This is a genomic window from Chryseobacterium phocaeense, assembly GCF_900169075.1.
Classification (GTDB): Bacteria; Bacteroidota; Bacteroidia; order Flavobacteriales; family Weeksellaceae; genus Chryseobacterium; species Chryseobacterium phocaeense.
On sequence record NZ_LT827013.1, the window covers coordinates 217,554 to 275,224 of the forward strand.

The 57,671-nt window shown below is 40.0% G+C and carries 44 protein-coding genes, 8 tRNA genes and 1 pseudogene (1 of these 53 only partly in view); 43 read left to right on the plus strand and 10 right to left on the minus strand.

Features of this window, described 5'->3' with window-relative positions; all coding sequences use genetic code 11:
- Positions 1-2,832 (minus strand): annotated as a pseudogene (locus B7E04_RS00915) (hypothetical protein); the annotation flags it as partial.
- 257 nt (positions 2,833-3,089) lie between these two features.
- Positions 3,090-6,233: a T9SS type B sorting domain-containing protein gene (locus B7E04_RS00920; protein WP_165439389.1), complete on the minus strand. Its 3,144-nt coding sequence runs from the start codon at positions 6,231-6,233 to the stop codon at positions 3,090-3,092.
- 384 nt (positions 6,234-6,617) lie between these two features.
- Between B7E04_RS00920 and rpsU the strand changes: the two genes are divergently transcribed.
- From rpsU to B7E04_RS00995, 15 genes are all read left to right on the plus strand, one after another.
- Positions 6,618-6,815, plus strand: a complete 198-nt coding sequence (rpsU, locus tag B7E04_RS00925; RefSeq protein ID WP_048508460.1) for a 30S ribosomal protein S21 — start codon at positions 6,618-6,620, stop codon at positions 6,813-6,815.
- A gap of 81 nt (positions 6,816-6,896) precedes the next feature.
- Positions 6,897-7,784 (plus strand): tyrosine-type recombinase/integrase, encoded by an 888-nt coding sequence (locus B7E04_RS00930; protein WP_080776726.1) that lies wholly within the window; start codon positions 6,897-6,899, stop codon positions 7,782-7,784.
- Positions 7,781-8,071: an HPF/RaiA family ribosome-associated protein gene (locus B7E04_RS00935; protein WP_062650163.1), complete on the plus strand. Its 291-nt coding sequence runs from the start codon at positions 7,781-7,783 to the stop codon at positions 8,069-8,071. Before B7E04_RS00930 ends, B7E04_RS00935 begins: the two co-directional genes overlap by 4 nt.
- Positions 8,072-8,179: 108 nt before the next feature.
- Positions 8,180-8,253: transfer RNA gene (locus tag B7E04_RS00940), tRNA-Thr, on the plus strand.
- Between the two features lie 19 nt (positions 8,254-8,272).
- A tRNA-Tyr gene (locus B7E04_RS00945) sits at positions 8,273-8,353 on the plus strand.
- Positions 8,354-8,438: 85 nt separating this feature from the next.
- Positions 8,439-8,511: transfer RNA gene (locus tag B7E04_RS00950), tRNA-Gly, on the plus strand.
- A 98-nt stretch (positions 8,512-8,609) separates the two neighbouring features.
- Positions 8,610-8,683 (plus strand) — tRNA-Thr (locus B7E04_RS00955).
- 20 nt (positions 8,684-8,703) lie between these two features.
- Positions 8,704-8,784: transfer RNA gene (locus tag B7E04_RS00960), tRNA-Tyr, on the plus strand.
- Positions 8,785-8,869: 85 nt separating this feature from the next.
- Positions 8,870-8,942, plus strand: a tRNA-Gly gene (locus tag B7E04_RS00965).
- 42 nt (positions 8,943-8,984) lie between these two features.
- Positions 8,985-9,056, plus strand: a tRNA-Thr gene (locus B7E04_RS00970).
- A gap of 509 nt (positions 9,057-9,565) precedes the next feature.
- Positions 9,566-10,246, plus strand: a complete 681-nt coding sequence (locus B7E04_RS00975; RefSeq protein WP_062650161.1) for a response regulator transcription factor — start codon at positions 9,566-9,568, stop codon at positions 10,244-10,246.
- A complete protein-coding gene (locus B7E04_RS00980) occupies positions 10,247-11,611 on the plus strand; it encodes an ATP-binding protein (protein WP_080776727.1) in 1,365 nt (454 codons plus the stop codon).
- A 274-nt stretch (positions 11,612-11,885) separates the two neighbouring features.
- Complete coding sequence (locus B7E04_RS00985) at positions 11,886-13,127, plus strand: TolC family protein (RefSeq protein WP_080776728.1); 1,242 nt, start codon at positions 11,886-11,888, stop codon at positions 13,125-13,127.
- A 3-nt stretch (positions 13,128-13,130) separates the two neighbouring features.
- Positions 13,131-14,216: an efflux RND transporter periplasmic adaptor subunit gene (locus tag B7E04_RS00990; RefSeq protein ID WP_080776729.1), complete on the plus strand. Its 1,086-nt coding sequence runs from the start codon at positions 13,131-13,133 to the stop codon at positions 14,214-14,216.
- Positions 14,217-14,399: 183 nt separating this feature from the next.
- Positions 14,400-17,498 carry an efflux RND transporter permease subunit gene (locus B7E04_RS00995; RefSeq protein ID WP_080776730.1) on the plus strand — a complete coding sequence of 1,033 codons (3,099 nt, stop codon included), beginning with the start codon at positions 14,400-14,402 and terminating at the stop codon, positions 17,496-17,498.
- Between the two features lie 85 nt (positions 17,499-17,583).
- Here the strand turns inward: B7E04_RS00995 and B7E04_RS01000 are convergent, their stop codons facing one another.
- Entirely contained in the window at positions 17,584-19,083 is a 1,500-nt protein-coding gene (locus tag B7E04_RS01000) for a DUF4394 domain-containing protein (protein WP_080776731.1), read from the minus strand.
- A 340-nt stretch (positions 19,084-19,423) separates the two neighbouring features.
- On the opposite strand from B7E04_RS01000, the gene tuf reads away from it, so the two are divergent.
- The 7 genes from tuf to B7E04_RS01035 all read left to right on the plus strand — a co-directional run bounded on the left by tuf (position 19,424) and on the right by B7E04_RS01035 (position 23,845).
- A complete protein-coding gene (tuf, locus tag B7E04_RS01005) occupies positions 19,424-20,629 on the plus strand; it encodes an elongation factor Tu (protein ID WP_072955499.1) in 1,206 nt (401 codons plus the stop codon).
- Between the two features lie 53 nt (positions 20,630-20,682).
- Positions 20,683-20,753 (plus strand) — tRNA-Trp (locus B7E04_RS01010).
- 12 nt (positions 20,754-20,765) lie between these two features.
- Entirely contained in the window at positions 20,766-20,972 is a 207-nt protein-coding gene (secE, locus tag B7E04_RS01015; protein ID WP_034723808.1) for a preprotein translocase subunit SecE, read from the plus strand.
- An 18-nt stretch (positions 20,973-20,990) separates the two neighbouring features.
- The gene (nusG, locus tag B7E04_RS01020) at positions 20,991-21,533 is read left to right on the plus strand and encodes a transcription termination/antitermination protein NusG (RefSeq protein WP_062650150.1); all 543 of its coding nucleotides are present in this window, start codon (positions 20,991-20,993) and stop codon (positions 21,531-21,533) included.
- A 359-nt stretch (positions 21,534-21,892) separates the two neighbouring features.
- Positions 21,893-22,507 (plus strand): hypothetical protein, encoded by a 615-nt coding sequence (locus tag B7E04_RS01025; protein ID WP_080776732.1) that lies wholly within the window; start codon positions 21,893-21,895, stop codon positions 22,505-22,507.
- Positions 22,508-22,520: 13 nt separating this feature from the next.
- Positions 22,521-23,168, plus strand: coding sequence for a hypothetical protein (locus tag B7E04_RS01030; protein ID WP_080776733.1), 648 nt, complete (start codon positions 22,521-22,523; stop codon positions 23,166-23,168).
- 8 nt (positions 23,169-23,176) lie between these two features.
- Positions 23,177-23,845 (plus strand): hypothetical protein, encoded by a 669-nt coding sequence (locus B7E04_RS01035; protein ID WP_080776921.1) that lies wholly within the window; start codon positions 23,177-23,179, stop codon positions 23,843-23,845.
- Positions 23,846-23,925: 80 nt separating this feature from the next.
- Here the strand turns inward: B7E04_RS01035 and B7E04_RS01040 are convergent, their stop codons facing one another.
- A complete protein-coding gene (locus tag B7E04_RS01040) occupies positions 23,926-25,791 on the minus strand; it encodes a BspA family leucine-rich repeat surface protein (protein ID WP_080776734.1) in 1,866 nt (621 codons plus the stop codon).
- Positions 25,792-25,990: 199 nt separating this feature from the next.
- Here B7E04_RS01040 and rplK point away from each other — a divergent pair, with 199 nt between their 5' ends.
- The 17 genes from rplK to B7E04_RS01125 all read left to right on the plus strand — a co-directional run bounded on the left by rplK (position 25,991) and on the right by B7E04_RS01125 (position 47,906).
- Positions 25,991-26,437, plus strand: coding sequence for a 50S ribosomal protein L11 (gene rplK, locus B7E04_RS01045; RefSeq protein WP_062650142.1), 447 nt, complete (start codon positions 25,991-25,993; stop codon positions 26,435-26,437).
- Between the two features lie 11 nt (positions 26,438-26,448).
- A complete protein-coding gene (gene rplA, locus B7E04_RS01050) occupies positions 26,449-27,141 on the plus strand; it encodes a 50S ribosomal protein L1 (protein ID WP_040997412.1) in 693 nt (230 codons plus the stop codon).
- A 17-nt stretch (positions 27,142-27,158) separates the two neighbouring features.
- Complete coding sequence (gene rplJ / locus B7E04_RS01055; RefSeq protein WP_062650140.1) at positions 27,159-27,755, plus strand: 50S ribosomal protein L10; 597 nt, start codon at positions 27,159-27,161, stop codon at positions 27,753-27,755.
- 46 nt (positions 27,756-27,801) lie between these two features.
- Positions 27,802-28,170 carry a 50S ribosomal protein L7/L12 gene (gene rplL / locus B7E04_RS01060; RefSeq protein WP_076781873.1) on the plus strand — a complete coding sequence of 123 codons (369 nt, stop codon included), beginning with the start codon at positions 27,802-27,804 and terminating at the stop codon, positions 28,168-28,170.
- 276 nt (positions 28,171-28,446) lie between these two features.
- Positions 28,447-28,980 carry a hypothetical protein gene (locus B7E04_RS01065; RefSeq protein WP_139785303.1) on the plus strand — a complete coding sequence of 178 codons (534 nt, stop codon included), beginning with the start codon at positions 28,447-28,449 and terminating at the stop codon, positions 28,978-28,980.
- Between the two features lie 128 nt (positions 28,981-29,108).
- Positions 29,109-30,611 carry a hypothetical protein gene (locus tag B7E04_RS01070; RefSeq protein WP_139785304.1) on the plus strand — a complete coding sequence of 501 codons (1,503 nt, stop codon included), beginning with the start codon at positions 29,109-29,111 and terminating at the stop codon, positions 30,609-30,611.
- 45 nt (positions 30,612-30,656) lie between these two features.
- Positions 30,657-33,254, plus strand: a complete 2,598-nt coding sequence (locus B7E04_RS01075) for a T9SS type A sorting domain-containing protein (RefSeq protein ID WP_165439390.1) — start codon at positions 30,657-30,659, stop codon at positions 33,252-33,254.
- 447 nt (positions 33,255-33,701) lie between these two features.
- On the plus strand, positions 33,702-37,523 hold the full coding sequence (gene rpoB, locus B7E04_RS01080) for a DNA-directed RNA polymerase subunit beta (RefSeq protein WP_080776739.1): 3,822 nt from the start codon (positions 33,702-33,704) through the stop codon (positions 37,521-37,523).
- A 113-nt stretch (positions 37,524-37,636) separates the two neighbouring features.
- Positions 37,637-41,902, plus strand: a complete 4,266-nt coding sequence (gene rpoC, locus B7E04_RS01085) for a DNA-directed RNA polymerase subunit beta' (RefSeq protein WP_080776742.1) — start codon at positions 37,637-37,639, stop codon at positions 41,900-41,902.
- Between the two features lie 87 nt (positions 41,903-41,989).
- Positions 41,990-42,295: a DUF3467 domain-containing protein gene (locus B7E04_RS01090; RefSeq protein ID WP_034723398.1), complete on the plus strand. Its 306-nt coding sequence runs from the start codon at positions 41,990-41,992 to the stop codon at positions 42,293-42,295.
- A gap of 246 nt (positions 42,296-42,541) precedes the next feature.
- Positions 42,542-43,192, plus strand: coding sequence for a Crp/Fnr family transcriptional regulator (locus B7E04_RS01095; RefSeq protein WP_080776923.1), 651 nt, complete (start codon positions 42,542-42,544; stop codon positions 43,190-43,192).
- Between the two features lie 126 nt (positions 43,193-43,318).
- A complete protein-coding gene (locus B7E04_RS01100) occupies positions 43,319-44,161 on the plus strand; it encodes a DUF5777 family beta-barrel protein (protein ID WP_080776744.1) in 843 nt (280 codons plus the stop codon).
- Position 44,162: 1 nt separating this feature from the next.
- Positions 44,163-44,504 (plus strand): hypothetical protein, encoded by a 342-nt coding sequence (locus tag B7E04_RS01105; RefSeq protein ID WP_228439768.1) that lies wholly within the window; start codon positions 44,163-44,165, stop codon positions 44,502-44,504.
- Between the two features lie 11 nt (positions 44,505-44,515).
- Entirely contained in the window at positions 44,516-45,061 is a 546-nt protein-coding gene (locus B7E04_RS01110) for a YceI family protein (protein WP_080776748.1), read from the plus strand.
- Positions 45,058-45,585 carry an ankyrin repeat domain-containing protein gene (locus B7E04_RS01115; RefSeq protein WP_080776750.1) on the plus strand — a complete coding sequence of 176 codons (528 nt, stop codon included), beginning with the start codon at positions 45,058-45,060 and terminating at the stop codon, positions 45,583-45,585. The genes B7E04_RS01110 and B7E04_RS01115 overlap by 4 nt, the downstream gene beginning before the upstream one ends.
- Before the next feature lies 1 nt (position 45,586).
- Positions 45,587-46,357 carry a T9SS type A sorting domain-containing protein gene (locus tag B7E04_RS01120; protein ID WP_080776752.1) on the plus strand — a complete coding sequence of 257 codons (771 nt, stop codon included), beginning with the start codon at positions 45,587-45,589 and terminating at the stop codon, positions 46,355-46,357.
- A gap of 259 nt (positions 46,358-46,616) precedes the next feature.
- Positions 46,617-47,906 carry an alkaline phosphatase family protein gene (locus B7E04_RS01125; protein WP_080776754.1) on the plus strand — a complete coding sequence of 430 codons (1,290 nt, stop codon included), beginning with the start codon at positions 46,617-46,619 and terminating at the stop codon, positions 47,904-47,906.
- A 635-nt stretch (positions 47,907-48,541) separates the two neighbouring features.
- On the opposite strand, the gene B7E04_RS01130 is transcribed toward B7E04_RS01125, so the two are convergent.
- On the minus strand, positions 48,542-49,426 hold the full coding sequence (locus B7E04_RS01130) for an NAD(P)H-binding protein (protein WP_080776756.1): 885 nt from the start codon (positions 49,424-49,426) through the stop codon (positions 48,542-48,544).
- 79 nt (positions 49,427-49,505) lie between these two features.
- Here B7E04_RS01130 and B7E04_RS01135 point away from each other — a divergent pair, with 79 nt between their 5' ends.
- Positions 49,506-49,868, plus strand: a complete 363-nt coding sequence (locus tag B7E04_RS01135) for a winged helix-turn-helix transcriptional regulator (protein WP_080776758.1) — start codon at positions 49,506-49,508, stop codon at positions 49,866-49,868.
- 162 nt (positions 49,869-50,030) lie between these two features.
- Here B7E04_RS01135 and B7E04_RS01140 read toward each other — a convergent pair whose 3' ends face one another.
- Positions 50,031-51,086, minus strand: a complete 1,056-nt coding sequence (locus B7E04_RS01140; protein ID WP_080776760.1) for an NAD(P)-dependent alcohol dehydrogenase — start codon at positions 51,084-51,086, stop codon at positions 50,031-50,033.
- A gap of 31 nt (positions 51,087-51,117) precedes the next feature.
- Entirely contained in the window at positions 51,118-51,522 is a 405-nt protein-coding gene (locus B7E04_RS01145) for a cupin domain-containing protein (RefSeq protein ID WP_080776924.1), read from the minus strand.
- A 130-nt stretch (positions 51,523-51,652) separates the two neighbouring features.
- Between B7E04_RS01145 and B7E04_RS01150 the strand changes: the two genes are divergently transcribed.
- From B7E04_RS01150 to B7E04_RS22050, 3 genes are all read left to right on the plus strand, one after another.
- Positions 51,653-52,555, plus strand: coding sequence for a helix-turn-helix domain-containing protein (locus B7E04_RS01150; RefSeq protein WP_080776926.1), 903 nt, complete (start codon positions 51,653-51,655; stop codon positions 52,553-52,555).
- A gap of 163 nt (positions 52,556-52,718) precedes the next feature.
- Positions 52,719-54,062: a carboxylesterase family protein gene (locus B7E04_RS01155; protein ID WP_080776762.1), complete on the plus strand. Its 1,344-nt coding sequence runs from the start codon at positions 52,719-52,721 to the stop codon at positions 54,060-54,062.
- 112 nt (positions 54,063-54,174) lie between these two features.
- On the plus strand, positions 54,175-54,345 hold the full coding sequence (locus tag B7E04_RS22050; RefSeq protein WP_165439391.1) for a bacteriocin-like protein: 171 nt from the start codon (positions 54,175-54,177) through the stop codon (positions 54,343-54,345).
- 76 nt (positions 54,346-54,421) lie between these two features.
- On the opposite strand, the gene B7E04_RS01160 is transcribed toward B7E04_RS22050, so the two are convergent.
- The 3 genes from B7E04_RS01160 to B7E04_RS01170 all read right to left on the minus strand — a co-directional run.
- The gene (locus B7E04_RS01160) at positions 54,422-55,900 is read right to left on the minus strand and encodes an alpha-amylase (RefSeq protein WP_080776928.1); all 1,479 of its coding nucleotides are present in this window, start codon (positions 55,898-55,900) and stop codon (positions 54,422-54,424) included.
- A gap of 42 nt (positions 55,901-55,942) precedes the next feature.
- Positions 55,943-57,040, minus strand: a complete 1,098-nt coding sequence (dinB, locus tag B7E04_RS01165; protein ID WP_080776764.1) for a DNA polymerase IV — start codon at positions 57,038-57,040, stop codon at positions 55,943-55,945.
- 210 nt (positions 57,041-57,250) lie between these two features.
- Positions 57,251-57,671: the 3' portion of a GNAT family N-acetyltransferase gene (locus B7E04_RS01170; RefSeq protein ID WP_080776766.1), read on the minus strand. Its footprint extends 35 nt past the window's final position; the window shows 421 of its 456 coding nt (coding positions 36-456); the start codon falls outside the window, past its right edge; it ends in the stop codon at positions 57,251-57,253.

Below are 57,671 nucleotides of genomic sequence, written 5' to 3' on the forward strand. Positions count from 1 at the left end.
CGCAGGAACATTTCCCTGCGTCACCGTTACAGATTTTGTATACAGGCAGTTGGCCGGTGTTTTTACCGTAACCGTATACGTTCCCGGCGTTGAAACTGCAATGCTGTTCCCGGTTACACCCGTAGACCATGTGTAGGTATTTCCGGTTCCGGTTGAAGAAGCAATAAGTTGTGTGCTTGCCGGGTCACAAAGTATTAAATTCCCCGATATCTGTACATCCGGATTACTTTCAGCTGAAATAGTAATCGATGCCGGGCTTCCTGTACAGCTTCCAGCCGTATTGGTCAGGGTATAGGTTCCTGGCGCTGTTACGGTGATAGACGGTGTGGTGGCTCCTGTAGACCAGGTGTTGCCGGTTGGGCTGCCTGATGTAAGGGTAACACTTCCTCCATAACATATCGTATTGGAAGATGCCGTAATGGTAGGGGAGGCAGATTGTGTGATATTCAATTGCAGCTGGGCAATTTTAAAACACGTCGCAGATTTTACCCTGACATATATTATAGCACTTCCCGAGCTGTAAGCAGCAGGATTCGCAATGGTATTTCCGTTTCCGGCCATAGCATCCGCCTGATTCACATAATAATCAAAGCTGATATTTGCAGTTGTGCTGATATTGGATTGTGCTGAGGTAAGATCAAAAACAGCGGTTGCGGTATTTGAACATTGGCTTAAGCTTGAATTCTGAACCGCAGGAACACTTCCCTGCGTCACCGTTACAGATTTTGTATACAGGCAGTTGGCCGGTGTTTTCACCGTAACCGTATACGTTCCCGGCGTTGAAACTGCAATGCTGTTCCCGGTTGCACCTGTAGACCATGTGTAGGTATTGCCGGTTCCGGTTGAAGAAGCAGTAAGTTGTGTGCTTGCCGGGTCACAAAGTATTAAATTCCCCGATATCTGTACATCCGGATTGTTTTCTGCTGAAATAGTAATCGATGCCGGGCTCCCTGTACAGCTTCCAACAGTATTGGTCAGGGTATATGTTCCCGGTGCTGTTACGGTGATAGATGGTGTGGTAGCTCCTGTAGACCATGTGTTGCCGGTTGGGCTGCCCGATGTAAGGGTAACACTTCCCCCATAGCATATCGTAGTGGAAGATGCCGTAATGGTAGGGGAGGCAGATTGTGTGATATTCAATTGCAGCTGAGCAATTTTAAAACACGTCGCAGATTTTACCCTTACATATATTATAGCATTTCCTGAGCTGTAAGCAGCAGGATTCGCAATGGTATTCCCGTTTCCGGCCATAGCATCCACCTGATTCACATAATAATCAAAGCTGATATTTGCAGTTGTGCTGATATTGGATTGTGCCGAGGTAAGATCAAAAACAGCTGTTGCGGTATTTGAACATTGGCTTAAGCTTGAATTCTGAACCGCAGGAACATTTCCCTGCGTCACCGTTACAGATTTTGTATACAGGCAGTTGGCCGGTGTTTTTACCGTAACCGTATACGTTCCCGGCGTTGAAACTGCAATGCTGTTCCCGGTTACACCCGTAGACCATGTGTAGGTATTTCCGGTTCCGGTTGAAGAAGCAATAAGTTGTGTGCTTGCCGGGTCACAAAGTATTAAATTCCCCGATATCTGTACATCCGGATTACTTTCAGCTGAAATAGTAATCGATGCCGGGCTTCCTGTACAGGTTCCAACAGTATTGGTCAGGGTATAGGTTCCCGGTGCTGTTACGGTGATAGACGGTGTGGTAGCTCCTGTAGACCAGGTGTTGCCGGTTGGGCTGCCTGATGTAAGGGTAACACTTCCTCCGTAACAAATAGTATTGGAGGAACTTGTAATAGTGGGGGTCGGGACCTGAGTGATATTGAGCTGTATGGTGCTGTCCGCATTATCGCATAAAAGGGATGAAGTGTCTTTTATAACAACCTGAATGGTGGTATTCGAATTCAACTGAAAAGCATTCGGATTAGCAATTGGTGTTGAATTTCCCTGGATATAATAAGTGAATGTATAATTACTTGGATTGGCCACCAATTGAGAATTAAAAGAAGTCAGATCTACACTTGTATTTCCCGGGCAGTAGTTTTTGATAATGTTACTTTGCAAAACAGGTACCTTATCAGTATATATCTTAACATTTTTAATGGAATGCCTTGCAGAGGCTGCTCCTGTAGAAGCTGAAAAACCAAAATAGCCCTGTGTCATTCCTACAGCCGCTCCTGAAGGCTGAAAGCTTTGGTTAACGATGAGGGTGTTATTTATTCTGATTTTAATGATCCAGTTGGCAATATTGTTGGGATCTATTTCGCCGGTTACTTCAACGTGTTTATAATTTGCCCCGGTAAAAGGCTGGGTGCCGTTAAGATTAGGAGAATGAAAAGTGCTTCCTGGCGTATTGTTGAATTCTATATTCGAACCTGCCGTGTTATTTGTGCCATATAAAACATGGACCTTGCTCATATTTCCGTCAGTGGAGTTGTTGTAAATGTCGAAGCCAACCATTAGTCCTGTTGAAGATGGTGGGATTCCGAGCCCGGATCCATTGGTATAAGAAGTTGGAGGATTCGCTAAGTACCAGAACGCAAGGCCATCCCCCATAGCGTAAGTTCCGGCTCCATCAATTCTGAAATCAAACTCTACCCTCCATTTATCACAATACTTAAGATTAATAGGAGTGTCTAATTTAATGCCACCTACCTGAGAAATCTGATCAGTAGTAAGTCTTACAAAATCTCCGCTAACCGTACCGGATGGGATGAGACTCCAGCCTGTTGTATTGACAGGATTACCGGAAAGCTGGTAGGTTTGGGAGGATAATGTACTATATATACAAAGCAATATGGTAACATAAAGAAGTATTATTTTTTTCATGTTGTGTTTTTTGTGACACAAAAATATTTTTTTTTGAAAAAAAATCCGATTTAATTCATTGATAATTAGTGTATTGATTGGTTTTTGATTACAAACGAAAATATGTGTTAAAATTTTTATCTATTGTGTTTGTTTTGGGTAAATTTTTTCTTCAGTGTACGTTTTTAATCAGATTTAATTTCCAGTTTTTGTCACATAATGCTGTTTGGGTTAAATAAAAAAACTGCCGGCAAAATCCTGCCGGCAGATGAAAATGGTTAATCTCTGTTTTTCAATAAGATCCATCCGGAGGTTTCTACCGGCTTTTTGGTGATCTTATCTTCCCAGAATAATCTGTACCAATAGGTGTCGGAAGGAAGGGGAGTCCCTACGTATTTTCCGTCCCATATCGGAGTTTTTGAGCTGATCTTAAAAATATTTTTTCCGTATTTATCAAAAATGCTTCCCTGGAAATTCCCGTACTTACTGATCTCGCTGAAATTAATCACGTCATTTTTACCATCACTGTTCGGGGTGATCACGTTGGACATGAAGAAGGTATAATACGTGGCATCTGTTTCACATAATGCACCTCTGTTCCTTATCTTAATAGGATATTGGGTATTCCTCATCACGTTGGTAAATATATGGGATGACTGCCAGGTGACTCCGCCGTCTATAGAATATTCTGCAGGAAGGTTTCCGCTGTTCTTTATATTGATGATAAGGGTATGGTCTTTAAAAATAATATCCAGGATTTGTGGGGTTACAATATATTTTACTGTAGCAGTAAATGTTTTTGAGCATACCCCGTTGCTGATAATGACTGAATACGTCCCTTCAAGTTCTGCACTAATGGTTTGGGTGGTTGCTCCTGTACTCCATATATAAGTATAATCAGGACCGGCTCCGGCATCCAGGATCGCTTTATCTCCTTTACAGATTTCAATATCCTGTAAGGGGGAAACTATTTCAGGGACTACTTTAATGGTGACGGTTGCTGGTGTCTGGGCAGGGCATCCATTAGCTCCGGTCCCCGTTACAGTGTAAGTTGTGGTTGCGGTAGGCGAAACCATTTGGGTATTTCCATTGCCTGTAAGTCCGGTCCAGGTATACGTAGCAGCTCCGTTCGCAGTAAGAATAACAGATTCCCCAAGGCAGATCGAAGTTTTAGGTGCTGAAACTGTAATTGTTGGCGGAGTGATGTTTTTTATGACGGTTACCGAAGCCTGTCCGGTACATCCGGAAGGTGTGGCACTCGTGATCGTAAGGGTATAGGTTCCCCCATTATTCACGGTTGGGGTCAAAGTATTGGCTCCTGAAACAATAAATCCTCCACCGGTAGCTGTCCAGAGGAAAGTAGCTCCGGGTTGATATACAGAAGCTGTGGCATTGAGTGTAACCTGAGAATTATTACAGGTGATCTGTGTAGGTGGAGCAATATTTACAATAATTGCATTATCCATTGCTACGGTTACAGACTTTTGATATTGGCAGCCTGACGGAGTAGTGGCAGTCACTGTATAAGTTCCCAGGGCATTAACTGTATTGATTGCTCCATTCACACCATTAGACCATGTGTAAGTATTTCCTGTTCCTTGCGAAGAGGCAATCAGTGTAGTGGAAGATCCCTGACAGAATGTAAGGTTTCCTGAAATCTGTACATTGGGATTGTTTTCAGCTGTAATAGTAATGGAGGCTGGCGTGCTTGAGCATAATCCGCTTGAACCCGTTAAAGTATAAGTTCCGGGAGCTGTAATCGTGATAGATTGTGTTGTTGCGCCCGTGGACCAGATATTCCCTGTTGCATTGCTTGAAGTTAAAGTAACACTTCCCCCATAGCAGATCGTGGCAGAAGATGAACTGATCGTTGGGACGGATAATTGTGTAACTGAGAGCTGTAATTCAACAACCTTAAAACAGGTCGCAGATTTTACCCTGACATATATTGTAGCATTTCCCGAGTTGTAGGCTGTTGGATTTGCAATGGTATTTGCATTTCCTGCCATAGCATCTGCCTGATTGGCATAATAATCAAAACTTATCGCAGCAGTTGTACTGATGGCAGTTTGCGATGAGGTAAGGTCAAAAATAGCAGTTGCCGTATTGGAACATTGGCTTAAACTTGAATTCTGAACAACCGGAACAATGCCCTGTACTACAGTTACAGATTTTGTATACTGACAGTTGGCAGGTGTTTTAACCGTAACCGTATAAGTTCCCGGCGCTGAAACCTGGATGCTGTTTCCGGTAGCACCGGTAGACCACGTGTAGGTATTTCCTGTTCCCGTAGAAGAAGCGGTAAGTTGGCTGCTGGTCGATTCGCAAAGAACTAAATTTCCTGTAATGTTTACTGCAGGATCAGTGTCCTGGGTAATGATAGTGGAAACCGGAGCGCTGGTGCAGGTTCCGTTGGTGGTCGTTAAAGTATACGTTCCCGCTGCTGTTACGGTGATAGACGGTGTAGTGGCTCCCGTAGACCATGTATTTCCTGTAGTAGTGTTGGAGGTAAGGGTAATGCTTCCTCCCGCACACAGAACAGTCGCTGAAGGTGTTATCGCAGCCGTTATGCTTTTGTTTTTAAAAACGATTGCATTGGTCTGTTTACAGGAATTAATCGTGCTGCTTGAGCTGTTCGGATCATGGTAGTTAATACTATAATAATAAGTATCAGTCGTGTTTACCGTAGCAGGAGCTGTAATAGGGTTCGTTCCCGTTGCCGCATTATTGGCTGTATTAAAATAAGTAACCGTGAAATTGGGATTTCCGTTTAATATTCCAGCAGATAAAGTACTGAAATCAAAGACAGTGCTGGTGCCGCAGATAGGAATTTCCCGTGGTGAATTTGCATTCGGGCCCGGGCTTCCCGGTGGGATAAACGGATTCGGAGCCGAAGATGAATTATTGAAAGGCGAAACAAAAGTGGCGGTTCCTCCCCAGGTCAGATTAAAAGTATACACCGTTGTCGACCAATTGTCCAGGTACAAATAATAGGTTTGTCCTGCAACCACGTCCATATAGCGGCAGTAAGGGTCATTGAATCCTCCCGGTGACGAAGTGTTGGTATTCGTCATATTCATTCCCGTGCTCGAAAGATTTCCTGATGCGTTGCACCGTATAGGGCTCCCCAGATTGGTGCAGCTCGCATTCGGTCCGTAGATAGCCCAGTCATAATCTACCGGCCCTGTCGGAACAAGGTTAAAGGTTAGTGTTCCACTTGTAGCAATGGTGAACTTATACCATACCGAATGATGTTCTCCGGATAAACATCCGCCAACATTTTCGTTGATATTTCCAATTCCAGACGGCGTGTAATTGATATTGGAGTTTCCGCATACCGTAATAGCAGAATTGCAGTCTTCCTGAGCCGAAAGACCTACGTAGAAAATGAATGAAAAGAGGAATAGTAGTTTTTTTACCATATTGAAAGAAGGTATTTGACAATGTACCGCTGCTGAATTAGTGTTAATAGAGGTGGAATACCGGGAAGAATACATCAGAAAAAAGAGAAGGTCTGAAAATATTGGAATTTTTTCCCGGAGATTTCATAGCAGTCTGGTTTTTAGAATTTTAAATCGCTGCAAATCTAATTAAAATAAATTTATCTTAAAGAATGTTGGTTATATTTTACATAAAATTGTTATTTAAGTTAAAATTATAAATGTTTAGTGTTAAATTTAAGTGGAATATTAATGGTTTCGTAATGTATTAAACGGAGATAATAGCATGAAAAATATTTTTAAATAATATAATTTGTGGATTAATGAAAAAATGTTAACTTTGCAATCCAAAATGAGATGTAAAATATGTTAATAATTCCAGTAAAAGATGGGGAATCCATCGACAGAGCATTAAAAAAATATAAAAGAAAATTTGATAAAACAGGTACAGTTCGTCAATTAAGAGCTAGACAACAATTTATCAAGCCTTCTGTAACTTTAAGACAAGCTAGACTTAAAGCAGCTCACAAGCAAAGAGGTCTTAGCAAGGAAGAGCAGGCTTAAGATTTTCTTAACCCACATATAATTCACTTCTTAAATATTCGTATATTTGAGAGGTGAATTTTTGTTTTTATACCCTAAGTGATGTTGGATAAATATTTAGAATATTTACAGTTCGAAAAGAGGTACTCACCTCATACCATTACAAGCTACAAAAAAGACCTTGAAGATTTTTTACATTTCTATTCCAAAACAGAAGGCTCCGAAGATATTTCCAAAGCAGATAAAAAAGTAATCCGGAATTTCATCGTGGAACTGAGCGAAAATAATATCGCCAAAAGAAGCATCAACAGAAAACTATCAACACTGCGAAGTTTTTATTTATTTCTTTTGAAAATAGGAGAAATCAAAGTGTCACCCGCCGAAAGCATTCCCTCCCTTAAGTTTTACGCTGAAAAACAGATTCCTATGTCCCAGGAAGAAATGCAGACCCTTAGTGAACGTGTTCTTTCAGAGCAGCATGATCTTCTGGAAAAATGCATTATTGAAGTTTTATATCAGACCGGAATCCGTAAGGCAGAGCTTTGTGGCCTGATGTTTGAGTATGTTGATATAGGCGGAAACGAACTTAAGGTAATAGGAAAGGGAAATAAAGAAAGATTTATTCCCATCTCTGAAGACCTGTCGGATCTACTCAGAAGTTATCTGGAAATAAGGAAACCGGAGACCGGATATAAATCATATTTTTTTGTCAATAAAAAGGGTAAAAAACTCTCTGAAAAATTTGTTTATGTGGTAGTTAATAAGTACCTTAGTCTTGTAACATCGAAAGAAAAAAGAAGTCCTCACATCCTGCGGCATAGCTTTGCTACACATGTTCTGGATAATGGGGCGGAGATCTCCAAAGTAAAAAAAATATTAGGGCATTCCAGTCTTGCCAGTACTCAAGTCTACACGAATGCCAATATTGAACAATTGAAAAAAGTGTTTAATCAGGCTCATCCTCGGGCATCTAAAAAAGAAGAATTATGAAGATCACAGTTCAATCAATTGGTTTAACTCCACACGAACCATTAGAATCACACATTGACAAAAAAGTAAGCAAATTGGAAACCTTTTATGATAAGATTCATGAATGCAAGGTGTTCCTGAAAGTTGAAAATAATTCGGATAAAAATAATAAAACAGCCGAACTTATTCTGGGCGTTCCCGGTGACGATATCGTTGTGAAAAAAACGTCCGGAACATTTGAAGAAAGTCTGGACCTATGTGTTGATACTGCTAAAAAGCTATTAATCAAGAAAAAAGAAATGGCTTAGGAAAAAAAGTCAAAAAAAGTTATAGAAAAGTTTGAGAATTCAAAAAATCCGTTCTATATTTGCACTCGCAAAAAGGGAACAGCGATCTTTTGAATTCTTTTTTTATTTGCCTCCATAGCTCAGTTGGCCAGAGCACGTGATTTGTAATCTCGGGGTCGTGGGTTCGAATCCCTCTGGAGGCTCTTTTTAATATAAACATGAGGGGAGATTCCAGAGTGGCTAAATGGGACTGACTGTAACTCAGTTGCTTCGGCTTCGTAGGTTCGAATCCTGCTCTCCCCACATTTTATATTAGATTAAAACTTGTGTATTTAAAGGATTTTTCCTAAGTTTGCACAGCGTTACCAATAATTTTGGAAACAAAATTGCGGAAGTAGCTCAGTTGGTAGAGCGTCAGCCTTCCAAGCTGAATGTCGCGGGTTCGACCCCCGTCTTCCGCTCAAAAACATCACTCTGTTTGAGGGTGATTTTTTTTTCACTGCTGAAAAAGCATAGAGTAGATTTTTCTCTAAAGCATTCAGACTAAAAATTTAAAATTGCCTCCATAGCTCAGTTGGCCAGAGCACGTGATTTGTAATCTCGGGGTCGTGGGTTCGAATCCCTCTGGAGGCTCAATTTTAATATAAACATGAGGGGAGATTCCAGAGTGGCTAAATGGGACTGACTGTAACTCAGTTGCTTCGGCTTCGTAGGTTCGAATCCTGCTCTCCCCACATTTTATATTAAATTAAAATTTGTGCATTTAAAGGATTTTTCCTAAGTTTGCACAGCGTTACCAATAATTTTGGAAACAAAATTGCGGAAGTAGCTCAGTTGGTAGAGCGTCAGCCTTCCAAGCTGAATGTCGCGGGTTCGACCCCCGTCTTCCGCTCAAAGAAAATCATGCTGCTCAGTGTGATTTTTTTGGTTCAATGCCGACTTAGCTCAGCGGTAGAGTGCTTCCTTGGTAAGGAAGAGGTCACGGGTTCAAGTCCCGTAGTTGGCTCACCAGATTTCCCGAAGTTTCTTCGGGATTTTTTTTGCCCTTAATTCAAATAAATAACTTCCTTAAATCATTCAATTGATTTGCTATCTTCTTTTGTTTCTCGCAGATGAAGCAGATTCTGCAGATTAATATGACAACATTTTCGCATTTCTATGCTGTTAAATCTGCCAAATCTGCATAATCAGCGTGAGAATAAAATATATGGAGATTATTCAAGACACTTTAGATTATATTTATATTAGATTAAGCAGATTCTGCAGATGAATATGATTACAGCTTTCACATTCACCAATTGTAAATCTGCTTCATCTGTCCAATCTGCGTGAGAATAAAACATATGGATACTACTCAAATACACCTGAGGTAACAATTATTTTCTTTTCATTCAACTATAAATCGATGTTTGTAGAAATGTACAGCTTAAAATTTAATTAAATCTGACCACCGGTATCTGCTGAATGACACAGAAACATAATTTTTTTGTTAAATTCGTGTAAAATAAGATTTTGATGAATATTCTTTTATTGGAAGACGACCTCATTCTTTCAGCGGAACTCTGCCGGTTCCTCGAATCAAACAACTTTACCTGTGATAAGATCTATGACGGCGAAACCTTTCTCCGCCAGATTAAAAACAATACCTATGACCTGTATCTGCTGGACATCAATGTTCCTAAAATAAACGGGCTCGATGTCTGCCAGACCATTCGTTCTTTCGATAAAAATACACCCATCATCATTATTTCGGCCTATGGGGATATCTCCGACAAAAAAGATGCGTTCACAAGACTTGCCGATGATTATCTGGTGAAACCTTTCCAGTTTGAAGAACTGCTTCTCCGCATCAATTCACTGTTGAGAAGAAAAACACCATCTGACTCTTCTGATCAGGATATTATAAGGGTAGATGATCTTATCATCAACAAAACGGAACAGAAAGTATACCGGGCGGGAAATGAAATAGCCCTTACCCTTAAAGAATTTCAGCTGCTGGTATATCTTGCGGAAGCCCAGGGAAGAACTGTCTCCAAGCAGCAGATCACAGAGCACGTATGGGAACATAACTTCAATACGAATACCAATACGGTTGAAGTATACATTAACTTTTTGAGGAAAAAGATCGATAAAGATTTTAAACTGAAACTCATTCACACCCGTTCAGGGTTCGGGTATTACCTAAGTCCATTATAAATGTCCTTAAAAAGAAAGATAGCATTAACGATCAGTATCGCTTTTTCCCTGCTTTTTGCAATGGTAATGGCCGTGATCTATCTGTCTTTTAATGATTTCAGAAGAGATGAGTTCAAAGAAAGGTTCAGGCAGCGTCTTGAATTTACTTCACACTTCATTTCCAGGTCTAAGGATTTTGAAGAAGAGGCTCCTATATTTTTTAATGAAAACTCAGATAATATCCTTCTTAATGAGACGATCTTAATTTTCAACGCAGATAAAGAACTCATCTACAGTACCATCAAAGACAGAAATGTAGTCTGGGACAATGCCCTTCTCAAAGAACTGGATGAAAAAAAGCTCATCTACACCGAAAAAACGGTTCCGGAAATCTATGCGGCCCTCAGGAAAATCAATGGTGAAAATTATTATATCCTTACCAGCGCTTTTGATACCAACGGAAAATCCAAATTGGAATACCTGAAATACCTGCTGATCACGGCATATGTAATGAGTACCCTTCTGATAGGCTTTTTCAGCTACTATTTCATGGGACGGTTCCTGCGTCCTCTGGAGGATCTGAATACTGAAATTTCCGAGGTTACGGCTCATAAGCTTACCACACAGATTCCCGTTCAGCAATCCGATGACGAGATTAATGTTCTCGCGAAATCATTCAACACGATGATTGCACGGCTGAATGATGTCTTCCAGTCGCAGAAAGATTTCACAGCCAGTGCTTCCCACGAGATAAGAACACCCATTACCAGAATGGCATTCCAGCTGGAAAACCTGATTAAATTTGAAGATCATTCTCCCGAAACCCTGACTTCCCTGAAGCAGATCCAGCGCGATGTGTACCAGTTGTCGGATCTTACCAATTCACTTTTGCTGCTGACCAAATTCGATAAAGAGAATATCCAGAGCATCTACGAGGAAGTAAGGATTGATGAAGTTATTTTCGAAGCATTCGAAGCAGTGGAAAAAAGCTACCCTTCCCTTAAAATGGATTTCCTGATCTCGGAAGATACCTCGGAAAACGGCCTTTTAACCATCAGTGGGATCCAGTCATTGCTCGTGATTGTCTTTATTAATCTGCTTAAAAATGCAGCAGTTTATTCCGATGATACGGAAGTGAACATTCTGATCACAGAAACCAGCCATTACGTAACCGTTGATGTTACCTCTCACGGAAGTACCATTCCTGTGGAAGAGCAGCCTAAATTATTCGAAGCGTTTATGAGAGGAAACAATTCCCAGAATATTTCCGGCTCAGGCCTGGGGCTTCGTATTGTGAAGAGAATCCTTGAATACCACGGAGCGGATATTATGTATTCAGCTCCTTCTGAAAATACCAATAAATTCAGCGTCGTTTTCAATAAGTAATCCTGATAACCAAGCAGTGTATCCTTTTACATTAATTCCCCTGTATTTCGAAAATAAGCGAAGCGCCTTTGTCTGCCTTAAAAAATCATTCAGTAAAAGATCTTCGTTTATCCTTGCGATAAAAAAATTACATTTATCTTCTTAAAAATTACCCAAAAACATCCTGATTGTTCAGCATTCTTAACGATTTAAATCCAAATTTAATTTTTTTTTAAGGCTCCTTTAAGGGCATTTTAATCGCAGAGCGGGAATTTTGTTCCATAAAAAAGATAGAATGAACAAAATTGCGGGGCTGTTTATTGCCATCTCATCATTCATGGCAGGACAGCAGCAGATGTCCCTTTCGGACTGTGAAGAGGCTTTTCAGAAAAACAATCTTCAGCTTCTTGCAGAACAATACAACATCAATATGGCAGATGCGGATATACTGCAGGCCAGGATATGGGAACTTCCACAGCTGAGCGGCCAGATCAACGCCTACAATCCCGAGGGTAAAAAAGCCTTTGATATTGGGCATGCCAAAGGAGCGGAAATCACCCAGCTGATTTATATGGGTGGGAAAAAGAAAAATGAAATTGCTTTTGCAAAATCAAATAAAGAACTGGCCCAGCTCCAGTTTTCACAGCTTCTGGTAGATCTGAGAACCCAGCTTCATGCGGCTTACTTCAATTTGTATTATGAGAAGCTGAAACTGGATAATACCAATAAGCAGCTGGGATACATGAATGATCTTTTAAACGCCTACCGCGTTCAGTCTGCTAAAGGAAATGTTTCTCTGAAAGATGAAGTGAGGCTGCAGAGTCTCGTGATCCAGCTTAATAATGACAAACTTGGGATCAACAAAAATATCCTTGAATTTGAGCAGAATTTAAAAGTGCTCACAGGCGTTTCTGATGAAATTGAACCGATGCTTTCCGAGATTGATGCGAAGGAAATTCTTGCGGCACAGCCTTTCGGGGATGAAGAGGAATTGAAAAGAAAAGCGCTGGAAAACAATTCAGACTACCTGTATTTTCTGAAACTGATAGACAACAGCAAATTATACGCCCAGTGGCAGAAATCCCTGAATGTTCCCGATCTGAATGTTGGTGCGGGCTGGGACCAGAATGGAGGAACCTTTAAAAATGAAGTGAACCTGATGGTGGGAATTCCCCTGCCATTATGGAAAGCCAATCAGGGAAATGTGGAAAAAGCCAATTATGCCATTCAGCAGAATCAGAAAAATGCCGACTACCGGAAACTGAACCTTGAAACCAAAGTACAGGCTGCCTATAAAACATGGAAGGGGCAATATGACCAGCTGGCAGAAATCAAAACTACCGACCTCGGTAATATGGAACTGGTATATGACGGAATGCTGAAAAATTTCAGAAAAGGAAATATCAGCCTTATTGAATTTACAGATTTCATGGACAGCTACCGGCAGACGGCGCTTCAGATTTATGATATGAAAAATGATATCATGCAGTCTGCAGAACAACTTAACCAACTCATACAAACGAAAATCTTCTATTAAACAATGAAAAAATATCTGATCCCTGTACTGATCGCCTTATCCTTATTATCATGTACGAAAAAAGAGGAAGAAAAGGCGCCACAGGCAAAAAAAGGCTTTGAACTGAGCAATACCATGCTGAGCTCAATTTCTTTAGCCAAAGTTGAGAAAAAGAATATAGAAGATCAATACAGCTTTTATGGGAAAATATCTGCCGATAAAAACAGCTATATCGATGTATATCCTTTGGTAGGCGGAAATGTTTTAAGTGTAAATGCCGAATTGGGAGATTATGTGAAAAAAGGACAGGTGCTGGCGACCATAAGAAGTACGGAGCTTGCCGAAGTTCAGAAGGATGTAAGCGATGCCAGAACGGACCTTGTGGTGGCCCAGAATAATCTTCGTGTGGCAAAAGAAATGTATGAAGGAAAGCTGAATACCGAAAGAGAAGTTCTTGAAGCCAGAAGTGTACTGCAAAAAGCCCAGGACCAAATGCAGAGAGCCTCCGCGGTAAGTACGGTATATAATGTAAAGAAAGGAAATATTTACAGTGTGGTAGCACCTATCAGCGGATATATTGTTCAGAAAAATATCAATAAGGATATGCAGCTGAGAAGTGACAGAAGTGAAAATATTTTCGATGTGGCCAATACCACCAACGTCTGGGCGATTATGAATGTGAATGAATCTGATATTGAAAAGATAAGCCTGGGAATGAAAGCCCAGGTTTCCACTCTTTCTTATCCTGATAAAGTTTTCGACGGTAGAATTGATAAAATATTTAAAATCATCGATCCGGAAACCAATTCAATGCAGGCGAGGGTAGTACTGGACAATACCAACGGCCTTTTAATTCCTGAAAGTAAAGCGACTATCAAAGTATCCAGCTCAGAGAATAATAAAGCATTGACAGTGCCATCAAAAGCCGTGATTTTTGATGACAACAGAAGTTTTGTAGTGGTATTTAAATCCAGAACAGATATCAAAATCAAAGAAATAAAAATCCTGAAGCAGGTGGGAGATATTACTTACGTTGCAGGCGGCCTGTCCGAAGGTGAAGAGGTCATCACGAATAACCAGTTGCTGATTTACCGTTCCCTGAACAGCTAAATTTTATTACAAATCAATAAGAATAATTAAGCATTCAGCTTTATCAAAATCTGCTTGCGGATCACTTAATATTCTTAATTACTTAAACAGGCTTAATGGTTTAAAACTATTAAAGTTTAAATGTTCTAAATATATTTCTAAAAATACTTTCAACGGCTTTTTTAGGTCACCAATTGCTCCATCATGAATAAATTCATTAAAAATATAATTGCTTTTTCCTTAAAAAATAAAGCATTTACCTTTATCTGGGTTGCTATTTTAGCCATTGCGGGTTTCATCAGTTTCAAAAATATGCCTATTGAAGCTTTCCCGGATGTTACCAACACCCAGATCGTTATTATTACCCAATGGAATGGGCGGAGTGCAGAAGAAGTGGAACGTTTTGTGACAACTCCCATCGAATTGGCCATGAGCCCGGTTCAGAAGAAAACCAGTGTGAGAAGTACCACCATGTTTGGACTCTCCATTGTTAAAATTCTTTTTGACGACGGGGTGGATGATACTTTTGCCAGAAATCAGGTCAATAACCAATTAAGAACCGTAAGCCTTCCTGATGAGGTGGATCCGGAAGTTCAGCCACCCTACGGGCCTACCGGGGAAATTTTCAGATATACACTGGAAAGTAAGACAAAAGATTCACGGGAACTGCTGACCCTGCAGAACTGGGTGATAGACCGTGCCCTGAGAGGCGTTCCGGGTGTCGCGGATATCAATGTTTTCGGAGGACAGGATAAAGTTTTTGAGTTAAGTATTGATCCAAGGGCTTTGGATAAATATAATCTTACCCCGCTGCAGGTGTATGATGCAGTTACCAAGAGTAATTTAAATGTAGGGGGAGATGTGATCGAAAAAAACGGACAGGCTTATGTGGTTCGTGGAATCGGTCTTGTAAAATCCGTTGCGGATATCGGAAATATCACCATTCAGAATGACAGTGGAAACCCAGTGCTGGTGAAATATGTGGCAGATGTTCACGAAAGCTCCATGCCAAGAGTAGGGCAGGCAGGTCTTAATAAGCATGAGGATACCGTAGAAGGAATTGTGGTGATGAGAAAAGGAGAAAATCCGCGGGAAGTTCTGGTTGGGGTGAAAGCTAAGATCAAAGAGCTGAACGAAAAGATCCTGCCGAAAGATGTCAAAATGGTCACATTCTATGACCGCGACAACCTGATGGATTTTACCACGCACACGGTGATGCATAACCTGATCGAAGGAATTATCCTCGTAACAGTAATTGTGCTCATCTTTATGGCGGACTGGCGAACCACGTTTATTGTTTCCATTATTATTCCGTTGTCCCTGCTGTTTGCATTTTTATGTTTAAAGCTGGCCGGAATGAGTGCCAACCTGCTTTCACTGGGTGCGGTAGATTTCGGGATTATTATTGACGGTGCCGTCGTCATGGTAGAAGGCCTCTTTGTGATGCTCGATCATAAAGCACTGAAATACGGAACAGAAAAATTCAACAAACTGGCCAAAGGAGGCTGGATCAAGCAGACAGGAACCGGTTTGGGAAAAGCCATCTTCTTTTCAAAGCTGATCATCATTACTTCACTAATTCCTATTTTCTCATTTCAGAAAGTGGAAGGAAAAATGTTCTCGCCTCTCGCATTTACTTTAGGATTTGCACTGGTAGGAGCATTGATATTCACACTCACTTTGGTTCCTGTACTTTCCCATATCCTTTTGAATAAAAATGTAAAAGAAAAAAATAATCCATTCGTTAATTTCTGGGACAGAATTGTACTGAAAGGCTTCAACTATACTTTTAAGCACAAAAAAATGAGTTTAATTGTTGCCGTATCTTTTATGGCAGTCACCTTATTCTCAGGGAAGTTCCTGGGAACGGAATTCCTTCCGCAGCTCAATGAAGGTTCACTCTGGATCACTGCAGAAATGCCGATGAGCTCTTCATTAAAAGAGTCTTTGAAAACCGCTGATCTTTTAAAAAAAGACATTATGAGTTTTCCTGAGGTGACCGATGTTCTTGCCCAGACAGGTCGAAGTAATGACGGAACAGATCCCAACGGTTTCGGATTTGTGCAGTTTGCCGTTAACCTTAAACCAAAAGAAGACTGGAAACGCAGCATCAGTTACGAAGACCTGATTGAGGAGATTGATAAAAAATTAAGAAGCTATCAGGGAATTACATTTAATTATTCCCAGCCGATCTCAGATAACGTAGCGGAAGCGGTAGCCGGTTTCAAAGCGGAAAACGGAATTAAAATCTATGGTGATAATCTGGAAACGCTGGATAAATTGGCTGAAGAGGTTTTAAAACAGATCAAAAATGTGGATGGCGTAAAAGATCCCGGGATTATTAAAAATATTGGTCAGCCGGAAGTAAGCGTAGTGCTGGACCGTGATAAAATGGCGGCGTACGGAGTGATGCCGGATGATGCCCAATCTGTACTGGAAATGGCTTTCGGAGGCAAAACGGCATCAGAAATGTTTGACGGGGAAAGAAAATTCCCGATCCGTCTCCGCTATTCTCAGGAATACAGGAAGGATGAAAATGACATCGCTTCACTGATGGTTCCTACCCAGGACGGCACAAAAATCCCGCTGAAAGAGATCAGCAGCATTGTAAAAGATAACGGAGCAGCCTTTATTTACAGGGATGATATTAAAAGATATATTGGGGTTAAATTCTCGATCCGTGACAGGGATTTGGGAAGTACCATCGCCGATGCGCAGAAAAAAGTAGCGAATATTGAGCTTCCGGATGGTTATTCCATTGGCTGGACAGGTCAGTTCGAAAACCAGCAACGGGCCTCCCACAGACTGGCTCAGGTAGTTCCGGTCAGTATTCTGGGGATTTTCTTCCTGTTGTTCATTCTTTTTGGAAACATGAAAGATTCCTTACTGGTATTGGCCAATGTACCTTTTGCATTGATCGGGGGAATTATTGCCCTTCATCTTACCGGAATGAATTTTGGGATTTCCGCAGGGGTGGGAATGATTGCATTGCTCGGGATATGTATTCAGAACGGGGTGATCCTTATCACGGAATTCCATCAGAATGTTAAAAACGGTTTAAGCCTGGATGAGGCTATATTAAACGGGGTTAAATCCAGAACACGCCCTGTAATTATGACCGCATTGATGGCCTCCATAGGATTAATGCCTGCTGCGTTATCCACAGGAATCGGTTCGGAATCTCAAAAACCTCTGGCTATTGTCATTATTGGAGGATTGTTTACCGCAACCGTACTGACGCTGCTTATTTTCCCTATTATTTTCTGGATCTTCAACAGGACGAAAAAGTCTCAGCAGATTTAATATTTCTTCTATTCTATATTAACCGAAGCGCAGGGAACACCGTTCTCTGCGCTTCTTCGTATCGAAATAATTATTATGAGTCTTTTTAAAATCCTGGTCCTACTGCAAAAGCTTTTACCGGATTGGGGTAATCTGAAACTGAGGTGGCAGCTCCGGTGGTTGTATTTACTGTATATAATTTTGTTGAGGTACCTACCATTGCCATCAGATAAGCTTTCTGGCTCATGCTTCCTATATCAAAACCGTTAGTATTGGTTATATTGATTCCCAGTGAGCCCGTCTCTACTAATGTTCCATTATTGGGCGGATTTTGCTGGTAGAGTTTATCCGTATTGTGATCAATAACAAAAAGGGTTGTGGTGGTAGCTCCTGCAAAATTATTGGTGTAAGCTGCGGCACTTAACATAGCGGTAACCGGATTAATGGCCATATCAGATGCTGTAAGTCCTCCTGTTACAGGATCTAAACGAAGATTTTGCCCTGTGTTGCTCACTACCCGTATTTTATCAACAGCAGGATTAAAATCAAAGCCAAAGTCTGTTCCTGCCAGTAAAGTAGCGAAAGGAGAAGTGCCTACAGCTGTAGCTGTGCCCGTTCCTAAATTGAGTGTATAGATTCTGCTTGAACTTCCCAAAGCATACAATTGCCCGTTGGCAGGACGGAAATCTATGCCCAGGATATTTTCCCCGCTTTGGAGTCCTGCTACTGTTTTTGAAACAGGCATCGGATTGTTTGGATTAAATATCTGAAGGTTATTCGAGTTGTCAATAGCGTATGCTACAGCTTCAGTAGGGATCGCCAGGTCGATCACCGGCTGGGGAAGGGATCCTATAAAAGTGGCTTTTCCGTTATTCAGATCCAGGGTGTGGAGTTTTTCATTTAAAGCCACCAGAGCGGTCGTATTGTCATATTTAATATCGAAGGCGGCTTGTCCTGAAGAAGAGGCACCAAGGTTTCCTATTTCTACGAGAGTTCCGTTATTGGGAGGATCCTGCTTGAATAATTTTCCGGAAGACGCATCAATATCATACAATACCGTAGAAGAGGCGCCTGCTTTGCTGTTGGTGTATGCCACCCCGGTGATGCTCACAGTTCCCGCTCCTGAAATATTGATGTCTGTGGCTGCCAAAGCCCCTGTTTCAGGATGGAGTCTTAAATTTTGCCCTGAATTACTTACCAGGCGTATCCTGTCAACCGTTGGATTAAAATCAATAGAAGCGATGGTTCCGGAAATCCCGGGACTGAAGGCGGTAGCGCTCACCATTCTTGCAGAAGCATTAGCTGTATTAATGATGTATAATTTGCTGGCGTTGGATAGGGCATATAATTCGCCGGTGGCGGGTCTGAAGTCGATGCTCATTAATTTTTCACCTGACGGAATTCCTGTTATCGTTGTTTTGGAAGCAAATGTTTTGGGATTATTGGCATTGAATGCAACCAGTTCGTTCATAGAGGAGAGCCCATAGGCCATTACATCCGGTCCGGTTACATTTTGATCAGGTATCATGTTATCATCAGAATCGCTGCACGAAACAAATGCGGTTATGGTGATTAATACCATAAAAAAGGAAAATACTGTTCTCATAATAATAATTTTTAATGGTTTACAGTATGTACGAGAAGAGAGATGAAGCGGTTTTTATACTTTCGTTTTTTTTTGAAAAAAAATATTTTAAGGTTCTATACCATTCAGAATTAATTACATATAATGACAGATTTTATCATTTGGAGCAAAAACGCAGTGATCATTTTTTTCAATCCGGAAATTTGTGTAAATTTGCAGTCTCAATACATTGAAATATAAGGTTTGTGCTTCATTGATTTGAATATTGAAACTTTTTTAAAGAAAAAGGTTTTGGTATTTAAAAAATCATTATATTTGCACACCGAAAATTTGAAAAACAATAAATAAATAATTTTAAATCATGGCAAAGGAAACGTTTAATCGTAACAAACCACACTTGAACATTGGTACTATTGGTCACGTTGACCATGGTAAAACTACTCTTACAGCTGCTATTTCTGCTGTATTAGCTAGCAAAGGTCTTGCTGAGAAAAAAGACTTCTCTGCGATTGACTCTGCTCCAGAAGAAAAAGAAAGAGGGATCACTATCAATACTGCTCACATCGAGTACGAAACTGAAAAAAGACACTATGCTCACGTTGACTGTCCAGGTCACGCCGACTATGTTAAGAACATGGTAACTGGTGCTGCTCAGATGGATGGAGCTATCGTAGTATGTGCTGCAACTGATGGTCCAATGCCTCAGACTAGAGAACATATCCTACTTTGCCGTCAGGTAAACGTACCTAGAATCGTTGTTTTCATGAACAAAGTTGACATGGTAGACGATGCTGAGCTTTTAGAGCTTGTTGAAATGGAACTTAGAGATCTATTATCTACTTACGAGTTTGACGGAGATAACTCTCCAGTAATCCAAGGTTCTGCTCTTGGTGCTCTTACTGCTGCTACAGAAGGTAATTCTGATGACAAGTGGTTCAAAACTGTTGAGCAATTGATGGATGCTGTTGACGAGTGGATCGAAGAGCCAACAAGAGATACAGATAAGCCATTCTTGATGCCAATTGAAGACGTATTCTCTATTACAGGTAGAGGTACTGTAGCAACTGGTAGAATCGAAGCTGGTATTATCAACACTGGTGACCCAGTTGATATCGTAGGTATGGGTGATGAAAAATTAACTTCTACAATTACAGGGGTTGAGATGTTCAGAAAAATCCTAGACAGAGGTGAAGCTGGTGATAACGTAGGTCTATTGTTGAGAGGTATTGAAAAAACTGACATCAAGAGAGGTATGGTTATCGCTAAGAAAGATTCTGTGAAGCCACACAAAAAATTCAAAGCATCTGTTTATATCCTTTCTAAGGAAGAAGGTGGACGTCACACTCCATTCCACAACAAGTACCGTCCTCAGTTCTACGTAAGAACTACTGACGTTACAGGTGAGATCTTCTTACCAGAAGGTGTAGAAATGGTAATGCCTGGTGATAACTTAGAGATCACTGTAGAATTGTTACAGCCAATCGCTCTTAACGAGGGTCTTAGATTCGCGATCAGAGAAGGAGGTAGAACAGTTGGATCTGGTCAGGTTACTGAAATTCTAGACTAATCATCTTAAAATAAATAAAGCTTCCGTTAGGAAACTCTCGGAAGCTTTTATCTACGGGCATCGTCCAATGGTAGGATACCGGTCTCCAAAACCGTTGATCAGGGTTCGAGTCCTTGTGCCCGTGCAAATATAAATTATGAGTTCATTTGTCGATTTTTTAAAAGGTTCTTATAACGAATTCAGACATAAAGTTGAATGGCCAAAGTGGTCTGATCTTCAGTCCTCTACTATTGTAGTAACTATTGCTACAGTGATTTTGGCATTATTTACCTTTGGAGTTGATGAATTGTTTTCAAAAGCAATCAGCAACATAATAGGAATGCTAATTAACGTGTTCAACTAAAAAAAGTGTTTTCCCATAATGAGCGAATTGAAATGGTATGTGCTGAAAGCAATCAGCGGACAGGAAAATAAAGTGAAAAACTATATTGAGACGGAAATCAAACGTTTAGGGTTTGAACAGTACGTTACTCAAGTGGTTATTCCTATGGAAAAGGTTATTCAGATCAGAAATGGAAAAAAAGTTCCTAAAGAGAAGCCTTACTATCCTGGATACTTAATGATCGAAGCTGATCTGATGGGAGAAATTCCTCACGTTATTAAAAACATTCCGGGGGTAATATCCTTCTTAAGTTTAACCAAAGGAGGAGATCCTGTTCCGATGAGAAAATCTGAAGTAAACAGAATGCTGGGAAGAATGGATGAACTTTCAGAATTTGCCAGTGATGTTGAAATCCCATATATTGTAGGTGAAAACGTTAAAGTAATAGACGGACCTTTCAATGGATTCAACGGAACTGTAGAAAAGATTCTTGAAGACAAAAAGAAAATTGAAGTTTCTGTATTGATCTTCGGTAGAAAAACTCCAATGGAGCTTAGCTATATGCAAGTGGAAAAAGTATAAATCATACTTTATACAATATATAAAAGACTGCTGTTTCAGCGGTCTTTTTTTTGTTGGGTACAACAGATTATTATAAAACAGTATAGAAGAAAGTTTTGTTGGATATTATGTATTTATTGCTTTTTATTTTGTTCAATTTGTATGTAATTGTGATTATTTAATATATTTTCACTTTAATAAGTATTTATTTTTTAATTTATTTTCATTTGGCATGCTTATTGCAAATTACTAGCCAATCCAAAAAGTTTTACCCTTTTTCAGTATATACTATGCGTTGTAATAGTATAGCGCTTCTGTCTGGTTATAGCAGAAGGCCGAAGGGGAAACTCAATGAATAAACACACAAAAACATAAGTTTAATGATCAGAATTATTTCGATGGTACTTTTATTAAGTGCTGCAGGTACAAATGCGCAGGTGGGGATAAATACTACAAAACCCGAGAAAGATTTATCCGTGAATGGAACCATGAAAACATCAGGAATGATTTTCAAAAAGCCTTTGGAGAAATTGGGAGCTGATGAAAATTACACGTTTGTCATCAAATCTCCGGCTCCGGAAAATAAAATCACGGCGTACAATGATTCTTTTGTCCCGAATTCTCCGGCACCTATCAATCTCATTCAGTTTAAAATCACCTGTGACCCTTCGGATAAAGACTGGGTAAATCAGTTTGACACCAAAATCAATTCCAGTAAATTTCTTGTGGTGATCTCCTCATTCGGATTTACACAGGCCGTAAGAACTTATTCTGCAGACTGGCTGACACCTGTACCACAGATTTTTGCCTATTCTTCAGGGGGGACGTGGAAACTTAAAGCAGATTACCAGGGTTTTGCCCCGGACAATTCTTTTCCAACGGGAGTCTGGACACTTAATCTTTTGGTTTTCGACAAAGCTTATGCTAAAGAAGTAAATACAACACAGAATCTGGGAGCTTCTACCGGTGCAGCCACCGCTCCGTTAATTCAATAAAAAACATTACATAATGAAAAAAATGACCACATTATTCCTGGTGGCAGGAACCTTTTTTGCTACAAATGCTCAGGTGGGAATAAATACAGCCAATCCTCAGGGAACTTTAGATGTAGCCGGCGAAATATTAGTAGAATCATATCTGGTAGATACGGTGAATTCATCAGCAAAAGGAAATTATTTTCTTTTAACCCGTTCAAAGGATACCAATCCGGTAGGAAAAATCAAAATGCTGGACATCTCGCTTAGAAATGTAGCACCTGTCAATACCTACAAGCTTATTCTCAAAAATGTAAGCCAGGATGAAGTGATTAATCTGAATACTGGCCTTGAAACCAGCAAATATGTAGTGGCAATCACGGGTGCTGTTTTTTCGGATGCTGTTTCTGCAGTAAACACCGCTACCACTCCTAAATCCTTTGGAGCTTATTCTACTGAAGTAACCCAGGTAACAAATGGGGGAAAAACATACCATGCGGTTAATCTAAGTTTTAAAGGAGCAGGAACCGTGTCTTCCGCAAACGGAACCTGGACGCTGACGCTGAATGTATTTGAAAGATCTTTGGTGAAAGACTGGGGAACATTCAACGGATCTGTTTCCGCATCTGCTTCACCGGTATACTCAGGAGTTTCAACCAACACGCCGTTAGGCCTTCAATAATGATGATCATGGAAAGAAAAATATATATAACAGTGATCCTGTTTCTGGGAATGCTGATTAATGCTCAGACAGGAAGAGTAGGGATCAAAACCACCGATCCGAAAGAAACACTGGATGTAAACGGAAACACGTATACCAACGCTCTGTATCTTAGAAATCCCGGAGAACCTACGATGACCGGAGGAAGCTTTTTAGCGACTTCTGAAAATTCTCTTCAGCTGTATGATCCTACTCTGGAAAGCAGCGGATTGTTTAATTACCTTAAACTTTCCCTGACCGGAATTCCCGGTACCGGAATTACAGACTATGATACGAAAATTGATGCGGATAAATTTCTTCTGGTCGTTCATAATTATTCGTTTAAACTGAATGATGGAACAACCAATGTAGTCCTGGATTATGGGGATAACGGAACCAATGACAACAGGCAGGGATCTCCCGATGTAACTTCATTTAAAAGTAACGGAACATGGCATATCAGGGCGAGATTTACAGACAGCAAGCTGATTGCGCTTACTTCTGCTAATCCTGCGAGAAATTACAGTAACTTTACGGTAGACCTTTATCTTATGGCCTACAAAAGGCTCATTACAAAACAGAATATCAGTGATATTACCACAGATCTGGGTGGAACGAACGGTTCAGCGCGTTCTGTGAATAAACCTTCCGGTTTTTAATCGTCGGGCTTTAAAATAATAAAACAAAAAAGAGACAGTTTCATCAATAGTGAAACTGTCTCTTTTTTTATCTGTTCTGATTAATCTTTAATGAATTTTTTGGACAACAGGTTTCCTGAAAGATCATTGGCTTTTAAAATATATATTCCTTTCAGAAGATCCGGGACATCAATATGGTTTCCTTTTGAATTTCTTTTTAAAAGTTTTCCGTCCATAGAGTAAATTTCAATCTCCTGTAATTCCTGTGAAAAGTATAAAATGTTTTTTACAGGATTGGGGTAAAAATTCAGAACAGGCTTTTGATTGGCTTCGGAAGTTGCCAGGACATTACATTCCGTATTGTAAACATCACCTGTGATGGTCCAGTTTTTAGAGTTGATCAAAGAATTTCTGGCAGTTACCGCTTGTGGAGTAGAATACGTAAGGCCTGACGCTCCTAAGGATAGATTATTCGGGGTAGAAATGTTGTTGGCCCAACCCTGAAGGGTAGAATTATAATTGCCACAGGATAAAGCGGAAGAATCCAGCATGGAATTGATTTGTGTGACTGCATATAAATTCCAGTTCCGCAAATCCTGATTAAAAGCGGTGGCATTTTTAAATGCAGAGCGCATATCTGTTACTGATGAAGTATCCCAGTTTCCAATCGGCTGGTTAAAGATAGGATTGTCGGCGAACATATAAAACATATTGGTCACATTGGAGGTATTCCAGTTTCCGATGGGCTGGTTAAAAACTAATGTCTGCGAGAACATAGAGTGCATGATGTTAACCTGCGAAGTGTTCCAGTTGTTAATAGGCTGATTAAACTTTTTAGCCGCCGCAAACATGGCTGTCATCCTGGTGACATTGGAAGTATTCCAGTTTCCGATGGGTTGATCAAAAGCCTGGCTTTCGCTAAAAACTCCCTCCATATCCGTTACCGCCGAAGTATCCCAGTTTCCAATGGGCTGATTAAATTTGGCAGTTTTACTAAACATATATTTGATATCGGTTACATTCGAAGTGTTCCAGCCTGCCAGAGGCTGGTCAAACATTCCCGTAAAATAAAACATTCCTGACATATCTGTTACATTGGAAACATTCCAGTTCTCGAGAGGCTGGTTAAATGCTTCCGTTCCGCCAAACATATAGCTCATATTGGTGACGTTCGAAGTGTCCCAGTTAGCTAGAGGCTGGTTAAACTGTCTGCTGTAAAGAAAGGTCCATTCCATATTGGTCACATTGGAAATATTCCAGACTCCAATGGGCTGGTTAAACAGTTCGGCGTTACAAAACATCAATGACATGTCTGTGACATTGGAGACATCCCAGCTGCTGATAGGTTGGTTGAATTTTCGGGCTAAGTTGAAAACCTGGTGCATATTGGTTACGTGAGAGACATCCCATGTATTGAAAGAAGGATTTCCCACGAGTTTATAGCATCCTGAAAAAAGCCCTGACATATTGGTAACATCATTCAAATAGGGGATATCTGTGGCGGTGACATCCATTTCCTCACAGTGAAGAAAAGCATTTTCCATACTGGACCACTTAATATTCCCCCATTGTGCAACCTCCGTGATTTTGTAAAGATCTCCCCGTACAGTCATTGTTGGTGGGTAAAAACAGATGCGGTGAAAGATTCCGCTTCCGTCACTTACTTTCAACGTATAAGTAGCATTATTGGCGACGGGATTGGAAGGTGTTCCGAAATCAATTAAAAGAGGAGCTCCCAGCATGGATGTAACATGGCTAAGTGTTCCATGATGAGTAGGATACCCTATTTCCTCCCAATAGATCTCATAATCTGTTCCAATTCCCGGAAAGAGAATCTGATTTGCTGTAGTGGTTGTAGGAAAGGGACCGGTATTGCTTGGCTTCCAAATCGTGATGAATTCATTCTGTGCTTTTATAAGCGAGAATAGTAAAAAAAACAGACTCAGGAATAAAGATTTGGCATTCATGGATTTTAGTTTTACTGTAAATGTAATTAAAAAAAATATTTAATAATTCTTTCTAAAAATCAGCACATTCCATTTGCTATTTCAAAAATATTTTATAATTTTGCAGTCCGAAAAGTAGATTTACTGTATGTGAGTAGGTAATCTACTGAATAATAAATGCTTCCAAACTCATTAATTATTCAAACTAAAAAAATTAAAAATGGCTAAGAAAGTCTTTAAAATGGTAAAGCTTCAGGTGAAAGGTGGCGCAGCTAACCCTTCTCCACCAGTAGGTCCGGCATTAGGTTCTGCAGGTGTGAACATCATGGAGTTTTGTAAGCAATTTAACGGGAGAACCCAAGATAAGCCAGGGCAAGTTTTACCTGTAGTAATTACAGTATACGAAGACAAATCTTTTGAATTCGTAATTAAAACTCCACCTGCAGCAATCCAGTTAATGGATGCGGCTAAAATCAAAGGAGGTTCCGGAGAACCAAACAGAAACAAAGTAGGTTCTGTATCTTGGGATCAGGTGAAGAAAATCGCTGAGGATAAAATGACTGACCTTAACTGCTTTACAGTAGATTCTGCAGTTTCTATGGTTGCAGGTACTGCTAGATCTATGGGATTAAGAGTAACAGGAACTAAACCAACTTTTAACGCTTAAAACTATTAGAAATGGCAAAATTAACTAAAAAGCAAAAGGAAGCTTTAAGCAAAGTAGAAAAAGGAAGAATCTATAACCTTGAAGAAGGTTCTGCTCTTGTAAAAGAAGTAAACACTACAAAATTTGATGCTTCTGTAGATATCGCTGTAAGACTTGGAGTAGATCCAAGAAAAGCAAACCAGATGGTAAGAGGGGTAGTATCTCTTCCTCACGGTACCGGTAAAGATGTTAAAGTTTTAGCATTGGTTACACCGGATAAAGAAGCTGAAGCGAAAGAAGCGGGAGCTGACTATGTAGGTCTTGACGAATATTTACAAAAAATAAAAGAAGGTTGGACAGACGTTGACGTTATCGTTACGATGCCGGCTGTTATGGGTAAATTAGGTCCATTAGGTAGAGTATTAGGTCCAAGAGGTCTTATGCCAAACCCTAAATCAGGAACTGTAACTATGGAAATTGGTAAAGCAGTAACTGAAGTGAAAGCAGGTAAAATTGATTTCAAAGTTGATAAATACGGTATTATCCACGCTGGTATTGGTAAAGTATCTTTCGATGCTGCTAAAATCAAGGAAAATGCTCAGGAATTGATCCAGACTTTGATCAAAATGAAGCCTACTGCTGCTAAAGGAACTTATGTGAAGAGCATCTATTTGTCTTCTACAATGAGCCCGGGTATTGCAATTGATACTAAATCTGTTAACTAATAATAATCCTTAAGACAATGACAAAAGACCAAAAAGTTGTAGCAATACAAGAGATCAAAGATTTGCTTCAGGATGCAAAAGTAGTTTATGTAGCAGATCTGGAAGGTTTGAACGCTGGTAAATCTTCTGATTTCAGAAGACAGGCTTTCAAGCAAAATATCAAAGTGAAAGTAGTAAAAAATACACTTTTACAAAAAGCAATGGAGCAAATTGAAGGAGTAGATTACTCTGAGATGTTCCAGTCTTTCAAAGGAAATTCAGCTATTATGATTTCCGAGACTGCAAACGCTCCTGCAAAATTAATCAAAGACTTCAGAAAGAAGGATGAGAAGCCGGCATTAAAGTCTGCTTTCGTTCAGGAAACTTTCTATATTGGTGACAACAACCTGGAGATGTTAGCAAACATCAAGTCCAGAGAAGAAATGATCGGTGAAATCATCGGATTACTTCAGTCTCCGATTCAGAGAGTTGTTTCTGCTCTTCAAAACAAACCTGAAACAGTAGAAGCTAAAGCTGAAGAAGCTGCTGCACCTGCTGTGGAAGAAACTCCTGCTGCTGAAGCTCCGGAAGCTCCTGCTGCAGAAAGCACTGACGAAACGCCAGCTGCTGAATAATTACACTCAAAAAATTAAATAAATAATCAACAAAAACATTACAACAATGTCAGATTTAAAAAATTTAGCTGAAACGCTAGTAAACCTAACTGTAAAAGACGTAAACGAATTAGCTGCTATCCTTAAGGATGAGTACGGAATTGAGCCAGCTGCTGCTGCTGTAGTAGTTGCTGCAGGTGGTGCAGGTGAGGCTGCTGAAGAAAAGACTGAATTCGATGTAATTCTTAAGTCTGCAGGTGCTTCTAAATTGGCTATCGTTAAATTAGTAAAAGATTTAACTGGTGCTGGTCTTAAAGAAGCTAAAGATATCGTAGACGGTGCTCCTGCTCCAATCAAGCAAGGTGTATCTAAAGACGAAGCTGAAGCTCTTAAGAAGCAATTAGAAGAAGCTGGTGCTGAAGTAGAATTGAAATAATTTCAATTTACTATAAAATAAGGAGCCCGGACAGAAATGTCCGGGCTTTTTTGTATTCGTATGGCGCTGAAAGCCAGTGATAATTACTATGTGTATTGGAATATGTTTGTTATAAATTATTTCATATTTAAAAATGATTATCAAATTGATAATATTTAACATAATGATAAAAATATTATTCATAGAATTGCTTATTTGTTATTAATTTTTGATACCAAAATATTGTTTTGATTAAAAAATTGCTATATTTGTACCGAAAAAAAACACACACATAATTTGAAAAGAAGTTACTTTATCTTCTATGGCTCTGCTATGGCATGTTGTATCAGTATGCTGGCTGCATTGCAGATTGGAAATCTCAGCACGACCTCTCCAGTAGTAAATAAAACTGCTGTGTCAGCCTGTTATTCTGATGAAACCAACTGTTTTGATAACAGTATAGCGTTTCATAATTATACAAAGCAGACCGGGGACGCCAGCTGCACTACAGAAAGATTACTTCCATCTTTCAATAAATTCTCTCTAAAATTATATGCAGGAACACAAAGCCGCAATAAGACTTACTTTAAAAGGTATAATCAGGAGATCAACCATGTAATATTTTTTAATGACGCCCAAGTAGGAAATGGACCTTACCATCCTCCTGCTTTAATGTCTTCCAAGCTGTATTCCAGTGTAAGGTACGTGAAGCCATTGCATCTGGGTATTGAAACAGACTATCATCGCAAAGCCGGTAGATATGCCGCAGGTGATGCTGAAATTCGTGAGGGTTTTAATTTTATTATAGATTTTCCGGATAAAACCTCTTAAACTGTAACGGAGCAGACTTACAATCCACTTACTTCAACGAAAAATTGTCATTTCCACTCATTGCCAGAGTGAAAAAGGCCACTCATATTAAAAAAACACACACAAAAAAAAGACAAATATCACTAGAAATGAAAAACAGATTATTGACACTCGCTGCTTTTTCCTTGTATTTTGGAATTAGCGCACAAGTAGGAATTAATACAAATCAGGGACAGGCAACCCTTGATGTTGTAGGATTTCCTTCCAACTCCGCTAAGCTGGACGGAATTATTGCACCAAGGCTTACCGGGAATCAGCTCAGAGCTAAAACGTACACATCAGCTCAGAATGGAGCAATGGTTTATGTAACACAGGCGGACAGCGCACCGGCAGGCCAAACTGTGAATGTAACAGCTGCAGGATATTATTACTTTGATGGAAGCGTATGGGTAAAAACTTCTACAGGAGCTAATGCTGTAACTAGTTTTTCTTCAGGAAATCTTACTCCTTTATTTACTACCTCAGTAGCCAACGCATCCAGCACTCCGGCTTTATCTTTTAACCTAACCAATGCTCCGGCAAATACTATTTTCGGGAATAATACGGCAGCAGCTGCAGGTCCGAATTACTTTTCAGCGGCGGCTTTGGCAATCAATGGAGATGTAGTGGGAACTTTGGGAACTACAACAGTAGCTAAAATCAATGGTTCACCTCTTGGGAATTTAGGATCAGTGGTTAACGGGCAGGTTCTTACTTTTAACGGAACCAACTGGGTGCCTTCCACTCCTGTTGTTCAGTCAAGCGACTGGCGTGTGACCGGGAACACCGATGTTACTGCTGCCAATGTAAGTGCTTCAGTGGGAAGTGCGGCAAGCGGCGTTACCAACCTTAAATATTTAGGAACCCAGAATGCCAATGATCTGGTTTTCGTTGCCAACGGAACCATTCGTGGGGTCATCAGCAGTTCAACCGGCTCTTTAACCGGTGGAGGAACAGATGGGGACTCTTACCTGGCCTGGGGAAGCAAAAATACAGTGAATACAACAGCTACGTATAACAATGCGATTGCATTGGGGTATAATAATACAGTGAATTCAGGAGGACAGCCAACGCATGCGAATACGGCAGTTGCCATCGGAAAAGGAAATACGGTCAATCAGAATGGAGTGGCTGTAGGTTATGGCAATACCACGCTGGGAGGATATGCGCTGGGAAGTGGCAATAATATCCAGGGAGGAACCGCTATGGGCTTCAAGAATACTTCCGGTGGAAATTTCAATATCATCGGAAACGGATTTAACGCCGGTTCATATCCTGCCAACAGTTTTATCGGTCCTGCGGGAACCACTCCGGGATCCAATATTTACTCTAATAAATACCATATTTTCAATGCACAGGATACTACCAGCGGGAATGTGCTGCAATCTTTTGTAGGAGTTAATACATTGCTTACGGCAAGTCAGGAAGCTGATGTTAAAGTAGCCAAAGCAGTACAGATTGTTGGGACAGTTGATGCCACGATGAGTTGTAATGCTAACAACGAAGGATCCATAAGATATGTAGTAAACTCTGCAACAGCACCAACTTCAGGAAATTTCCAGGGCTGCAGAAGAACTTCTGCTACAGCTTTTGCATGGGCACAATTAAACTAAAAAAAATTTAAAAACACTTTATAAAACAAAAAAATGAAACAAGAAATGACTAAAAAATTATTTCGGAAACTGACGGAAGTTGTCCTGGTACTTTTTTCGGCAGTTGTAATGGCACAGGGCTATACACCCATCAGAGGTATGGGGGTGGAAGCAAAGCCTGTCAACAATTCAGGAATCTGCCTGGCGTGCTATAACGGGAGCTTGAATCCTGTAATAGATGCAGACCTGAATAACAAGGTAAGCATGGGGAACTTTGCTTCCTTAGTGAGCGGAAACGGGATATCCGTAAAAAACACGAATACTACTTATCCTGCGGGATATATTACCGGATTCAATGTAGATCTTGGAACCAGCTTTATTACAATTGATCTTTTAAGCTCTTTGAGAATCAGTACCTATAAAAATGGTGTTCTCCAGGAATCTACAACCAGCTCAACACTTCTGTCAGTGCCGGCTTTCGGGGGAAGCAAAAACAGAATCTTCCTTCACTTTAAGACGACAAGAGAGTTTGACGAGGTGAGATTATACCAGACCAATGTATTGTCTATATTCAGTGCAATGAATGTATACTATGCATTTGCATTTGATCCTGCTAAAGTACCGGTTGATAACAATGGGATCTGTGATGATATTATCGCAGGAAGCGGTGTAGATGGCAATATCTCAGGAAGCAGCAGTTTCCTTGCTCCGCTTTCTTATGTTCAGAACAGAGAAAGAATCGGGGATGGAGATAAAAACTCTTACGGATCTATTGTGCTTCCTGCAGGACTTTTAGGATCTTACTCAGTTGGAGTTTTAGATAAGAACCAGGTGTATCCGGCAGGAAACAAAGCAGGTTTTGTGATTTCTCCTGATGATGAAGGAAAGCTTTTAAGTGCGGAATTCCTTAAGAATATTACTGTTGAAACGTATTTATTCGGGAAACTGCAGGATTCCAGAACATTATCAGATGGAGGTGGTCTGATCAATATTAAAGTTTTAGGATTTGGATCCGGAAAACAGAAAGTATCAGTTACCACTACAAAACCTTTTAATGAGGTTCGTTTAAAAATTACCCAGACTTTAGGGGTGAACTTAGGCGCTTTAAAAGTGTATTATGCATTTGAAGAGCCTGCATCTTGCGAATGTGATGATAAAATTCAGACCAGCGGTTCCGCTATTCCGGGTAACCTGACAACAGGAGCTAACTGGACTTCAGGGCCTGGCTTTTTTGGTCTTATCCTGGCTAAAATGATAAATCCGGGAAATATCGTAGATACCAATACTTCTAACTATGCTACTGCAACTATTCCTGCAGCGTCATTCTTAAGTATTTTCTCTGCATATGCTACAGTAAACACCAATTCTTTGCTTCCTGCCAATACTTATGCGGGATTCACATTGGAAAAAGCAGCCAACCTGATCGGGGTAAGCGTTCTGGAAAATATTACGGTAACCCTTTACAATAATAATACACAAACCGACAGCTTTACAAGTACAGGAAGCTTGATCAGTGGAAACTTCTTCACAACGAATTCCAATAAATTCTATGTAGGAGGAAAAGCTACCAAGCCTTTCAACCGTATGAAAATTACTTTCTATAGTGGTACAGGAGTGCGTTTTCCTCAGAACTACAATATCTATAATGCATTTGCCAGTAGAGATGATGATAATGACGGGGTTCCTAACTGCTTTGACCAGTGCCCGAACGGAAATGACAGTATAGACCTGAACGGAAATGGTATTCCTGATTGTGCGGAAGGGTGTACAGCAGTAAATGATAAGTCTCCTACCATTGATTCTGATGGAGATGGTATTGTTGATGCTTGTGATAATGATTCTGATGGAGACGGTATTCCGGATACTGCAGAAGAAGATACCAACCAAAATGGAATTTATGAAGATGATGATGTAGACGGTGATCCTGCGGTGGTTACTATCCTTGGTGATGGTGTAGCCAATTACTTAGACCTTGATTCCGATAATGACGGTATTTTAGATCTGTTCGAATCTGGTATTCCAAGCTCTGTGATCAGCCAGATAGACGCAGACCGTAACGGGGTGATTGATAAAAATGTGCCTGTGGGTACAAACGGTATCGCTGATATCCTGGAAACTTCTCCTGATTCAGGGGTTATGAAGTATCCTATCAAAGATACAGACGGTGACGGAGTTCCTGACTTCCTGGATCTGACTTCCAACGGAGTAGAATATGATTTACATAAAATCGGTAAAGGTAACCTCGATACTTTAGGATTTGGATTCATCTCAACAATCAGCGATTCTGATAAAGATGGTATTCAGGCAGTGGTAGATACTGATCTTGTGAACAGAGGGGCACCAAATTCTCCGCTTTCACCTTATGCTACCCTGTTGAAAAACGGACTGATAAGTGCAGCAAAAGGTATTACTGCTTCAGAGGTTGCTTCAGTAGCTGATGATATTAAAGTATATCCTAACCCGGTAAAATCAGGTGACAACCTTAATGTGAAGTCTCAGGAGAGCGGAACATATTCATTGTTCTCTGCTCAGGGACAGATGATCAGAACAGATAAATTCTCGGGTAATGCTCAGATCAATACGGCATCTTTACCGGCGGGTATTTATATTGTGAAGATAGAAACGAAATCAACAGTGAAATCTTACAAGATCATTGTAAAATAATTTTTCATATTTTCTATAGTGAAAGGCTGTCCTTCAGGACGGCCTTTTTTATTTGAATATATTTAATGATCTCAAAATGAAGAGGTTTTATTTGTGTATGTGAGTAGAATTTTGTACCTTTGTCCCTCTTTTGGCGCGAATAATTGTTTGTAAATCTATAATATACTGAAAATCAGCTCTTTCATGGAAAATAATGAAAGAGGTTTCCGTATATAGGTACTACGGCTAATCTGCCTCAAAAGTAATAAAAATATTTTGCATTACGCTGTGAAAAGATATACCAGTGTTGCAGTTAGGAATAAGACTCTGAGAATAAAGAAAAAAGAATAAAGACTATTTCTAATAGCGCCAAACATTTGAAGTCTTTTATCTTTCTCTGTTTTCATTTTCTACTCCTGATATTTTTTAATAAATCAAAATATTTTTTAACCCTTTCTTAAAAGTTTTATGAGTAAAACAACAGCAACAACAAGGGGGAATCAGAGAATTAACTTCTCATCAGCTAAAGGAAAAATCATCACTCCGGACTTCCTGGACATCCAGCTTGAGTCTTTCAAAGATTTTTTCCAGCTTGATACCCTTCCGGAAGACAGAACAGACGAAGGTTTATACAGAACCTTCCAGGAAAATTTCCCTATTACGGATTCCCGAAACCAATTCGTATTGGAATTTCTTGATTATCTGGTAGATTCTCCACGTTATTCAATTGACGAGTGTGTGGAAAGAGGATTGACGTATTCAGTGCCTCTTAAAGCAAGACTTAAATTGTATTGTACAGACCCTGAGCACGAGGATTTCCAGACTGTGGTTCAGGATGTATACTTAGGCCCGGTTCCTTATATGACGCCTAGTGGATCTTTCATCATCAACGGTGCAGAGAGAGTTATTGTTACGCAGCTTCACCGTTCACCTGGTGTATTCTTCGGACAGACTTACCACGCTAACGGAACCAAACTGTACTATTCAAGAATTATCCCTTTCAAAGGATCTTGGATGGAATTTACAACTGATATCAACAGCGTAATGTACGCGTATATCGACCGTAAGAAAAAGTTACCATTAACTACCCTTTTAAGAGCCATCGGTTATGAATCTGATAAGGATATCCTTCAGATCTTCGACCTTGCTGAAGAAGTGAAAGTTTCCAAAGCTGCCCTTAAAAAAGTAGAAGGAAGAACATTGGCTGCGAGAGTATTGAACACATGGTTCGAGGATTTCGTAGACGAAGATACAGGTGAAGTAGTTTCTATCGAAAGAAACGAAATCATCCTGGATAGAGAAACAATTCTTGAAAAAGAACACCTTGATCTTATTCTTGACGCCGGTGTGAAATCTATTTTGATTCACAAAGAAAACAGCAATGAATTCTCTATCATCCAGAATACATTACAGAAAGACCCTACCAACTCTGAAAAAGAAGCGGTAGAGTATATCTACCGTCAGTTAAGAAATGCAGATCCGCCAGATGAGGAAACAGCAAGAGGAATCATTGAAAAATTATTCTTCTCTGAGCAGAGATACTCATTAGGGGAAGTTGGACGTTACAGACTGAACAAGAAATTAGGTCTTAATATCCCTACAACTACTGAGGTCCTTACAAAAGAAGATATCATTGCAATTGTAAGACACCTGATCGAGCTTGTCAACTCTAAAGCTGAAGTTGATGATATTGACCACTTGTCAAACAGAAGAATCAAGACTGTTGGAGAACAGCTTGCAGGACAGTTTGGGGTAGGTCTTTCAAGAATTGCAAGAACCATTAAGGAAAGAATGAACGTTAGAGATAACGAAATCTTTACTCCTCTTGATCTTGTTAATGCAAAAACTTTAACATCAGTAATCAACTCGTTCTTCGGGACCAACCAGCTTTCTCAGTTCATGGACCAGACCAACCCGCTTTCAGAAATCACGCACAAGCGTAGACTTTCTGCACTAGGGCCAGGTGGTTTATCAAGAGAAAGAGCAGGTTTCGAGGTTCGTGACGTTCACCATACCCACTATGGAAGAATCTGTCCGATTGAAACTCCGGAAGGACCAAACATCGGTTTGATTTCCTCTCTAGGTATTTATGCTAAGATCAACAGCTTAGGATTCATCGAAACGCCATACAGAAAAGTAGAAGACAGTAAGATCGACCTTAACGCAGACCCTATCTATCTGAATGCTGAAGACGAAGAAGATAAAGTAATTGCCCAGGCGAACGTAGAACTGAATGACAGCGGAGAATTCTTAACAGACAGAATTATTGCAAGACTGGATGGTGACTATCCGGTAGTGGAACCTTCCCAGGTGAACCTTATCGACGTAGCTCCAAACCAGATCTCCGGTATTTCAGCTTCATTAATTCCGTTCCTGGAGCATGATGATGCGAACCGTGCTTTGATGGGATCAAACATGATGCGTCAGGCCGTTCCTCTATTGAAGCCTCAGGCGCCAATCGTAGGTACAGGTCTGGAACAGCAGGTGGCAAAAGATTCAAGAATTTTGATCAATGCTGAAGGTACAGGTCTTGTAGAATATGTGGATGCTGATAAGATCATTATTAAATATGAAAGAAGCGATGACGAAGATTTAGTACAATTCGAGTCTGCTACTAAAACATATAACCTGACTAAGTTCAGAAAAACCAACCAGAGTACAACCATTACCCTAAGACCAAACGTAAGAGTAGGTGAAACGGTACAGAAAGGTCAGGTACTTTGCGACGGTTATGCTACTGAAAACGGAGAACTGGCACTGGGTAGAAACCTTGTGGTAGCGTTCATGCCTTGGAAAGGATATAACTTTGAGGATGCAATCGTAATTAACGAGAAAGTAGTACGTGAAGACTGGTTTACTTCTATCCACGTAGATGAATATTCTCTTGAAGTTCGTGATACCAAATTAGGTATGGAAGAATTGACGGCAGATATTCCTAACGTTTCCGAAGAAGCAACCAAAGACCTTGACGAGAACGGTATGATCAGAATCGGGGCTGAAGTGAAGCCTGGAGATATCATGATCGGTAAGATCACTCCAAAAGGTGAATCAGACCCTACTCCTGAAGAAAAACTTTTGAGAGCCATCTTTGGTGACAAAGCCGGTGATGTAAAAGATGCTTCATTGAAAGCGGATTCATCATTAAGAGGTGTTGTGATCAACAAGAAATTGTTCTCAAGAAACATTAAGGACAAAAAGAAAAGAACTGAAGAAAAACTTAAACTTGAAGAAATTGAAAACACTTACAAGGCTAAGTTTGATGAGTTGAGAAATACATTAATTGAAAAATTAAATACACTGGTAGGCGGTAAAACTTCTCAGGGAGTTACCAATGACCTTGATGAGGAAATCATCGGAAAAGGTGTGAAATTCACTCATAAATTACTGACTTCAGTTGAAGACTATGTAAACGTAAGCGGTGCGGACTGGACTGTAGATAATGATAAGAATGAATTGGTTAAACAATTAATTCACAATTACAAAATCAAGTTCAACGATATCCAGGGAGTTAAAAACCGTGAGAAATTCGCAATTTCAATCGGGGACGAACTACCGGCAGGTATCATGAAATTGGCTAAAGTTTATATCGCTAAGAAACGTAAACTGAACGTAGGGGATAAAATGGCAGGACGTCACGGTAACAAAGGTATCGTTTCAAGAATCGTTCGTGAAGAAGATATGCCATTCCTTGAAGACGGAACACCGGTAGATATCGTATTGAATCCACTTGGGGTACCTTCCCGTATGAACATCGGTCAGATCTACGAAACCGTTCTTGGATGGGCTGGTCAGAAGTTGGGAATGAAGTTCGCTACACCGATCTTCGATGGAGCTAGTCTTGATCAGATCACGGAGTACACAGAAAAAGCAGGTCTTCCTAAATTTGGTAACACGCACCTTTATGATGGTGGTACCGGGGAAAGATTTACTCAGCCGGCTACGGTAGGGGTAATCTACATGCTGAAACTGGGTCACATGGTAGATGACAAGATGCACGCACGTTCTATTGGACCTTACTCATTGATTACTCAGCAGCCGTTAGGAGGTAAAGCCCAGTTCGGTGGTCAGAGATTCGGAGAGATGGAGGTTTGGGCTCTTGAGGCATTCGGAGCATCGAATATCCTTAGAGAGATCCTAACCGTGAAGTCGGATGACGTGATTGGTAGAGCGAAAACTTATGAAGCCATTGCAAAAGGTGAATCTATGCCTGAACCAGGTATCCCGGAATCATTCAATGTATTGCTTCACGAGCTGCAGGGTCTTGGATTAGACGTAAGATTGGAAGAGTAAATTAAAAGATTTAATTATTAAAAAATTAAAGCATTAATTAAACTCAGAGATAATAAGTGCGAAGGAATTTTTAAATCTTTCAATCTTTTAATCTTTTAATCAAAAATTAAATTATGTCAAATAAAAATAAATCAAGTAGATTTAATAAAATAACCATCGGTTTAGCTTCACCGGAATCCATTCTTCAGGAGTCCAGAGGGGAAGTTTTAAAGCCGGAAACTATTAACTACAGAACGCATAAACCTGAAAGAGACGGGTTGTTCTGTGAAAAAATCTTCGGTCCTGTAAAGGATTACGAATGTGCTTGTGGTAAATACAAGAGAATTCGTTACAAGGGGATTGTTTGTGACCGTTGTGGAGTAGAGGTTACGGAGAAAAAAGTACGTAGAGAAAGAATCGGGCATATTGGTCTTGTGGTTCCTATCGCGCACATCTGGTATTTCCGTTCCTTACCGAACAAAATCGGTTACCTTTTAGGAATTCCTTCTAAGAAATTAGACATGATCATCTACTACGAAAGATATGTAGTGATCCAGCAGGGTATTGCTAAAAAATTAGACGGTTCTGATTTTGATGCTATGGAATTCCTTACAGAAGAGGAATACCTGGATATCATGGAAACCCTTCCTGTAGAGAACCAGTATCTTGATGATTCCGATCCGAACAAATTCATCGCCAGAATGGGTGCTGAAGCTGTAGAAGATCTTTTAAAAAGAATCGATCTTGATGCATTGTCTTTCGATTTAAGACACAAAGCTCACAACGAAGGTTCCAAGCAGAGAAGAACTGAAGCTCTTAAAAGATTGAACGTTGTAGAAGCATTGAGAGGTGCCAATACAAGAATGATCAACAGACCGGAGTGGATGATTATGCGTGTACTTCCTGTAATACCACCGGAACTGAGACCATTGGTTCCATTGGATGGAGGACGTTTCGCAACTTCTGACTTAAATGACCTTTACAGAAGGGTAATCATCAGAAACAACCGTCTGAAAAGACTATTGGAGATCAAAGCTCCGGAAGTAATCTTAAGAAACGAGAAGCGTATGCTTCAGGAATCAGTAGATTCATTATTCGATAATACAAGAAAATCTTCTGCCGTAAAATCTGAATCAAACAGACCACTGAAATCACTTTCAGATTCATTGAAAGGTAAGCAGGGTCGTTTCCGTCAGAACTTACTAGGGAAAAGGGTAGATTACTCTGCGCGTTCCGTAATTGTTGTAGGTCCGAACTTACAGCTTCACGAGTGCGGTATTCCTAAAGATATGGCAGCAGAACTTTACAAACCGTTTATCATCAGAAAACTGATCGAAAGAGGAATTGTAAAAACGGTAAAATCTGCCAAGAGAATCATCGACAGAAAAGAACCTGTTGTATATGATATCCTTGAAAATGTGATGAAAGGCCATCCGGTTCTGTTGAACAGGGCACCTACCCTTCACAGACTGGGTATTCAGGCATTCCAGCCAAAGATGATCGAAGGTAAGGCAATTCAGCTTCACCCGTTGGTAACCACAGCATTCAACGCGGATTTCGATGGTGACCAGATGGCGGTACACTTACCGTTAGGACCAGAAGCGATCCTTGAAGCTCAGTTACTAATGCTGGGATCTCAGAACATTCTGAACCCTGCAAACGGTTCCCCTATTACCGTACCTTCTCAGGACATGGTTCTTGGTCTTTATTTCATGACTAAAGAATTAAGCTCTACAGAAGATATGAAAGTAAAAGGTGAAGGCCTTGCATTCTATTCTCCGGAAGAAGCAGAAATCGCTTATGCAGAAGGTAGAGTATCTTTAAATGCTAAAGTAAGATGTAGACTTCCTGTTAAAGAAGACGGGGAAATCGTTACAAGACTGATCGAAACTTCTGTGGGTAGAATCCTGTTCAACCAGATTGTACCTAAACAGGTAGGATATATTAATGAGCTTTTAACTAAAAAATCATTAAGAAATGTTATCGGTAAGATCCTTGCTGATACAGATTTCCCTACCACTGTGAAGTTCCTTGATGCAATGAAAGACCTAGGGTATTCAAACGCATTCAAAGGAGGTCTTTCCTTCTCATTAGGGGACATTGTGGTTCCTGTTGAGAAAAAGCAGATGATTGCTACTTCAATTGAAACTGTAGATGAAATCAGAGCCAACTATAACATGGGTCTTATTACAGATACAGAACGTTATAACCAGGTAATTGACGTTTGGACCAACACCAACGCAGGATTAACTGAAATGATCATGAGCAGAATGAAATCTGACCAGGGTGGATTCAACTCTGTGTACATGATGCTTGATTCAGGTGCGAGGGGTTCCAAAGAACAGATCCGTCAGTTATCAGGGATGAGAGGTTTGATGGCAAAACCGCAGAAAGCCGGATCTACCGGTGCGGAGATCATCGAAAACCCGATCCTTGCCAACTTTAAGGAAGGTCTTTCCATCCTTGAGTACTTTATCTCTACCCACGGTGCCCGTAAGGGTCTTGCGGATACCGCTCTTAAGACTGCCGATGCAGGTTACTTAACAAGAAGACTGGTAGACGTTGCTCAGGACGTTATCGTTACTGAAGATGACTGTGGTACTTTAAGAGGTACAGAAGTAACTGCACTTAAGAAAAATGACGAGATCGTTGAAAAAATCTCCGAAAGAATCTTAGGTAGAGTTTCTCTTCATGATATCTACGATCCGGAAACAGACGAATTAATCACTGAGGCAGATCAGATCATCAATGAAGCATTGGCGAAGAGAATTGAAGCAGCAGGATTGGAATCTGTTGAAGTTCGTTCACCGCTTACCTGTGAAACCAAGAAAGGAATCTGTGCGAAATGTTACGGTAGAAACCTGGCAACAGGTAAGATGATCCACATGGGTGAAGCAGTAGGAGTTATTGCAGCACAATCCATCGGGGAGCCGGGTACTCAGCTTACCTTGAGAACCTTCCACCAGGGGGGTACTGCAGGTAACGTTTCTGAAAACCCATCTATTGTAGCAAGAAGAGACGGTATCGTTGAAATGGATGAGGTAAGAACCATTACTTCTGAAGACGAAAACGGTAACACGGCGGAAGTTGTGGTGTCCCGTTCAACGGAATTCAGATTGGTAGCGGATAACGAAGCCAGAACGCCGTTAATGGTTGCCAACGTACCTTACGGTTCCGTACTTTCCGTGAAGCCGGGAGATAAAGTGAAGAAAGGAGATGTAATCTGTAAGTGGGATCCGTATAACGCGGTAATCATTGCAGAAACTTCCGGTAAGGTTGAATACGAAGATATTATCCAGGGTATTTCATTCCAGCTGGAAATTGACGAACAAACAGGATTCGAAGAGAAAGTAATCTCTGAATCAAGAAATAAGAAAGCCGTACCTACCCTGAAGGTGGTAGATTCCAAAGGAGTTGAGCAAAAAGCTTACAACTTACCGGTAGGAGCCCACTTAATGGTAAATGATGGTGAGAAAATCAAGGCTGGTAAAGTCCTGATCAAGATCCCGAGAAAATCTGCAAAAGCAGGGGATATTACCGGAGGTCTTCCGAGAGTTACCGAATTATTCGAAGCAAGAAACCCTTCAAACCCAGCGGTGGTTACTGAAATCGACGGGGTAGTTTCTTACGGAAAAATCAAGAGAGGTAACCGTGAACTTATTGTTGAGGCTAAAACAGGAGAAAGAAAAATTTATTTAGTTAAATTATCTAACCAGATTCTTGTTCAGGAGAATGACTTCGTAAGAGCAGGTTCTCCGCTTTCCGACGGTTCTATTACACCGGACGATATCTTAAGAATTAAAGGTCCAACAGCCGTTCAGGAATATCTTGTGAATGAAATCCAGGAAGTTTACCGTCTGCAAGGGGTAAAAATTGACGATAAGCACTTCGAAATCATCGTAAGACAGATGATGACGAAAGTATCTATCGTGGATGGAGGTGATACTCAGTTCCTTGAAGGTGCATTGGAACATAAATTCGACTTCCTTGAAGAAAATAACAGAGTATTCGGTCTTAAAGTAGTAGTAGAAGCTGGTGATTCTAAAGAATTCAAACCAGGTCAGATGATTACGGCAAGAGAATTAAGAGATGAAAACTCTAAACTGAAGCGTGAAGATCAGGCTCTGGTTGAAGTAAGAGAGGCACTTCCTGCAACAGCAACGCCTGTATTGCAAGGGATTACAAGAGCAGCTCTTCAGACCAAGTCATTCATGTCTGCAGCATCATTCCAGGAAACCACTAAGGTATTGAACGAAGCCGCTGTTGCTGGTAAGATCGACTTCCTGAGTGGTCTTAAAGAAAATGTAATCGTAGGGCACAGAATCCCTGCAGGAACAGGTCTTAAAGAATACCAGAATGTAATTGTAGGCTCTAAGAAAGAATTCGAAGACCTTAACTAAAATTAATGATTTGAAATTTGAGATGTGGATTTATTTTTATATTTTCACAATCTCAAATTTCGAATTTTAAAAACATAATTTATAACAATGGACAACAATCAAAATCCACAAGACGGAAACATCAACATCGAATTAAACGAAATGGTAGCTGCTGGAGTTTATGCTAACTTAGCTTTGGTAAACCATTCTCCATCCGAATTCGTAGTAGATTTCATCCAATTAATGCCGGGGGTACAGCAGGCTAAAGTAAGATCAAGAATTATTCTTGCTCCGCTTCATGCTAAAAGAGTATTATCTGCTCTTCAACAGAACATTGCTAACTATGAGCAGCAGTTCGGAGAAATCAAAGAAGTTGAGCCTTTCGTATTAGGAGGAAACAACGTACAAGCATAAGATTTTTCTTATCATAAATAAGGATGCCTCAGTGAAACTGAGGCATTTTTTTGTATTGTGATATTTCATAATTATGATAATTACCGTCTATTATTGATAATATTGGTCTTAAGGCATGTTTTAATTTAAAATATTCTTGATAATTATGTAGTTTGCAGGTTTTTTTTAATATATCATCAAAGAATATTATTTTTAGTATACGGATACATCAATTTTATATATTTGCTTTAGAAAATGATAGCAGATATGATAAATAATCAATTTATTCGCGATAAATTTGGGTTTCTTGGAGAAAATTTTTTAAATGAAATGCACTCGAATGCCATTATTACTGATATAAAGGCAAAAACTGAAATTGTACGGGAAGGACAAAAAAACAAATATGTACCCTTCCTCATCAGGGGATCTATCAAAGTATTCACCCTTAATGATGGCCGGGAACTCATCTATTACTACATAAAGCCCAATGACAGTTGTCTTATGACCTTTGCTTCCATTTTTACGGATTATACAAGCAGGGTATATGCCGTAGCGGAAGAAGAATCTGAAGTTGTCTTAATTCCTGTTTCCGTTATTCAGGAATGGCTGATCAGGTTTCCGGAGATCAACAGGATATTTTACAATGAATATGACAGACGCTTCTCAGACGTTATGAATATGGTGAATGATGCCGTTTTTCACAGGCTGGACAAAAGGGTGCTGAGTTATATCAGACAGCAAATTGCAGTCACCGGTAATAATCCCGTAAAGATCACCCACCGTGAAATTGCCAGTAATCTGGGAACCTCCAGGGAAGTGATCAGCAGAGTGCTGAAAAAAGTTGAAAATGAAGGCGAAATTGTACAGACCAAAGAAGGTATTAAAATGCCTATAAATGAAAATGTTAGATCGATCTAATATACATTGTTTTAAAGCTTTTATATTTATCATTGATAAAAACTATTTGGTCGGTGACTTTTATCACACATTTTTGAGTCCATAACTCGATAAGTTTGTCATATCATAATTTAATTGAAATTGCATATGACAAAAACTCTCTTATTTTTGTCGGTATTGGCTTCAGGTCTCGTCTCTGCACAGGAAGATCTGTTGAAGGATATTGACACACTAAAAACAACTACAGAAGTTTCCCAGCCCGCATTTAAAGCACTTCAGATTGTTACGGGGCAATCCACTAAACTCTCCGCAAAAAATGAGTGGTACATCGTGGTTGCCCACCGTTTCGGAGATATAAGTACCGGATTCAAAAACTTTTTTGGGCTTGATGATGCTTCCACTAAACTGGGTGTGATCTATGGGGTAACGGACAAAGTTTCGGTGAGCCTTTCCAGGGAAACCAACCTCAAGACATTTGAAGGCGCAGTGAAGTATAAGTTGGTGGAGCAAAATGATCGTTTTCCCGTAGATATTGTGGGTTACAACGTGATGGGTCTGAATACAGATCTGGACAAAGACAATTATCCACATCTGAGATTCAGCGACAGGCTTTCCTACCTTACCCAAGCCCTGATTTCGAGAAGATTCAGTGATAAACTTTCTTTGCAGCTGACGCCTTCTTACGTTCATAAAAACCTTTACGATCCGGCAATAGAAGACAAAAATCAATTTCTGGCCGGTTTGGGTGGCCGTTATAAAATTTCAAAAAGAATTTCTGTAAATGCAGAGTATTTTGTGAATTTCGATAACCACAGCTTTTATAAAAACCCGTTGTCACTAGGACTTGATATAGAAACAGGAGGGCACGTTTTCCAGCTTTTATTCACCAATTCCCAGCTCAATTCGGATATAGGATATTTGTCCAATGCAACAGGAAAGTGGGGAAAAGGTCAGATTTTCTTTGGGTTTAATCTTTATAGAGTTTTTTAAAATGAAAAAGATATTATACATATTGTCATCAGCCGCTTTGTTAATTGCTTGTGACAGCAGGACCTATGAGGAAATTTCAGATAATACACCCATTACTGTCCTTGTGAAATATAATACTGAGGTGAAAACCATTGTAGATAACAACTGTATCGGGTGCCATTCTGCAACAAGTTTTAAACCTCTTACGACCTATAATGATGTTAAAAATAATATCGACGGGATTCTGGACAGAATCCAGAGACCCGTTGGAGATCCCGGAAAGATGCCTCAGGGCGGATCATTATCCCAGACCCAAATCAATACCTTCATAAAATGGAAATCCGACGGGCTTGTTGAAAATTAAAAATTATTGATATGAAAAAATTAGTAGTAATGAGTGCCATTCTGTTTTTGGGAGGTCTTGCTTCAGCCCAGAAATACAGTTCCAAAACAGGCAGTGTGACTTTTGAAGCATCCGTACCGCTTTTCGAAGATGTGTATGCAAAGGATGACAACAATCTTGTCGTTTTCAATGCAGACAACGGAGAAATAGCCTCAGTTTCTGCAGTGAAAAACTTCCATTTTAAGACCAAGCTCATGGAAGAACATTTCAACGAAAGCTATGCAGAAACAGCAAAATATCCCAAGACCACTTTTAAAGGAAAAGTTTTGAATTTTGATAAATCTAAACTTACAGCCTCCGCTCAGAAATACACCATTCAGGGAACTTTGAACTTCCATGGAGTGGAAAAAGCAGTGAATTCTGCGGCAACCCTATATACAAAAGACGGAAAAATCTTTATACAGGGTGGTTTTATCGCCAGACCTGTAGACTATAAAGTGACCATCCCTAAAATGGTCATGAAAAAAGTCGCTGAAAATGTAAATGTAGAGTATAACTATGTATTGGTGAAGCAATGAAAAATACCCTATTAATACTTCATCTTTTCTTCTGTTTTTTTCTCGCTGCGGCCCAGGAAAAGACCAGATCTGTTTTTGATGTGGCAAGAAGCGGAACGGTAGCAGAAGTAAAAGAACTGATGAAACAGGACCCGGATATTATCAACAAAACCAATGAAAATGGGTTTTCTCCACTTATCCTGGCATGCTACAGGGGTAATGTGGAAGTGGCTAAGTTTTTGATAGATAACGTAAAAGATCTCAATTACAAAAGTCCGGAAGGAACCGCTCTCTCAGGACTTTCAGTGAAATACAACAAAGATCTGGCAGCTTATTTATTAAGTAAGAATGCCGATCCGAATATTGCTGATGTCTCCGGATATACCCCCCTGTTCTGGGCGGTAAAATTCGGGAATAAAGAGCTTGTAGAGATGCTGCTGAAACACAAAGCAGATAAATCCCATAAAGATTCTATGGGAATGACCCCGTTTGAATATGCATTACAGACCAACAACAAAGAAATCATCAACCTCTTAAAAAATTAAAATGAAAAAAGTTTTACTAAGCATTACTTTAGCTCTTGCCAATCTGGCATTTGCGCAGTTTACCACCGGAACAGTGAGTCTGTCTACCGGTATGACCGTTAAGATTAACACCAGCCCTACTACTGTTACAATGACCCTTACAGGTCCGGATACGTCTTATTTAGGAGTAGGATTCGGAGGAACCGGAACCACCGGAGGAATGGGAGTCGGAGTAGATGGATTTATTTATAACGTAAATTCCACGGCAAACACCAATCTTGATTACACTTTTGCAGGAATAGGACAAATGCCTAATGCTGATCCTGCACAAGACTGGACAATTACCTCAAACACTACTTCGGGAGGAACCAGGACGATTGTGGCTACCAGATCTCTTGCAGGAGGGGCCGGAGATACAGTATTTGCCAATAATACAAGCTCAATCAATATTTTCTATGCCAAAGGAGCTTCTACCACAATTGCTAACCATGGATTCGGGACAGCTAACAGAGGCTACGCGGTACTAAGCAGGGCTGTATTGGGAACATCTGAAACCGCTGTGGAAAGCAAAAAACTTATTCTTTTCCCTAATCCGGCCAGAGAAACCGTAAGTATTAAAAATGTAGATCTGATAAAATCGATAGATATTTATGAGTCAGCTGGAAGAAAGGTAAGATCGGTAAAACCTGATGGAGAAACCATTAGTGTAAGAGATCTGAAACCTGGTACTTATTATTTTGAGATCACTTTAAAAGATGGAAGCCTTTCTTTCGAAAAACTGATCAAAGAATAAAGAAGATAATTTTTATAAACCTCAATATAAATGTCTCCGGTTTCCGGGGGCATTTTTGTTGGAAACAACGTTGGATATAGTTTGGTTATCAGGGTTTTAAATGTAGAGGAGTTTTGAATTTACATAAGTAGTTAAAAAATTATAAAGATTGCAGTTTCAGACCTCCCTTCTTATTAAATTGTCTGTTTTTAATATACTTTTAATATGATAAACTTTTAATCGGGCAGCAGAGAACTTAACTTTGCAGAAAAATTTGATAATGAAGCGAGGAATACAAATTGTACTGCTGTTTTTTTCTCTGGCAATATATGCCCAGCATGCTATTACAGAAACAGATACGACTCAGGTGGCTGTTTCCGGACGTACCAACAGTAGTGAAGCGCAGGGTAAACCTTATGTGATTATGATCTCCGCAGATGGTTTCCGTTATGATTATGCACAAAAATACAAAGCGGAAAATCTGCTCAGGCTAGCTTCTGGCGGAGTTCAGGCCGAAGCCATGATTCCCAGCTATCCAAGTATTACTTTTCCCAACCACTGGAGTCTGATCACCGGACTTTATCCTTCACATCATGGTCTTGTGGATAATTTTTTCTATGATTATAAGAGGAAAGAATCGTATTCCATGAAGGATAAGAAAAATGCTGAAGACGGAAGCTGGTATGGGGGAACCCCGCTTTGGGCGCTGGCTGAAAAACAAGGGATGGTTGCTGCTTCCCTCATGTGGGTAGGCTCTGCAAGTGATGCGGGAGGAAGGAGACCTTCTTATTATTATCCATATCATGAGAAATTCAAACCTTCTGAAAAAGTAGATAAGGTGATCAACTGGCTGAAACTGCCGGAAGAAAAAAGACCGCATTTCATTTCTCTTTATTTCCCGGAAGTAGATGGAAGCGGACATCATTATGGACCAGACAGTCAGGAAACAGAAAATGCAGTTCATTTGATAGATGATGCTATTGGAGAGCTTGTTCAGAAAGTCAATGCACTTGGATTAAAAAATGTAAATTTTGTTTTCGTTTCTGATCATGGGATGATCAAAGTAGATGGTGGAGCACCTCTGGAAGTTCCTGCGATGCTTCTTGATAAAAACAGATTTGATCTCTACAATTCCCAGACGCTGGTGAGAGTATATGTGAAGAATCCGTCTGAGGTTAAAGCAGTGTACAAAAAATTGAAATCTATAAAAACGGATGACTACGAAGTATATCTGGATAAAAAACTGCCTAAGTATCTTCATTTCGCGACAAGGGATGACCGGTATCAAAGGATTGGACAAATTCTTCTGATTCCGAAAGCTCCTAAAATATTTTTAGAAAAAGGCTGGAAACCGTCTGTTGGAAAACATGGGTATAATCCGAGACTGGTCCCTGAAATGAAAGCCACATTCTACGCCTGGGGACCTGAATTTAAAAATAATCTTGTGGTTAAAGAATTTTCTAATGTAAATGTTTATCCTTTGGTGGCTAATATCTTAGGATTAAAAATTGATGAACCGATTGACGGGAAACTTAACGTTCTGAAGAAGACCTTGAAGGAAAAGAAATAGATTAAGGTTAAGGTTGATGAAGTTTTGACTTTAAATTTTGCCTATAAAACAGTTTCGGCGAGCCGCAGGCTCGCCGAAACTGTTTTAATATTTCAATAGTGACATAGGAAAATGTAGCGTTAAGAAAATTAAAAGTGAATCCGTTAAAAAATTTCCACTGTCTGAAGCACGACTCAAATATTAAACCGAAGAACAAATATCAAATTCGTGCAAGTTTTGGAAATTTTAGGATTCACTTTTAATTTTTAGCGGAAGTTTCCAGGTCTTGAATTTTTGTTTCTTTTGTTTCAATACAAAAGAAATAAACATTAAGAATTAAACTTGTCGGCGAATTCTTCAGTAAATTGCGCCTGAAGTCCAGAATTTTTGCTAAAAATAGGTTTCGGCGAGCCAGAGGCTCGCCGAAACATGTTTATATTTCAAGAGTAACATAGGAAAATGGAGCGTTAAGAAAATTAAAAGTGAATCCGTTAAAAATTTCCACTGTCTGAAGCACGACTCAAATATTAAGCCGAAGAACAAATATCAGATTCGAGCAAGTTTTGGAAATTTTAGGATTCATTTTTAATTTTTAGCGGAAGTTTCCAGGTCTTGAATTTTTGTTTCTTTTGTTTCAAGACAAAAGAACTAAAACATTAGGAATTAAATCGCCCGGCAAATTCTTCAGCAAATTCCTCAAGCTTAACCGCTCCATCCACTACAGCGCCATGCTCAATAAAATCCTTCTGAACTATTCCGGTTTTCATGCCTCTTCCCATTTCAACATAAAGTTCCGCCATTTCTTTAGGAAGACCTGCCTGTAACATTCCATCCAGAGACTGTTCATCAGTAAACTCTACCCAGGGTAATTCTGGATTTCCGATAGCAGCACCTAAAACTTTTGCAAAATCTGAAGGTGGTCGGGAATCGCTTACCACATAACGGATATTTTTTCCTGGTGTGTTTTTTACCAGTTCTTCTGCAGCTGCCTTAGCAATATCAGCTGGATGTGTCACCGGGATATTGACGTCTTCAGGATAGTTTCCGCCAAGGATTCCTGCGTTTTTAATGAGTGGAATATCATTGAAGAAATTGATGTAGAAATAGCCGGCTCTCAAAAAAGTAACCGAAGTGTTTTCCAGCTTGCTATATAATTTTTCAATGTGATGAAGTCCCTTTATTGGCCCATTTTCGACAGGAGAATCAGCACCTACACTGCTGAGCATGACCACTCTTTTTACCTGTGCTTTTTCAAGAGCTTCAGCATAGTTTTTCCCTGCGTTAACCGTATTTTCAACAATATTGCTTTCGCCCATGATAGGTGGAGTCATGACAAATACAGCATCTGCGCCTTCAAAAGTTTTCACCAGAAAGTCAACATCCGTAATGGAACCGATGGCTGCCGTTGCCCCAAGAGATTGAATCTCACTCTTCCTGCTCTCACTGCTGCTGATAACTGTAATATCATGACCTTCTGCAGTTAATTGCTGTGCTAATGGTTTTGCTGTGTTCCCTAAAGAACCTGTTACAATAATTTTCATATTAAATGTTGTTTATTTTCTGGGACAAAGGTATATTTGTACTTACTTTTATACAAGTACTTACCCTAAAGTATGTATTATGACAGCCATTAAAGAAAGCTCCACTATCCAGCAGAACAGAAAAAGTATACTGGAACAATGTCCCGTAATGTATGTAATGGAAAAAATAGGAGGTTTTTGGAAACCTATTATCCTGTTTAACCTTTCAACAGGGGAGAAAAGATACAGCGAATTAAAACGGGCCATTCCCGAAGTAACAGAAAAAATGCTGATCCAGCATCTTAAACAATTGGAAGCGGATGGGCTCATTATCCGTACAGCCAAGCCCGTTGTCCCTCCACATGTTACTTATGAGTTGAGTAAGACGGGTCTTAAATTAGCTCCGGTAATTGATGCTATGGCCGAATGGGCTTTTCAGGATATGAAAAGGAAGGATAAATAATTACATAGCACAATATTTCATAATACGAATATATTCAATAGAAACGGGCTTTAGCCCTTTCAATTTTTTTGCATTGAATCCGGCTTTAGCCAAAACATAAAAAACCAAGAGACAAAAAAGACTGTCCGGAGACAGCCTTAAAGTTAAAAAATATACGAAGTATTACAAAGATTGCATATCAATAACAAAACGGTATTTCACATCACTCTTGAGCATTCTCTCATAAGCGTGATTGATGTCCTGCATTTTGATCAGTTCAATTTCCGAAACAATATTATGTTTTCCGCAGAAATCCAGTAATTCCTGGGTCTCAGCAATCCCACCGATTAACGATCCTGCAACAGAACGGCGCTGGAAGATCATTGGTCTCGTGCTTACTTCATCATTCTGGAATTCACCTACGAATCCTACAAGAACCAAAGTTCCGTTCAGGCTGATCGTCTGCATATAAGGATTGATATCGTGCTCATAAGGAACTGTATCAATGATCAGGTCAAATTTTCCTTTTACAGTCTCCATCTGTGAATCATCTGTGGAAATAATTACGTGATCCGCTCCCAGCTGTTTGGCATCTTCCGTTTTTCCAGGTGTTCTTGAAAATAAAGTGACTTCAGCTCCCAAACCTTTTGCTAATTTGATTGCCATATGTCCCAATCCTCCCAAACCAACCACGGCAACTTTAGAATCCGGACCCACATTCCAGTGTCTTAATGGAGACCATGTGGTAATTCCGGCGCATAAAAGCGGTGCTACAGCGGCAAGATCCAGATTTTCCGGTACACTTAGAACAAAATGCTCATCTACCACTACTTTCTGGGAGTAACCACCAAAAGTATGACCTCCCAGATGCTTATCCTGTCCATTGTAAGTTCCCGTGAATCCGTTTAAGCAATACTGCTCAAGGTCCTGCTTACAGCTGTCGCAATGTCCGCAGGAATCTACCATGCATCCTACTGCTGCAAGATCTCCCACTTTGAATTTGGAAACTTCACTTCCCACCTGGGTAACTCTTCCTACAATTTCGTGTCCCGGAACTACAGGATACAAAGACCCGCCCCAGTCGTTTCTTGCCGTATGAAGGTCAGAGTGGCATACCCCACAGTAGAGAATTTCAATTTCTACATCCTTGGGAGTGGCTGCTCTTCTTTCGATGTTCATTTCTTTCAGGTCTGCCGTGGTAGACTCTGCTCCGTAGGCTTTTACTGTTAATGTGCTCATTGGTTTATTTAATTTAAGTTAATAAGTTCAGTTATAAATTATAGTATTCCTCATCGCTTACCGGTCGCAGCCATTCCACAATACCATTGTGAGTGTTGGGATTGATGGCTATATGGGAAAATTCACCGGTCGGACCAGCGCCGTGCCAGTGGATAGTTCCAGGAAGAATATTCACGGTATCACCTGGATGTAAAGCCTTGATGGGTTTTCCTTTTTCTTGATATAATCCTGTTCCTGAAGTTACGATTAAAATCTGGCCGCCGCTGTGAGAATGCCAGTTATTTCTACATCCCGCTTCAAAAATAACGTGGGCAATCTGGCAGTCCAGCTCATCTTCATCAGGTTTTAAAATGTGAACCCAGGCTGTTCCTCCCGAAAAATAATCTTCGGGTGCTTTTTCTCCTTTTGGAAAAATGTTTGTATTGAATGTTTCCATAACAATACAAAAGTCGAAACTTTTAGATAAAAATAACTTATACGGATTACCGAAATACTTACCAATTTTACAGACACTGTATAAGATCCGCCGGAAAGTGGTAATTTTGAATAAGATTAAAATGAAATTCATGGAAAATCAGGAAGTTGAAATTTACAACAGTGTATCAGAATATAATAAGATGGCCAATCATGAAACCCTGCATCCGTTGGTAAGTGTGATTGATTTTTCTAAATCCGATCTTATTTGCCAGCATAAAAGAACGTTTGGTTTTTATACTGTTTTTTTGAAAGATGTGATGTGTGGAGATATGTTTTACGGAAAAAACAGTTACGATTATCAGGAAGGAACATTGGTGTTTATCGCGCCCGGCCAAACGTATGGAATTTACAATAAAGGAAACTGGATTCAGCCGGCGGGCTATGCCCTCATTTTTCATCCGGACCTGATCAAAGGAACCAATCTAAGCAAAAACATAAAAGACTATAGCTTCTTTTCCTACGATGTCCACGAAGCCCTTCATCTTTCAGAGAAGGAAAGAGAGATTGTTCTGGAATGTTTTAAAAATATAAAGCTTGAGCTTGAGCAGTCTATTGATAAACACAGCAAATCGCTGATCGTAAATAATATCGAGCTATTTCTGAATTACTGTATGCGTTTTTACGACCGTCAGTTTATCACCAGGGATCATGTCAATCAGGGAGTGATCGGGAAATTTGAAAACCTGGTGGATGATTATTTTAAATCTGATAATCCCAAAAATATTGGTTTTCCCATGGTCAATTATTTTGCTGAAAAATTAAACCTGTCTGCCAATTATTTTGGGGATTTGATTAAAAAAGAACTGGGAATTTCCGCTCAGGAATTTATTCATAACAAACTCATTGATGCAGCTAAGGAGCAGATTCTGAACCCTTCAAAATCCATCAGTGAAATTTCGTATGACCTTGGGTTTAAATATCCGCAGCATTTTACCAGACTCTTCAAAACCAAAGTGGGCGTTTCTCCAAGCGAATATAAAACATTGAACTGATTATTTAAAACACTAATAACACAAATCCTTTCACAAATACCACGATTTTATCCGGAACCATTAGTGAACATTAGTGTTAAAAATTAGTGATATTCGTGTTTAAATTTCCTCATTCCAAAAAACTGGATTAATTTTATTAGATACAATTTTTCAAAGTTTTACAATGACGGTTCCACAGACTGCAACCCATATTTTTCAGACCTCCTTTGGGAAAATAATCGCTCTAAAAGAAAATGGCGTCATCAAAGCTAAAAGCATCCGGTATGCCCGCTCGGAAAGGTTTCAAAAACCTGTTCCTGAGCAGCCTTCTCCCAAAGAACTGATTTTCCCGGACAAAACTCCTGTTTGCCCGCAGGTCATCAGCCAGCTGGTAGAAAAGATGATTGGAACGACCCATATAGAAAACTTTGATCCCGATGAATCCACGCAATATCTTTCCGTCATCCGTCCTGAACATATTACAGAAAATGAAAAGCTTCCGGTGGTAGTCTGGATTCATGGAGGATCTCATGAAATAGGATGCGGAGATCTTCCCACTTCCGATCCCAGCGATTGGGTAAAGGAGCAGCAGGTTATTGTGGTGACGGTTTCCTACAGACTCGGGCTGTTCGGTTTTCTGGGCGGGGATGAAAGCAGGCCTCCCAATCTGGGGCTTTTTGATATCATAGAAGCATTGAAGTGGATCAAAAATTATATTTCTGAATTTGGGGGAGCTGCTGAAAATGTGACGCTTTTAGCACAGTCTTCCGGCGGTGATGCCATTGCACACCTGATGATTTCCGAAGGAGTGGAAGATTTATTTCAAAGAGTGATTATCCAAAGTGCTCCTCTGGGGCTTCGACATAAAAGACAGAAAATGTCTGCAGAATTTTTGCGGAAGACAGAGCCACTGAAAGATGAGGCTGATGTTTTAAGAATGATGGATGAATACAGGAAATTTGTGCCTTCTGTTCTGAAATACGGCTTAAAAGCAGCCATGCCTTTTGGTGTTCAGTATGGTTTTCCGCCTTTGTGCAGAGAAGAGGAAACTGTAGATCAGTGGAAAGCCAATGCGCGAAAATACGACGTTTTGATCGGCCTGAATAATGATGAAACAGCTTTCTACCTTAAAACTTCCGAAGCTATGAATAAATATTTCGGAACAGGTATGGGCTTAAAAATTATGAATAAAACCGTAGAGAAAACTACAGAATTCATCTATGGAAATCCTGCAAGAATCTTCGCAGAAAACTATGCAAAAGCAGGAGGGAATGTCTATCTGTTCAGGATTCACTCCGGATCACAAGATTATCATATCGGTGCACCGCACTGTATAGATCTTCCGCTGATTTTCGGAAACGAGCAAGCCTGGAAATCCGCAGAAATGTTAAAAGATATTCCGTGGGCATTTATCCATGAAAACGGAAAAAAATTACGGGCACTCTGGGCTGAATTTGCCAGGAACGGGAGCATTTCTGATGATTCCGAAAGACCGGAAATTCTTAAAATTCAGAAAATTACAGGTTAAATTAATGTGCTCATGTCATAGATAGATTTGAATCTGTAATTGATGATAATAATTCACAGATTGTTGTTATATTTTATGTAAATTTATAATCAAACTATAAAATATCATGATTATGAAAGCAAAAATTTCAACAAACCTGAAGAAAATCGACAGACAGGAACTTAAAAATGTAAAAGGGGCAGCGGGACCAATCCGAAACTGGGTATGCTGTACCTCCAACGAAGAAGGTCACTGCTGCGAATGGGCAATGGACATCTGGAACTGCAGATATATCTATTGCTAAAACAATAATCAATCTTTGTAAGATTACTTTCAGGCATACAGGGCCGTTTGGTCTTGTATGCTTTTTTTAAGTGACTTTATACAGATTCAGGAATCCACACACTTACATTTCCGGCGGGAACCGGAAAATTTCCCCAGCCGTTCTCATCAATACTTACTTTTTCTGCGGATCTTTTAAGAAGGTCTGTAAAGTTTTGACCTGAATACCGTGTTCCTACTTCCATAGGCTTCTGATAAGCATCTTTATTGCTCAGTACTACAGCACATCCGGAATGGTCATCATCTCCTTCGCGTGTCCAGCCAAGACAATTGGCATCCTCAAAATAATCTCTCTGCAATCCGTATGCATGATCTTTTCTGGCTTTGAGAAGGTCTTCTATGCCATCTACTTTTTCAAGAAAAATTTTCTGATCATTACCTTCCCGGTCTTTATCCACATACTGGGCACCGTACAGGTCGGGATAAAAAACGCAGGGATAACCGTTCTCCCGGAGCAGGATAAGGGCATACGCTATAGGTTTGAACCATGCTTCTACGGGGGCCTCAAGATCCTGGAGAGGCTGTGTATCGTGATTAGCCACAAGGCTTACGGAGTGCATAGGATCTGCCTGGGTAAGCGTTTCGTCAAAAATCCGCCGGAGATCGTAAGAACCGCCTTCCCGGGAAGCTGTGTGAAAATTATTCTGCAGGGAGCTGTCAAAAAGACTCATGCAGCCTTCCGTCACTTCAATGTACTTCTGCAGAAGATGAAGGTGTCCGGGAGCCCAGTATTCCCCTACGGCAAAAATATTTTTTCCGGAATTGGAGCGGAGCATCGTAAGCCATTCCTTATAAAAATCAAATGAAATATGTTTTAATGCATCAAGCCTTACGCCGTCAAAATCAGTCAGATTGAAATACCATTCCGCCCAGCTGTTCAGCTCTTCACGTACGAAAGGATTGCGGTGCTCAATATCGTTGTACATGAGATAATCATAGTTTCCCTTCTCATCATCAATCATTTCTTCCCAGTCGTCACCGTATTCAGACTGTATTTTGAAGATGTGGGAGTCCATCCCTTCTGCATAATCTACTCCGCTGAAACAGGTGAAATTCCATTCAAAATCAGAATATTTTTTTCCTCTGCCAGGAAATGTAAATTTGGTATACGATTCTATCTCAATAACATCGGAAATTATTTTTTCCCTGTTGTTTTCGTCAACTTTTACCGCTTTAAATTTTTCCAGCTCGTCACCTCCGGCTTTATGCCCCAGGACAATATCAACAATGACTTCTATATTCTGCTGTTTTAAGGCTTTAATCGCTTTTAAATAATCATTCCTGGTTCCATACTTTGTGGGAACGCTTCCTTTCTGGTCAAATTCTCCGAGGTCATACAGATCATAGGCATCATATCCTATCGAATATCCGCCGTTGGTCCCTTTGTAGGCGGGTGGAAACCAAACTGAAGTGATTCCTAATTCTGCCAGATGTTTTGCTTCTTTTGCTGTTTCTTTCCATAATTTTCCATTTCCTTCAGAATACCAGTGGAAAAATTGAATCATTGTTGGGTTCATATAAGATGATTTGGTTTCTACAAGATAGTGAAAATTTTTCACCTATTGGTTTTCAAATTCCTCAAACGGTATTTTTAGTTGAATGGAGACCTGTTTTTTCTCTTCCGTATTGAGATGGGAAAGGGAAAGTCCCAATAATCTTACAGGCTTATCAAAGGGCCTTAGTTCCCATAGTTTCTTTCCGGTATTGAAGTACTGTTCAGGCGAGGTGAAATAATCTTCTTTTGTGAAGCTTCTGGTAAAAAGGGAGAAATCTTTATATTTAATTTTTAAGGTTAGAGATCTTCCCAGGATATTATGCTTTTGCAGCCGCTGATGAAGTTCCTGGCTCAGATGCTCCAGTTTGTCATTGATCTCCTGGTCATCAAAAAGATCCTCAAAAAAAGTTCTTTCCACGGCAACACTCTTCTGAATGCGGTGCGGCTTTACTTCAGAATGATGAATCCCGCGCACTACATTGTAATAGTAGGCTCCGGATTTTCCAAAAAGCCTCACCAGCTCTTCATGGGATTTCTTCTTTAAATCTTTTCCTTTATAAATTCCTAAACTAAACATTTTGTTAGCAGTAACCTTTCCTACGCCGTAAAATTTTTCTACGGGAAGCTCTTCCAGAAAGGCTTCTATTTTATCAGGATGGATGGTTTTCTGCCCGTTCGGTTTATTGATATCAGAAGCTACTTTGGCCAGAAATTTATTCACGGAAATACCTGCTGAAGCCGTAAGCCCGGTCTGCTCAAATATTTTCTGGCGGATCTCTTTAGCAATCTGATTGGCAGATTCCATTTCTTTTTTATTTTCGGTAACATCCAGATAGGCTTCATCCAGCGAAAGGGGCTCTACAAGATCTGTGTATTCATGAAAAATAGCCCGGATCTGTTTCGATATTTCCTTATACCTGGCAAAACGGGGCGGCACAAAAATAAGGTGCGGACACTTTTCCTTTGCCGTTTTGCTGGGCATAGCTGAACGAACACCATATTTCCTGGCCTCATAACTAGCCGCTGAAACCACGCCACGGTGTTCTCCCCCTACTGCAATAGGCTTCCCTTTGAGCGAGGGATCATCATGCTGTTCCACAGAAGCATAAAATGCATCCATATCAACATGAATAATTTTGCGGATGGGAAAAGAAGAATCCATACCGCAAAGATATGGATTCCTTTATTTTGAAGTATAATTAAACGGGATTTTCCAGGGTTGGAAGCAGGAAGATGGAGGCTGGAAGTTATTGGTATTCCATAATTTTAAACAGCTGCTTTAGTATTTAATTAAGAAAATTAATAAAAACTACAGCTTAATCCTGCCTCGGACTGTAATAACTTCCCTCTTCCGGCTTCAGACTCCCTTACTTTATACTTTCATTCTCATCGTAACGAGCAAAGACTTAAAACCTGCTTTTTCATATGCTTTTACCGCAGATTCGTTTTCAGCATAAACATCGAGCCTTATTTCTGAAAGACCTTTTGATTTCACCCAGCTGATCAACTCATCAAGAACAAGTTTATTGATTCCTTTTCCCCGGTGTTCCGGCTTTACAAACATAAAGCCCAGATAAGCATAACGGTCAAAATCGGAGTAATTATTTGCCGGTGTTTTGATCTTTGCATATCCGGATGCCACAATCTCGCCATCTTCTTCAGCAACGATAACAAATGCGTCTTCAGATTTGATCAGTTGAAGCAGATCATAATAATGAATTTCTCCTTCGATAAGCGTGCTGTTATACGGTCTTTCTGCAGTAACAATGCCCTGTTCGAATTCCAAAAGGATG

Excerpts from the sequence above, each read along its gene's own strand:
- B7E04_RS01075 (WP_165439390.1), top strand. The coding sequence starts at position 30,657 with ATGACTAAAAAATTATTTCGGAAACTGACGGAAGTTGTCCTGGTACTT.
- B7E04_RS00980 (WP_080776727.1), top strand. The coding sequence starts at position 10,247 with ATGTCCTTAAAAAGAAAGATAGCATTAACGATCAGTATCGCTTTTTCC.
- B7E04_RS01095 (WP_080776923.1), top strand. The coding sequence starts at position 42,542 with ATGATAAATAATCAATTTATTCGCGATAAATTTGGGTTTCTTGGAGAA.
- dinB (WP_080776764.1), bottom strand. The coding sequence starts at position 57,040 with ATGGATTCTTCTTTTCCCATCCGCAAAATTATTCATGTTGATATGGAT.
- B7E04_RS01110 (WP_080776748.1), top strand. The coding sequence starts at position 44,516 with ATGAAAAAATTAGTAGTAATGAGTGCCATTCTGTTTTTGGGAGGTCTT.
- rplL (WP_076781873.1), top strand. The coding sequence starts at position 27,802 with ATGTCAGATTTAAAAAATTTAGCTGAAACGCTAGTAAACCTAACTGTA.
- B7E04_RS00920 (WP_165439389.1), bottom strand. The coding sequence starts at position 6,233 with ATGGTAAAAAAACTACTATTCCTCTTTTCATTCATTTTCTACGTAGGT.
- B7E04_RS01135 (WP_080776758.1), top strand. The coding sequence starts at position 49,506 with ATGACAGCCATTAAAGAAAGCTCCACTATCCAGCAGAACAGAAAAAGT.
- rplK (WP_062650142.1), top strand. The coding sequence starts at position 25,991 with ATGGCTAAGAAAGTCTTTAAAATGGTAAAGCTTCAGGTGAAAGGTGGC.
- B7E04_RS01115 (WP_080776750.1), top strand. The coding sequence starts at position 45,058 with ATGAAAAATACCCTATTAATACTTCATCTTTTCTTCTGTTTTTTTCTC.
- B7E04_RS00930 (WP_080776726.1), top strand. The coding sequence starts at position 6,897 with ATGTTGGATAAATATTTAGAATATTTACAGTTCGAAAAGAGGTACTCA.
- rplA (WP_040997412.1), top strand. The coding sequence starts at position 26,449 with ATGGCAAAATTAACTAAAAAGCAAAAGGAAGCTTTAAGCAAAGTAGAA.
- B7E04_RS01130 (WP_080776756.1), bottom strand. The coding sequence starts at position 49,426 with ATGAAAATTATTGTAACAGGTTCTTTAGGGAACACAGCAAAACCATTA.
- tuf (WP_072955499.1), top strand. The coding sequence starts at position 19,424 with ATGGCAAAGGAAACGTTTAATCGTAACAAACCACACTTGAACATTGGT.
- nusG (WP_062650150.1), top strand. The coding sequence starts at position 20,991 with ATGAGCGAATTGAAATGGTATGTGCTGAAAGCAATCAGCGGACAGGAA.
- B7E04_RS00985 (WP_080776728.1), top strand. The coding sequence starts at position 11,886 with ATGAACAAAATTGCGGGGCTGTTTATTGCCATCTCATCATTCATGGCA.
- B7E04_RS01155 (WP_080776762.1), top strand. The coding sequence starts at position 52,719 with ATGACGGTTCCACAGACTGCAACCCATATTTTTCAGACCTCCTTTGGG.
- B7E04_RS01150 (WP_080776926.1), top strand. The coding sequence starts at position 51,653 with ATGGAAAATCAGGAAGTTGAAATTTACAACAGTGTATCAGAATATAAT.
- rpoB (WP_080776739.1), top strand. The coding sequence starts at position 33,702 with ATGAGTAAAACAACAGCAACAACAAGGGGGAATCAGAGAATTAACTTC.
- B7E04_RS00975 (WP_062650161.1), top strand. The coding sequence starts at position 9,566 with ATGAATATTCTTTTATTGGAAGACGACCTCATTCTTTCAGCGGAACTC.
- rplJ (WP_062650140.1), top strand. The coding sequence starts at position 27,159 with ATGACAAAAGACCAAAAAGTTGTAGCAATACAAGAGATCAAAGATTTG.
- B7E04_RS01160 (WP_080776928.1), bottom strand. The coding sequence starts at position 55,900 with ATGAACCCAACAATGATTCAATTTTTCCACTGGTATTCTGAAGGAAAT.
- B7E04_RS01145 (WP_080776924.1), bottom strand. The coding sequence starts at position 51,522 with ATGGAAACATTCAATACAAACATTTTTCCAAAAGGAGAAAAAGCACCC.
- B7E04_RS01090 (WP_034723398.1), top strand. The coding sequence starts at position 41,990 with ATGGACAACAATCAAAATCCACAAGACGGAAACATCAACATCGAATTA.
- B7E04_RS01000 (WP_080776731.1), bottom strand. The coding sequence starts at position 19,083 with ATGAGAACAGTATTTTCCTTTTTTATGGTATTAATCACCATAACCGCA.
- rpoC (WP_080776742.1), top strand. The coding sequence starts at position 37,637 with ATGTCAAATAAAAATAAATCAAGTAGATTTAATAAAATAACCATCGGT.
- B7E04_RS01100 (WP_080776744.1), top strand. The coding sequence starts at position 43,319 with ATGACAAAAACTCTCTTATTTTTGTCGGTATTGGCTTCAGGTCTCGTC.
- B7E04_RS01105 (WP_228439768.1), top strand. The coding sequence starts at position 44,163 with ATGAAAAAGATATTATACATATTGTCATCAGCCGCTTTGTTAATTGCT.
- B7E04_RS01120 (WP_080776752.1), top strand. The coding sequence starts at position 45,587 with ATGAAAAAAGTTTTACTAAGCATTACTTTAGCTCTTGCCAATCTGGCA.
- B7E04_RS00995 (WP_080776730.1), top strand. The coding sequence starts at position 14,400 with ATGAATAAATTCATTAAAAATATAATTGCTTTTTCCTTAAAAAATAAA.
- B7E04_RS01030 (WP_080776733.1), top strand. The coding sequence starts at position 22,521 with ATGAAAAAAATGACCACATTATTCCTGGTGGCAGGAACCTTTTTTGCT.
- B7E04_RS00935 (WP_062650163.1), top strand. The coding sequence starts at position 7,781 with ATGAAGATCACAGTTCAATCAATTGGTTTAACTCCACACGAACCATTA.
- B7E04_RS01025 (WP_080776732.1), top strand. The coding sequence starts at position 21,893 with ATGATCAGAATTATTTCGATGGTACTTTTATTAAGTGCTGCAGGTACA.
- B7E04_RS01040 (WP_080776734.1), bottom strand. The coding sequence starts at position 25,791 with ATGAATGCCAAATCTTTATTCCTGAGTCTGTTTTTTTTACTATTCTCG.
- B7E04_RS01035 (WP_080776921.1), top strand. The coding sequence starts at position 23,177 with ATGGAAAGAAAAATATATATAACAGTGATCCTGTTTCTGGGAATGCTG.
- B7E04_RS01140 (WP_080776760.1), bottom strand. The coding sequence starts at position 51,086 with ATGAGCACATTAACAGTAAAAGCCTACGGAGCAGAGTCTACCACGGCA.
- B7E04_RS22050 (WP_165439391.1), top strand. The coding sequence starts at position 54,175 with ATGAAAGCAAAAATTTCAACAAACCTGAAGAAAATCGACAGACAGGAA.
- rpsU (WP_048508460.1), top strand. The coding sequence starts at position 6,618 with ATGTTAATAATTCCAGTAAAAGATGGGGAATCCATCGACAGAGCATTA.
- B7E04_RS01125 (WP_080776754.1), top strand. The coding sequence starts at position 46,617 with ATGAAGCGAGGAATACAAATTGTACTGCTGTTTTTTTCTCTGGCAATA.
- B7E04_RS01070 (WP_139785304.1), top strand. The coding sequence starts at position 29,109 with ATGAAAAACAGATTATTGACACTCGCTGCTTTTTCCTTGTATTTTGGA.
- secE (WP_034723808.1), top strand. The coding sequence starts at position 20,766 with ATGAGTTCATTTGTCGATTTTTTAAAAGGTTCTTATAACGAATTCAGA.
- B7E04_RS00990 (WP_080776729.1), top strand. The coding sequence starts at position 13,131 with ATGAAAAAATATCTGATCCCTGTACTGATCGCCTTATCCTTATTATCA.